Source organism: Myroides odoratimimus (assembly GCF_001485415.1).
Taxonomy (GTDB): domain Bacteria; phylum Bacteroidota; class Bacteroidia; order Flavobacteriales; family Flavobacteriaceae; genus Flavobacterium; species Flavobacterium odoratimimum.
This window is the reverse complement of sequence record NZ_BCMQ01000019.1, coordinates 1-57,671: the sequence shown is the minus strand read 5'-3', so window position 1 is coordinate 57,671 and position 57,671 is coordinate 1. Positions and strand designations below refer to the sequence as shown.

Here is a 57,671-nt window from a genome sequence, read left to right as displayed (position 1 = left end):
GATAAATATTGTTTAATCGAAATTATTTACTGAAATTATAATAATCCATGAAAGATGTTTATATAAACTAAATCTTTTTGATTTATTTTTTTGACTTAATTTTGGTCTACCGAATACTTAATTTTTTTATCATGATAAGAATAATTGCTTCTTTAAGCATAATGGCTTTCATTTTGACTGGTTGTAAAAATGAAAATAAGGATAATTCTACTATAGTAGATGTACAGAAGACATACGAATATTTTGGAGATAGTGTAGTAATGGGAGATGTTCTTTCTAAAGAAGCTATGCTCAAGAGATACCAAGAATTAAAAGAAGGAGATACTATAAAAGTACAATTTGAAACAACTATTAATGATGTATGTCAAAAGAAAGGTTGTTGGATGAATGTAGAGTTGCCAGGTGAGAAAAAAGGATTTGTTCGTTTTACAGATTACGGATTCTTTGCGCCTATGAATGCCGCTGGACATGAAGTTATAGTAGATGGTAGAGCGTTTATATCTGTAGTATCTGTAGATGAATTAAAACACTATGCTAAAGATGCAGGTAAGTCTGACGAAGAAATAGCAGCTATTACAGAACCTAAGGTTACTTACGCTTTTACAGCAGATGGTATCGCAATTAATAAAGATAAGTAATAGAAGGTGAGAAATAAATCAATATTGTGTCTTGCTCTATTAGTGTTTTCAGTTTTGTTGTCTTGTAAAAAAGAAACTAAACAAATAGAAGACAATAAAGAATCTGTGGTGAAAGATACAACTGCTTTTAAGATGTATAATATGGCTCCGATGGCATCTCTTATGGAAGAGATGTATGCTCAAGGAGCATTTTTAAAGGCAGAAATAGAGCAAGGAAAGAAAGAATTGGGAACTTTACCTGATAAACATAGAGATATTCTTACTGCTAAGATGACAGATCCTAGTGATAGAGATATGTTTTTTACTGAGCAGGCAGAGCAGTATTTAAAGCTAGAACAGATTCTCTATCAAGATAATGAAGATGATAAAGTACAACAGTTTAATGATATGATAAACTCATGTTTAACATGTCATCAAAAGAAGTGTGGTGGGCCTATTCCTAGGATTAAAAAATTATTGATACAGTGAAAAGAAAAATAGTGACAACTTCAGATGGCTCTACATCTATTGAAATTGAAGAATGGGGAGAAACATATCATTCAATTCATGGAGCTATTCAGGAGGCAAGACATGTCTATATAGAAAGAGGTTTTGATAAGATAGAGAAAACTACTGTGAAAGTATTAGAAATGGGGTTTGGTACAGGACTAAATGCTTTTTTAACACTAGTAGAGGCTAGAAGAAATGGTAAAATAGTAGAGTATCACAGTATTGAAGCTTTTCCTGTAACAGAACAAGAAAGCGTAGCATTAGATTTTAGTGCTTTATATGACAGAGATGGAGATGATATCTTGTTTAAACAGATGCATCAGTGTACTTGGGATGTATCACATGAGGTTACAGCAGAGTTTACGTTGCATAAGATCCATAGTACCTTTGAAGAAGCAGTAGTCAATCAGTCTTATTTTGATGTTATTTATTTTGATGTTTTTGGATATCAGTTTCAACCAGATTTATGGTCTGTAGAAATATTCCAGAAGGTTTATGACGCATTAGGTGATACAGGCGTTATAGCTACTTATGCATGCAGAGGACCAATTAAAAGAGCAATGAAAGCAGTTGGTTTTGTGATAGAGAAGGTACCTGGGCCTCCTGGTAAAAGGGAGATGTTAGTCGGGTATAAAGGATAATCTACTTCCATAAAATGACAAAGAAGGAAAATATACTGTCAATTAGATATTTATTTAATCATGAATAATATTAGTTATTTATTCGATTTTAGATTAACACTAATGTACTTTTTTAGGTTTTTTGTGGTTATTTTTTTGTTATTCTAGTATTAATTTTATGTAATTAAATGTCTTTTAAGGTTAAGTTTTGTGTTATGTTTTTTGTTTTAACAGAAAGTGTGTAAGTTTGTTCATAGAAAAAGAAAAAATAATAGTTATGAACAAACGTATGATGTTAGAGTACACTACCCTTGTACTTAAGAATGTCAGTTTTGATTCGGCCTTGTTTTCTAAAGAATTAGAAAAAGCAATGCATGCATTATTACCTTATGATTTAGAACAACTAATGATTTGGGTTAATGAATTTTTAAAAGAACAACCTAATCTTAGAGCTGAATTAGCTTTATTAGACAGTGAAATAATAGAAGAGCTTGCCTATGCATAGGGCAAGCTTTTTTTGTTTATACTAGAATTAAGTACGTAAAAACGACTCATTGAGTTTTAAATTTATATTTTTACCAAACTAGAAAATTATAAAGAATGAAAAAAATAGTTTTATTAGCCATAATGTCTTTAGGGGTATTAATTTCTTGTAAGGATAAAAATATAGAGCAAGGAGAAAATAGTACTGTTGAGCATAATGATGTGCCTGAAGTAACCGAAATAGATGCTTCTGAAGAGGTGAAGGTATTATATGTAGCTTCTAAGCTGGATGAGTGTGCGGGTATTGCCCCTAAAAAATGTATGATGGTCAAGGAAGAAGAGGATGCACCTTGGGAGTTAATGTATCAAGAGATAGAGGGGTTTAATTATGAAGAAGGATATGAGTATAAAATAGAAGTGAAGAGAATAGATATAGCTAATCCTCCTGCTGATGCAACATCTTTCAGATATGTTTTAGTGACTGAAATCTCAAAAGAAAAAAAAGCATAGGGATATGGAGGATATTGTGTTAATGGATGATCGCGTCATTCTTAAACCACTAGAAGCATATAATTATAATGATTTAGTAGGATTTGCAATTAAAGAGCCTGAAATATGGAAATATGCAACTGTCGGAGTTGAAGGAGCTGATGGAATGAAAAAGTATATTAGCCAAGCGATTGAAGATAGGAATAAGGGTAAAGCGTATCCTTTCATTGTTTTTGATAAAAGGACAGAAGAGTATGTTGGCTCTACACGATTTTATAATATTGATCAAAAGAACAAGACGCTATTAATAGGGTATACTTGGTATAGTAAACTTACTCAAGGAACTGGAGTAAACAAGCACTGTAAGTATATGATGTTTAAATATGCTTTTGAAGTGATGGGAATGGAAAGGGTAGAGTTTAGAGTAGACAATACGAATGAGAGAAGTAAAGTGGCTGTTCAGAGTGTAGGTTGTACGTTAGAAGGAGTATTGAGAAGTGAAATCATTATTCACAGTGGTAGACGTAGAGATACTGCTATATTTAGTATGCTTAAAGACGAATGGTTTAGTCATGCTAAAGAGGCTCTAGAAGCAAAATTATAAGAACAAAAAAGACGATTTAACCAAATCGTCTTTTTTGTTATATTTTATCAATAACCTTGCGGCGTTCTGCCCCAGTAGTTTTAAAATGAGTAGGAGTTAGACCTGTTACTTTTTTAAACTGTTTGCTTAAGTGAGCTACACTACTATAATTTAATTGATAGGTTATCTCTTTTAGGCTTAATTCGTCATATACTAACAGTTCTTTTACCTTTTCTATTTTTAATTGAATAAAGTATTGCTCTATAGTAGTAGATTCTAGTTGCGAAAATAATAGGCTTAGAGCGTGGTAATCCATTTGCATTTTATCCGCTATATAAGCAGATAGTGGTATTTGTAGATTAGCATTGTGTTTTTGTACTAATTCTATTAATACTGTTTTGACTTTGTCTACTGTTTTACTTTTTTGATTGTCTAGGAGTTCAAAACCAATCTTTTGTAATTTAACTTCAATCTCTTTTAGCTGTGAAGAGTTCAAGTCTTCTTGTATTTCTATTTCTCCTAGTTCTATTTTAGTAGGGGTGTATTTTGCTTCTGTCAGTAGATTATCTACTGCCATTTTACACCTTTCACACACCATGTTTTTTATATATAGTTTCATCTGAAATATCCTTTTAGAAACTCAAAGATACTAAATCACATTTGAACATAAATATACAGAGACAATATAGTTTGACAGTAAAAGTGTTATTTTATGCTTTTAGTATTTAGTTGATTTTATAGTAAATAATCATTGTTTTGTTATTTTTTTGATATAATTAGTATTACTCAAAGTGAGAATCAATATGTTTCTTCACACTTAGATAATTCGGTGGTATAGTAGTGTATAGCTCAGTTTTCAATAGTTGTATTTGTTACCTTTACTCATGATGATTAACTATAAGTAGCAATATGAAAATTTTTAATACAGCACAAATGCAAGCATTGGATAAAGAGACAGTATCCAATCAATATATATCTTCATTTAAGTTAATGGAGAGAGCAACAACTAAAGTCTTTGAGAAGTTGCAAACTAGATATAAATTATATCAAACATCATTTGTTATTTTTTGTGGAACGGGAAATAATGGAGGTGATGGATTAACCTTAGCTAGATTATTAAAAGAAGGAGGAGCTATGGTGAAGGTATTCTTGGTGCAAACTAAGAAATATAGTCCTGATAATGCTCAGAATCAAGATCTATTAGAGGATAGAGATATCAATGTAGAGAAGTTTAATACAAAGAGTAAATTAAAAGTAAAGAAAGATGATGTTATCGTAGATGCTTTATTTGGTATAGGATTACATAGTCCTTTAGATGAAGAGTGGCGTCCTATCTTTGATTTTTTAAATGAAACTCCATGTCTAGAGAGAGTTTCTATAGATATGCCTTCAGGATTATTAGCAGATGTGGCAACACCAAAAGAAGCTATTGTATTTAAGGCTGATGTAGTTTATACATTCCAATTACCAAAAACAGCATTACTGTTATCTGATGCTAAAGAATATGTGAAAGAACTAGAAATATTAGATATAGGACTCGATCTAGACTATATAGAGAGTACTAAGTCGGATGCTTATTTTGTAGAACAGGATAAAGTGAAAAACTTAGTGAAATCAGGAACTAAGTTTAGTAATAAGGATGACTTTGGTAGAGTAATATTAATCGGTGGGAGTAAAGGAAAAATAGGAGCTGTGACTTTAGCAAGTAAGGCTGCTATGCATACAGGAAGTGGAATCGTGACGGCCTATGTACCGAGTTGCGGATATACTATCGTACAGACAGGGATACCTGAAGTCATGTGTGATACATGTACTAGTGAAGACTATATAAAAGTATTTCCATCTGTAGAACATTATGATGCAGTAGGAGTAGGGTGTGGTATAGGATTACATAAAGATACAGCTACTGCATTAATCAGTTTTTTAAAAGAGAATAAGGATAGGAAATTAGTAATAGATGCAGATGCTCTTAATATTATTAGTGAACAGAAGTGTTTAGATAAAGTTCCAGCAGAAAGTATCTTAACCCCACACGAAAAAGAACTGAAAAGACTTATCGGTGAGTGGGATAATGACTTTGATAAGATTGATAAAGTAAAACAGTTGGCTAAAAAGCACAATGTCATCTTTGTATTAAAAGGAGCACATACGATAACAATAGCACCAGACGAAACGATCTACTTTAACTCATCAGGTAACTGGGGAATGGCTACTGCTGGAGTAGGAGATACCTTGACAGGTATGATTACCTCTTTACTTGGGCAGGGTTACACTAGTAAAGAAGCCGCTATAGTAGGAGTCTATTTACATGGATTAGCAGGTGATTTAGCTATTGAGAATATTCATCCACATAGTCTAGTTGCTTCGGATGTAAGTAACTATATTAGTGCTGCTTATAATCAAATTGCATTATAAATAGTGAATATAAAAATGTAAGGCTACCTCTAAGAAGGTAGCCTTACTTTATTTGTTTAGCTTAGAATAGATCACCGTATCTAAGAATTGACCATCAAAGAACCAGTTTTCTTTTAAATGACCTTCTTTGATAAAGCCGCATTTTTCAAGAACTTTCATAGAACCAATATTCTCTGGATCTAAGAGCGCTTCTATAGAATGTAATTTCATGGTAGAGAAGCCATAATGTACGATGGCTTGAAGAGCTTCAGTTATATAACCTTTTCCATTATACTGGGGCAAAGACATATATCCTGTTTCTGCTCTATAGTGCTCTAGTTTCATACGATAAAACCCGATGGTGCCAATCATTGTACCTTCTTCTTTTAGTGTGATTGCCCAATTAACACATTCTTTAGCTGCCATTCTTTCATCTATAGAATGGATATATTGTTTTATTTCTTCTTCTGATTGTGTAACAGGTACAGGGATATACTTCATCACTTCTGGGTCTGTACGCATGGTGTACATCGTATTTAAGTCATTTATATCTAAACGTCTAAGAATAAGTCTATCTGTTTCGAGTATAGGAAATATGGTTAAGTCTATATTTAGCATGTTTTTTGAATTGGTTTAAAAACAAATCTAAATAAAATATGGCATAGACTTGTTGTCTATGCCATATTATATCATTTTTAATAAGTAGGTTCTATTTAGTTACTTCATCTATCAAGTAGAAGATAGACTTAAAGTTTACACCTCCATATTCTGTTAGCCCTATTTCACACGTACGACTGGTAGAGAATGCATCCTTCGCATCAGTAGGTATTTGTTCTTTTAAGTGTCTATTACCATGTTTATTTAATTCAGGGAACGTAAACCCTCTATCTCCTGCAAAGCCACAACAGTTACTATCAATATAGTTTACTTTCTCAGCACACAGCTTAGTCAATTCAAGTAACTTGCCTTCTAATCCTACTTTCTTAACAGAGCATACAGGGAATACACTGATCTCTTTTCTTGGACTCTTAACAGGTAATATAGGCATTACATAATCCAACATAAATTCGATAGGATCGTGCATTTTTAGTTTACCATCTTTATGAGCATCATAGAAGGTATAAAAACAAGGACTCATGTCAAATAATACAGGGTATCTACCATCCTCAGTAGCTTTTAATAAAGCAAGTTCTAATTCTGAGGATTTAGTATGTCCTTCTTCTTTCATTCCTTTACTGCTAAATGGCATTCCGCAGCACATATTATTTACGTTTTCTGGGTATATAATGGTATATCCAGCACGTTTAAGTAGTTCTACTGTTTTAGCTGTTAAATCCATATCAGATTTAGGATAGTCATTAGATTTACCCATTGTTCTATTAATGCATGAAGGGAAGTAAACTACTTTTCTATCTTGTCCAGGATTAACGATAGGTTCTGTTATTTTATGCTTATTGCCTTTAGGCATGGCTACATTCCATTGTGGTATTTTATTACCAGACATCTTACGCATACCACTTGACACACTAGTCATAATCTTATTCCCTAAGATATTTTGGAATACCCCAACGGTGTTTAATGCCTTACGCCCCATGGCAGTAACGCGTTCCATATTTTCTACAAAATACTCAGCATTTTTTCTGTCTTTGTCCGTAATAGCGCTATGACGAATATCTTTAATGTATTTACCCGTATCTATTTTTACAGGACATGCTAAGGCACATAGTCCATCTGTAGCACATGTTTCATCAGCATAGTAATGAGCACTATTTACTAAGTTCTCTAACTCTTCTGTATCTTTCCCTATAGCTTGTAGTCTTGCTATTTCTCTACCTACCACGATACGTTGTCTTGGTGATAGTGTGAGCCCTTCTGATACACAGTGTGATTCACAGAATCCGCATTCGATACATTTATCTACTATTTCGTTAGTAGCAGGAGAAGCTTTGAAGTTCTCTAAATGAACATGAGGATTAGCATTGATAATTACACCTGGGTTCACTAAGTTATGTGGGTCAAAGATTGCTTTGACTTTTAGCATAATGTCATAAGCTTGTTTACCCCATTCTTTCTCTACGAAAGGAGCCATATTTCGCCCTGTTCCATGTTCAGCTTTTAATGAACCTTCAAATCTATCTACTACTATTTCTACCAACCCATCCATTAATCGAGCATATCTGTCTATTTCTTCTTGAGTAGAGAAATCTTGTGAGAATACTAGGTGTAAGTTTCCTTCTAAGGCATGCCCGAATAGTACTGCATCATGGTATTGTAATTCTGCAAACAAATCTTTCATGGCAATACACGCATCGGCTAATTTCTCTACAGGAAAGGCAACATCTTCAATGATACAAGTAGTCCCTGTCTTTCTCAATGCTCCTGTCGTAGGTAACAGACCATTTCTAGCCTTCCAATTGAATGCGTATTGTTGAGGTTCTGAAGTAAACTCAAAAGGTTTATAAGTAGGAGTAGAAGCAATTGCCTCTCTGATTTGTTGTTGTTTAGTTGACATTTCAGTTTCATTCTCTGCTTGTGCTTCGACAAGTAAGATACAAGCCGTTTCTGGTAATGTCTTGAAATATTCTGGGGCAAGAGCTTCATCTTCGATAGATTTAATACTATTTCTATCTAGTAACTCTACTGCCGCTACAGGGCTTTTCTTTAAAAAAGGCACTGCTTGGCAGGCTTTTTCTATCGTTTCAAAAATCATTAATGTACACGCTTTGTGTTTGTAATTAATGACTGTATTATACGTAATATCAGAGATAAAGGCTAATGTACCCTCAGACCCTATCATAATATGTTTAATGATTTCATAAGGATCGTGATAGTCTATAAACGCATTAAGGCTATATCCTGTGGTATTTTTGATTTTAAACTTGCGCTCTATTCGATCGTATAGTGTGCGATCTGTATGGATAGCATCCCTTAGACGCTCTATTTCTTTGATGATTTCAGGATGTTTCTCAGCGAATTCTTTTTTGCTTTCATCGTTTGCCGTATCTAATACGGTTCCGTCATAAAGAACAATCTTAATATCTGCAATTGTATTATAAGAGTTCTGCGAAGTACCACAGCACATTCCACTAGCATTATTAGCAGCGATACCACCTATCATTGCGGCATTGATAGAGCCAGGATCTGGACCTATCTTACGTCCATAAGGAGCCAGGATAATATTAGCTCTTCCTCCAATAATACCGGGCTGAAACTTCGCTTGAAGCCCATTGTTTAAGATTTCATATTTTTTCCATTGATGAGTAGCCACCATCAAGACAGAATCTGTTACTGCCTGTCCAGATAGACTTGTTCCTGCCGCTCGGTACGTCACCGCTACATTGTGCCTTGTAGCAGTCTGTAGGGTAGCTACAGCTTCTTGGTGATTGTGTACTTGAACAACTATTTTAGGAACTAATTTATAAAAACTAGCATCAGTACCATACGCTAATAGTTGAATCGGATTAGTGATAATCCTATCAGAATCTACGTGATTAGCTAGTTCTTCTTTGAACTTTTGGTATTGTAATGGTAACATATTTCTATCTTTTTTAATATGCTACAATTTACAAAACATATAAAAAAGATAAGAGTGGAACGCTTTGTTTATACTGGATTTAAATAAGATGCGGTAGTTGGAGGTATGGTGATGAATAATGTTTAAATTATAATGTTTCGAGATTGCTAGGGGTTTTCTTGAGGTATTCTTGCACCTTTCTTCGAGAAAAATGCCTTCTGGGCTAGGAAACTCCAAGGAATCTCCTAGAAAACCTCAAGAAAGTGCAAGGAAAATAGGGCTTGGTTGGTAGAGAAAGATTAGTAGAGATTACTTAGAAGGACTTTTTTGTAAACTGTTTTGACCTAATTGGTTAGTGTTAGAAATAACTATTGGAAGGCCATCATAAAAAACAAAAAAAGACCGCTATGAAATCCAAGGTTTAAATACTACCTTTGCACAAAATTTAGACACACAACAACACAAAGTCATTTAGTATGTATAAAAGCATTATTAAGCCTATATTTTTTAGGTTTGACCCAGAGAAAGTGCATCATTTTACCTTCGGTGCTCTTAAATTCGTGAATAGTATTCCTGGTGTATCCGCACTTATTCGCGCCAATTGTCAAGTAAATGACCCTAGATTAGAGAGAGAAGTATTTGGATTAAAGTTTAAGAATCCAGTAGGTCTTGCAGCAGGTCTGGATAAGGATGCTAAGTTATACAGAGAATTAGAAAACTTTGGTTTTGGTTTTATAGAAATCGGGACTCTTACTCCAAAAGGACAACCTGGAAATCCTAAAAAGAGATTATTCCGTCTAAAAGAAGACAATGGTCTTATCAATAGAATGGGATTTAACAATGGAGGGATAGAAGAGGCTATTGAGCGTCTAAAGAAGAATAAAGGAACGCTGATAGGAGGGAATATTGGGAAGAACAAAGTGACTCCTAATGAACAAGCAAATGAAGATTATGAAATCTGTTTTGAAGCGTTGTTTCCTTATGTAGATTATTTCGTGGTAAATGTGAGTTCACCTAATACACCTAATTTACGTGCATTACAGGATAAAGAACCACTGAAAGCGTTACTTCACGGATTACAAGTTAAAAATAATCAGAAAGAGGCTCCTAAGCCTATTTTACTGAAGATAGCACCAGATTTAACAGATGATCAGTTATTAGATATTATAGAGATCGTTACAGAAACAAAGATAGTTGGAGTGATCGCTACGAATACTACTATCGATCGCAGTAATCTGAAGTCTATTCATCAGCAGGAGACAGGGGGACTAAGTGGAAAGCCTCTGACGAAGAGAAGTACAGAGGTTATTCGATTCTTATCTGAGAAGAGTAATAAAGCATTCCCTATTATCGGTGTGGGAGGTATACATTCTGCAGAAGATGCGATAGAAAAACTAGAGGCAGGAGCGAGCTTGATTCAGCTTTATACTGGCTTTATATATGAAGGACCAGGCTTGATTAAAAAGATTAATAAAGCCATATTATCTAAATATTAGAATTAATTATGTCAACAGAAGTATTATATACTTTTTTTATAACTTGTTTTTTATTGATTATTACTCCAGGACCAGATATTCTATATGTGGTTTCGCAGAGCATTACCAGAGGGCGTAAGTATGGATATGCGGTAGTGGTAGGACAGGTAGGAGGTTTATTATTCCATTTATCATTATTTGCTTTTGGAATCTCCGCTTTAATTACGCAATCTGAATTACTGTTTAAAGGTGTTAAGTTATTCGGAGCCTTATATCTATTCTGGTTGTCTTATAAAGTATTTCAGGAAGAGAATGTAATCGTCATTGATGAATCTAGTTCAGGACAGAATGATAAGACTTTTATGGGATTTGTCAGAAAAGGATTGCTGATGAATGTATTAAATCCAAAGGTTATGATGTTCTTTTTGGCTTTATTCCCAGGGTTTATTACAGAAAGTGCAGGGAGTGTACAGAAACAAGTTTTTGTACTAGGTACCGTGTTTATTACAGAAGCAGTAGTCATTTTCTTTATCATCTGTACTATAGCAGCTAAGCTGACAGATTATATGAGAGATAATAAATATGTCAATATATTTTTAAAGTGGCTTCAAATCATCGTTTTTAGTGGATTAGCAGTTTTTCTACTAGTAAGCTAAGAAGAAAATAATAGTAAAAAAGGTTCTAAGGATAATATCTTTAGAACTTTTTTTGTTTATAGGAACTCTATGTGTCAGATAATCAATAGAATGTTGTTTGAGTATGTTAAGTAAATAAAATAAAGAAAATCACATTGTAAAATTGTGGCTTTTCATTTATATTTGAATTATATGAAACCAGCAGTAAAAATTATAGAATGTCCTCGTGATGCCATGCAAGGCATTAAGATGTTTATCCCAACAGAAAAAAAGGTACAGTATATACAGTCTCTTTTAAGAGTGGGGTTTGATACCATAGATTTTGGTAGTTTTGTTTCTCCTAAGGCTATTCCTCAGATGCAGGATACGGCTGAGTTATTAGCTCAGTTAGACTTGAGTAAGACAGAGAGCAAGCTATTAGCTATTATCGCAAACACAAGAGGTGCAGAACAAGCTGCTGAGCATAAAGAAATACAGTATTTAGGATTCCCTTTTTCTATATCTGAGAACTTCCAGATGCGTAATACACATAAGACTATTGCAGAATCTATCGTTACTTTAGATGAGATATTGAATATCGCTACTAAAGCCGATAAAGAGGTTGTGGCTTATTTATCTATGGGGTTTGGTAATCCTTATGGAGATCCGTGGGATGTAGATATCGTAGGGGATTGGACTGAAAAGCTGTCAAAGAAGGGAGTGAAGATTCTTTCATTATCGGATACGGTAGGAAGTTCTACACCAGAAGTGATAGATTATTTATTTAGCAATTTGATTCCAGCTTATCCTAATATTGAGTTTGGAGCACATCTACACACTACTCCTGATAGTTGGTTTGAGAAGATTGATGCGGCCTATAAGGCTGGATGTCTACGTTATGATGGTGCAATAAAAGGTTATGGGGGATGTCCAATGGCAAAAGATGATTTGACTGGAAATATGCCAACAGAGAAGATGTTGAGCTACTTTACAGCAAATAAGGTAGATACGAACTTGAGTGCTATGTCATTTGAAAGCTCATATAATGAAGCTTTAAAAATATTTAATTTTTACCATTAAAGTTTTTTATTACATAGAAAAATAGTAAATTTGCGTGCAATTCAACGACATTGCACATGAAAGCACACACAACTAAAATCATCGGTCAAGGACTTACTTACGATGACGTATTACTAGTTCCAAACTATTCAGAAATACTTCCAAGAGAAGTTAGTTTAAAATCAAAATTTTCTAGAAACATTACTTTGAACGTTCCTGTAGTATCTGCTGCGATGGATACTGTAACGGAAAGTGAAATGGCTATTGCTATGGCTCGTGAGGGGGGAATCGGAGTGATTCACAAGAACATGACTGCTGAAGAGCAAGCAAAAGAAGTAAGAAAGGTAAAAAGAGCTGAGTCAGGTATGATTATAGACCCAGTAACTCTTCCTCTTACAGCTACTGTAGGTGATGCGAAAAAGGCAATGGCTGAATTCGGAATCGGAGGTATTCCAATTGTTGATGACAATGGGCTTCTTAAAGGAATCATTACAAATAGAGATATGCGCTTCGAAAAACAAAACGATCGTGCTATCACAGAGGTAATGACTAAAGATAATCTAGTAACTGCTGCTGAGGGTACTACTTTAGATCAAGCAGAAGAAATTCTTCAAGAGAAAAAAATCGAAAAATTACCAGTAGTTAATGCTGATAATAAATTAGTTGGTTTAATCACTTTTAGAGATATCACTAAACTTACTTTAAAACCAAATGCTAATAAGGACAAGTTCGGTAGACTACGTGTTGCAGCTGCTTTAGGAGTAACTGCTGATGCTGTAGATAGAGCTAAATTATTAGTACAAGCTGGTGTAGATGCATTAATTATAGATACTGCTCATGGTCACTCTCAAGGAGTGGTGGGGGTATTAAAAGCGGTAAAAGCTGCTTTCCCTGAAATAGATGTAGTAGTAGGTAATATCGCTACTCCAGAAGCTGCTTTATTCTTAGTAGAGAATGGTGCTGACGCTGTTAAAGTAGGTATCGGACCTGGATCTATCTGTACTACACGTGTAGTAGCAGGGGTTGGGTTCCCACAGTTCTCAGCTATCATGGAAGTAGCAGCTGCTCTAAAAGGAACAGGTGTACCAGTGATCGGTGATGGAGGTCTTCGTTATACAGGAGATATCCCTAAAGCGTTAGGAGCAGGAGCAGATTGTGTAATGCTAGGATCAATGCTAGCAGGTACTAAGGAATCTCCAGGTGAAACTATTATCTTCGAAGGAAGAAAGTTCAAAGCTTACCGCGGAATGGGATCTGTAGCTGCTATGAAACAAGGTTCTAAAGATCGTTACTTCCAAGATGTGGAAGATGATGTGAAAAAATTGGTACCAGAAGGAATCGAAGGTAGAGTACCTTATAAAGGAGAACTTAGCGAGAGTATGTTACAGTTCATAGGAGGTCTTAGAGCAGGTATGGGATACTGTGGTGCTAAAGATATTCCTACATTACAAGAAGTGGCTAGATTTGTTCAGTTAACTGCTTCTGGTATTGGAGAGAGTCACCCTCACAATATTACGATTACTAAATCTGCACCTAACTATTCTAGATAGTGTTAGATGGTATGTTACGGATTACAAATTCGCAACAACCTTAGAGATATAATTAAAATAATAGGGCTATTTCGTACGAAATAGCCCTATTATTTTTTATAAGATAAGTGAGTAATTATGCTTTTATAGTATCTACTAAACGTCTTATTTTAATATTTAATACAACATAAGTAAGAGATACAAATGGTGAAATAATATTAAAGAATGCGTAAGGAGCATATGTCATTGTATCAATTCCTAGTACTCCTGAGTGATAAGCCCCACAAGTATTCCAAGGAATTAGTACTGATGTCACAGTCCCTGAATCTTCTAGTGTTCTACTTAAGTTCTCAGGCGCAAGTCCTTTATCCTTATAGGCTTTAGAAAACATTTTACCAGGTATTACTAATGATAAATATTGTTCAGAAGCAGTTAAGTTTACAACAACGCAACTTGCCATTGTGCTTGCGAATAATCCAAAAACTGACTTTGCTATGCTCAATAGGGTTTGTGTTATTTTCTTTAAAGCTCCAATAGCTTCCATTGCTCCACCGAAGAACATTGCACAGATAATTAACCATACTGTGTTTAGCATGCTTTTCATTCCTCCTGCTTCGAATAAGCTATTTAAACTTTCCATAGGAGATAGGATAGCAATATCTGTAGTGATGGCATTCATAATTCCTTTATAGGCTGTAACTGGTGTCAATGAAGTTCCTTCTCCTACAAAGGCTACTATATCTGGCTGAAAAAATAGAGCGAATACAGCTCCTAATAAGGTTCCTAAAAGTAAAGCAAGTATTGGTTTCATCTTTTTTAATATTGCTCCAATTACGATGACAGGAACTAAGAATAACCAAGGTGTAATGTTGAATGTTTGGTCAATTGCCTGTAATGAAGCGGACATATCTATGGTCTCAGGTACATCAAGATTAAAACTGATGATGATAAATATGATTAAGGTTAGTACATAGGTAGGGATAGTAGTGAACATCATATATCTTATATGAGTAAACAAATCTGTACCAGCCATAGCAGAGGCTAGATTAGTAGTGTCTGATAGTGGAGATAACTTATCTCCAAAGTATGCTCCTGATATTACAGCACCTCCAATAAGCGCTAGATCAATACCCATCGCATTACCTATACCTACTAGAGCAATACCTACTGTAGCAGATGTGGTCCAAGAACTACCTGTTGCCAAGGCGATAATGGAACAGATAATTACTGTCGCTGGTAAGAATATATGAGGTTCTAAAATCTGTAAACCATAGTAAATCATTGTCGGAATAATACCACTCAATAACCAAGTTCCTGATAAGGCTCCTACTAATAACAGTATATAGATAGCTCTAGTGGTCTCTCTAACGTTCTTAGTGATTTTTTTAATAATATCTTCGTAATCGACTTTATTGTATAGACCTATTCCGATTGCGATAAGCCCACCTATTAATAGAACGAATTGGTTAGAACCCGCTAAAGCAGCACTACCATAAACGAATACATTAGTACCTAATAGTGCAATAAGGACTATCATAGGGATTAGAGATTGTAATAAGGTTATTTTTTTGGATTTGACTTTAGTTTCAATATTCATGATTGTTTTATGTTGTTTGTAAAGAGCTTGAAGATACATAAAAATCAATAGAATTTAATATCTGTACAATATTATTTAGAATAAAACTACATATTGCCGTTTATTGCTAATCCTTTAAAGTACGGCTTTTGTGTGAGAAGTGTTTATAATGAATATGTTGTAATAAAAAAGCCTCATAAAATTAATTATGAGGCTTTGTCTTATAGGCTGATAATTTTATTTTATAGGCTCTTCATCTCTTGGAGGACCTATTTTTGTATAATTTATTTGAACAAGTTCTAATTGACCATTTATACTTACCCTAGTTACTAAAGAGAGCTCGTTTTGTTCTACTTTGACAATTTGTCTTTTGTCATTAACACTTTCAAAAACAATAAAATCATCAGAAACGTTACCTAACTTAACTTTAGGTTTTATTTCATTACTATAATATTGAACTAATTTGACTGATTCAAGTTGATCTGTGAAAACCTCTAGTTCTTCATTTTTATTAAATGTACCGATTTCAGTGTATTTAACTGTACTACCATCTTTTAATCTGATAGTGTTAGATTCCCATTTTCCAAAATAAGTTTTTACTGTGATTCCACTGTCATTACTACAGCTAGTGAATAGAATTGTAGTTAAAAGGAAACAACTGATAGATAATAGTTTTTTCATTAGTTTATGATGGTTTGTTATTTGTGTGGAAATATATAAAAAAAATGAATTGAATGTTGTAATAAAATATAAAGCCCCATAAAATTAATTATGAGGCTTAGTGTATTAACTAATATTAGTTTATTTATTTGAAGTGTAAGTGACAGTTACAGGTAATGTTGAACCTCTCATTGTATAGTCATAAGTAAGAGATAATTGACCTTTAACAATACCATTAATCTTACGTGGAGTATAATTCTCTTTTTCGAAAGTAATGATATTACCTTTAATTGTTCCTTTAGTAATAACAGGTTCTTTTTTGTTTTTGAAGTATTCAGTAAGAACAGCAGTATTTTCTGTTAATACTAAATTATCAGGTTGATTTACTGCATTATCACCAGGCATATCGGTATAGTTATGAATCATTTCTGTTGTTCCATAAGTATAAGACAATTCGTGAGAAATCCAAGTACCAATGTATTGAGTAGGGTTAGAATTACCATAAGTAACAGTTACAGGTAATGTTGCACCTCTCATTGTGTAATTATAGGTAAGTGATAATTGCCCATTAACAATACCATTGATTTGACGAGGAGCATATCCTTCTTTATCAAAAGTAATTATATTGTTTTTAACCGTACCTGTTGTAACTACAGGTTCAGAAACATTTTTAAAATATTCTGTAAGTGTAACTTTATTATTAATAATGACTAGTTTATCTGTTTGATATACGGCATTTTCACCAGGCATTTCAGTATAGTTATGAGTCATTTCTGTTGTCCCATAAGTATAAGATAATTTATCTGCATACCATGTTCCTTCAGCATTTATCTCAGATCTAATAGGAGCATTGTCATCGTTAGAACATGCTGTGAAAGATAGAGTAGTACTTACGAAAAGTACTAAAGCCATTAATTTTTTCATTGATATTAAGTTGTTAGTTTTTTGTTATTATTTAAAACCTTTTACGCTTTTGTCGTAGATTTTATCTTTGTCCTCTTTAGAAAGGTCTTTTCTGTATTGGAATAATGCCGCTTCCCAATCTCCATAACCTGTATTAGGTAAAACAATAAATTTCTTACCAAACTGTTCTCTATTGTTTCTTACATTCTCTATTCTCTCTTCTTGAGTCTTTTTATCCCAAAGCGTAGAGAAGTCAGATAAGTTATCTCCTAAAAGCATTACGATTTCGTGAGTTTCGCTTAGTTTTTGGCGTCTTGCCTCTTTACTAGACTCAGCAGTTCTAACGATAACGTGTGTATCATCTGCGTAAGGGTAGTTATACTTTACTAAGTTTTTCATAGTACCAGGTTTGTCATTCTGGTTTCTATTTGTGATATAGAATACTTCTACACCTTTAGACTTAGCATAGTTAAAGAATTCTAAACTTCCTAATAATGGAAGAGCTTCTCCTTTAGAAGTCCATTCTGTCCAAGTAGCTTGGTCATAAGATTTACCTTCTCTAGCCATTTGTACAGCATAAGGAGAGTTGTCTAAGAAAGTTTCGTCGATGTCAGTAACAATAGCAAGAGGCTTATTGTGTTGTTCTGTAAGAATGCGATCTAGTTGCAATGTAGCAATATTGAAAGCCTGAGCAGCTAAAGCTTGATATTCAGCAGCATTTTGTTGGAATACAGCTGAGTATAATTTCCCATTTACTTCAATGTTGTTTAAGGCGTTTTCTGAAGATGTAGTTGTTCCTTGTGGTACTGACTTACATGCAGTTAAAGCTGTAAAAGCTAAAGCTGTTATTAGAAAAGATCTTTTAAGCATGTGATTTATTATTTTCTGTTACAAGCACAAAAATACAATAATAATCTGGAAGAGAGCTACAGTTAGAGGAATACAGCTTAGTTAGCCTTCTTTAAAAATTGTTAAATAAACAGAAACGAAAAACAAAAAGGGAGTTTATGATTAAACTCCCTTGATATAGATCGTATGAATAATAATTACTTTATTTCTGCTGCTTTTTCATCAAATAATTCAGAAACAGACCAATATCTTTCTCCTGTATCATAGTTGAAGGTTAAAATAGTAGCTCCTTTTTCTATTTCTGGTAATTTTTTAGCAATAGCAGCTAAAGATGTACCTGTAGAAATACCAGCCAAAATACCTTCTTGACTAGCAATTTTATTAGTATAAGCATACGCTTCTTCTTTACCTATAGTGATAATACCATCAAAGATATCTGTATTCACTACTTTAGGTATAAATCCTGCACCAATACCTTGTAATGGGTGTGGACCTGGTTTTCCTCCACTTAAGACAGGAGAGTTTTCAGGTTCTACAGCAAACACTTTTAATTTAGGAAAAACTTTTTTTAACTCTTCTGCTACTCCAGTGATGTGTCCACCTGTTCCTACTCCAGTGATTAGATAGTCAATACCTTCAGGGAAGTCATTGATGATTTCTAGAGCAGTTGTTTTACGGTGTACTTCTGGGTTTGCTAAGTTGTTAAACTGTTGAGGTACCCATGCGTTCTCCATTTCTTCTGCTAGTTCAGTTGCTTTAGATACAGAACCAGATGTTCCTAATTCTTTTGGCGTTAGGACAAATTTAGCTCCATAAGCAGCCATAAGCTTTCTGCGTTCGATACTCATTGACTCAGGCATTACTAGGATTAATTTATAACCTTTAACAGCACAGGTCATAGCTAGACCAACTCCAGTGTTTCCTGAAGTAGGCTCTATAATAGTAGTGTCTTTATTGATTAACCCTTTTGCTTCAGCATCTTCAATCATAGCTAAGGCAATACGGTCTTTTAAACTTCCTCCTGGATTTTGTTTCTCTAGTTTAATCCAAACATTAATATCATTTGGAAATAACTTGTTTATTTTAATATGAGGGGTATTTCCTATTGCCTCAAGTACACTATTTATTTTCATGATTCTTAGATTTTTTTGATTAATTAAATTATGAAATTAATTGGTTCAGGATAATTTTCTTGATCTTTAGAATAGCTTTTACTTTTACTATACATTATAGAGTTAGGCTTTACACTTTTGGTTAACCATACATTACCACCTATTACAGTATCATGACCTATAATAGTATCACCTCCTAATATAGTTGCACCAGAATAAATAATAACATTATCTTCAATATATGGGTGTCTTCTTGTATTTGCTTTGTCCTTAGATACAGAAATAGCTCCTAAAGTAACACCTTGATATATTTTTACGTTTTGACCAATAACACAAGTTTCTCCTATCACGATACCCGTTCCATGGTCTATGCAGAAATGAGATCCAATGATAGCAGCAGGATGAATATCAATACCTGTCTTACTATGTGCATGTTCTGTCCATATTCTTGGTAATAGCACTACTTTCTGTGTGTGTAGTTGATGTGCAAAACGATAAATAGCAATCGCATAAAATCCTGGGTAAGCTATGTATACTTCTTGTAAACAAGTAGCTGCAGGGTCATTTTCTAAAATAGCTTGCGCATCTGTTTTAAGTGTAAAGAAAATATGTGGTAAAGCTTCGAAAAAGTCATTAGCTATTTTTTGAGACTTATCTACATCATTATTAATTTTAAATACAATAGAAAGTAACTCTAACTTTAGTGTAGATAAACGGATATTGATAGCTTCTTCTGATAAGTATTTTTTATCTTCTAATTGAAATAGAAAATGAAATAACGTATCAGTGAATTTTTCAATTCTTTGTTTGTCTAAGAATGATTGTGAACTTTCATTTTGTGTCAGTATCTCTCTAACGAAATCATTTTGCATGAATAAACGTAATTTGAATTAAAGTATGTATACAATAAAGGAAATACCTTTTAATATACATAACTATAGTAATATTTGATAATAAATACATTATTATGTAAATGTAAGAATTGTACAACGAAGGTTGAAGAGTGTTTAACAAAACTTTCATTTTATTTATGAAATGTATTTAAAACGGCTTATTTAGAAGACGGATAGTGGCAAAGTATCTATTTGGGATAATAGTTGTTAAAAACAAAGGATCTCTCTTTTTACTATACAATATTATTTTATCTTTGTTAGAGAATTACAAAGGCGAAGTAATTCAATCAGTTATGTGTTTTGTTTCTGAAATAGATTTTTTATTTTAATTTCTTTTGAGCTGGCTACTTAAAAAGGGATTTGGTTTTGTTGTTTTGTTGTTCTATTTCAAAATTTGTGAAACAAAAAAAAATACATACTTAAAATAAAAAGGGTTCCTTCAATAAGGAACCCTTTTTTATTCTAATAACAGTGACTTTAGGTTGATACGATATGCTTTAAGTAATTCTGCTTTAATTAGATATCCTATATATTTTTTGTTTTCTTGTACTAGTACAAATTCTAAGTTGTTAGTTTCTAAAGTCTGCATAATGATTTTAGAAGAATCGTTTTTAGATACAATTATAGGTGTTTCTATTAGGTCTTTAATAGGTGTGAATTTGGTTTGAAACTCACTGAATATAATAGGTCTTACACTATCAAGGTTAACGATACCAATGATTTTTTGTTCACTATCTAGTATAGGAATAAAGGTCTGTTTAGTATTTGCAAAAATATCTACAACAGCTGCGGTAGTGTGTTGTGGTGTTAAAGTCTTAATATCATTTTTAATATAATCACTTGCTATTATAGTTGATAATATATTAGAATCTTTATCAGAAGTGAAGACCATCCCCGTTGTAGCTATAGATTTAATATCCATAGAGTATTTTTCCATGTGCTTAGAGATTGCAAAGCTAATAGATGATACGATTAATAGAGGAACCATTAATCCATATCCTCCTGTTATTTCTGCAATTAAGAAAATACCTGTCAGAGGAGCATGAAACAATCCACTGATTACAGCTGCCATTCCTACTACTGTGAAGTTTTGAACAGGAATCTCCTTTATACCTAATAACTGTAATAGTTTGGCTAGAGTAAAACCAAGATAAGAACCTACGAATAGAGAAGGAGCGAAGTTACCTCCATTTCCTCCACTTCCCATTGTTAATCCTACAGCATAAGTTTTTACTAATGCTGCCCCTCCAACAAAGAGTAATAATACCCATTGTTTATTAGAAAAATCAGCTAACAAAGTATTATTTAGAATAGACTGTGGTGCATCACTAGTTAGTATTTTAATGCTTTCATATCCCTCACCAAAAAGTGTAGGAAAGAGAAAAATTAAGACTGCTAACATAGAAGCCCCTATTAATGCTTTCTTATAAGCACCAAACTTCATACTTGATATATAGTGTTCTGTCTTTCGGAACATTCTAGCATGATATACACAAAAGAAACCAGATAAAATACCTAGTAAAATATAGTAAGCTGTGTTACCTGTATCAAATACCAACTGATTTTTAAAAGAAAGTAAAATGTCTTCTTTGATAATTAAGTTCGTTACAATAGTACCTGTAGCAGCAGAAATCATAATAGGTATAAAAGCAGATACAGAAACATCAACTAAGATAATTTCTATAGCAAAAAGAACACCAGCTATCGGCGCATTAAAAGCAGCTGATACTCCAGCAGCTACACCACAACCTAATAATAGTATTCGATCTTTGTAATTAAGCTTATAGTTCTGAGCATAATTAGAACCAAAAGCAGCCCCTGTAATAGCAATTGGAGATTCAAGACCTAACGAACCTCCCATACCTACAGTCAAAGAACTTGTGATAATCTGTGAGTACATCTGCTTACGTGGCATAATACCAGACTTCTTAGCAACAGCAATCATGATCTGATATGTACCTTTCTCAATAGATCCATTTAGAAATTTTCTAACAACGAATACGGTAAGTAAAATACCTATAATAGGTAGAATACTGTTCATATAAGGTAGATGAGAGATGTTGTCTATATAGGTAGCAAGTTTAAATACATTGTGAGCAAAGTACTTCAAAACTGTAACAGCAATAGCAGATGATGCCCCTACTAAGACGCAAGAGAAATATAAAAACTGCCTATTGCTTAAGATAGACTTCAGGAAGAATAGTATTCCTTCAGCATACTTAAACACTTGACCAGCGTAGTACTTTATTTTCTTGGGATTTATAATTTTCATATTGCAAAAATAATGTAAAAGAAAACCCTTTTGGTAATAATTATCTAGTTTTGTTATTCGTGATAATAGAAAGATATAAGATAAGATATTATTTTAATAAGTAACGCTCTGTTTTTTTAAAATCAATTAAATGTTTTTGTAATTCTGTAAAGAAAGTAGAGAAATGCTCTTCGAATGTATCATAATGTTCTACTAGTTCTGTTGTAGCAAAAGACATCTTAGAGACTCCTTTCGTTCTACGATCCATTTGTGTCAGTATATATCTTAACCCTTCTATAGAACGATATTTTACAAGCCAATTTTCTTCAAGCATAATATGTAAGAAGTTTTGAACCTTAACAGGTAGGGCAGTAAAGTTCTCTTGTAATTCGGTATAGAAACGTTGAGCATATTCTTCTAATGGGATAGAACTGTATTGATTCCAATTTTTAGCTAGAAAGTGATCGTAGTACATATCTATTAGAACAGCGGCGTAATGGTTGTATTGGGGTACAATAAGTTTTTTACTTTTTCTCCAGATTTCATGAGCATCTGTATAAGTATCTATTTCTCGATGTAAGATTACACCTTGTTGAATTTTAGTAGGATAATTGATGTAGTCTTTTCCTCGAATACTATCCGCTACAAAGTTTCCTATTTTAAGTAAAGTGTCATCCCCAGAGAGGTATATATGGGCTAAGAAGTTCATAATCTCATTTTGACTATAAAAATACGGTATTTTACAAAATTGTTCAGGCTGTCCCACCTATAATTCTATATCTTTGTGTTAATAAAAAATATGTAATTATGACATTGATTAAATCTATATCTGGTATACGTGGTACTATAGGAGGAAAAGTAGGGGATAATCTTACTCCAATTGATGCAGTGAAATTTGCATCAGCTTATGGAACATTCCTTAAAAACAACTCAAATAAAGAAAGTTTAAAAGTAGTGATTGGTAGAGATGCTCGTATCTCAGGACCTATGATTCATAATTTGGTAGTAAATACTTTAGTTGGGTTAGGTATTCATGTAATAGACTTAGGTTTATCTACTACGCCTACTGTAGAGATAGCTGTTCCATTAGAGCAAGCAGATGGAGGTATTATCTTAACTGCTTCTCATAACCCAAAACAATGGAATGCTCTAAAATTATTGAACAGTAAAGGAGAGTTTCTAAGTGGTGCTGAAGGGCAAATCATTTTAGAAATTGCTGAGAAAGATGCATTTGATTTTGCAGATGTAGATAGTTTAGGGACTATAGAACATAAAGATAACTATATGGACATCCATATAGAGGAGATATTAAAACTAAAGTTAGTAGATGTTGAAGCTATTAAGAAACGTAAGTTTAAGGTAGTAGTAGATGCTGTTAACTCATCTGGAGGAATTATTATTCCTGCTTTATTGAGAAAATTAGGAGTAGAGGTAGTAGAGCTTTATTGTGATCCAACAGGACACTTCCCTCATAATCCAGAACCTCTAAAAGAGCACTTAGGTGATATCTGTGCCTTAGTGAAAAAAGAGAATGCAGACTTCGGTGTAGTAGTTGATCCAGATGTTGATCGTTTAGCTTTTATTTCTAATGATGGCGAAATGTTTGGAGAAGAGTACACTTTAGTAGCAGTAGCAGATTATGTATTAAGTAAAACACCTGGTAACACAGTGTCTAACTTATCATCATCACGTGCATTAAGAGATATTACTCAGAAACATGGAGGTACTTATAATGCATCAGCTGTAGGAGAAGTAAATGTAGTAGAAATGATGAAGGCTACTAATGCAATAATCGGAGGAGAAGGTAATGGAGGTATCATTTATCCAGAGACACATTATGGACGTGATTCTATCGTAGGTGTAGCTTTATTCTTAACACATTTGTCTAACTTAGATATGACTGTAGCAGAGTTAAGAGCTTCTTATCCTCAGTATTATATGAGTAAGAATAAGATAGAACTTACGCCTAAGTTAAATGTAGATATGATCTTAGAACAGATCGCTGAAAATTATAAAAATCAAGAAGTATCTACAGTTGATGGTGTGAAGATAGACTTCCCTTCGTCATGGGTACATCTAAGAAAGTCTAATACAGAGCCTATTATTCGTATATATACGGAAGCAGGAACACAAGAAGATGCAGACAGTTTAGCTTTGCGTATGATAGACGAGTTAAAAGTGATTGCTGGAATATAACTATAGAATTATAGCAAATAACAAAGGGAACCAAATCGGTTCCCTTTATTTGTATAATAAGTATTTATTGAATTCTGTATAGTAGTATACTTAGTACAGAATCACTTACCTAGCGCATGAACAAAGGTACTACACCTTTATAATAAAACTATACGGAAATCCTCATTCCGATATAAAAGATGTTTACAAATTATATTTTCTAAAGATACCTTCTTGGAAGGGAGTCCATAAGCAAGCTTTCATCTTAGCTTTTTTTAGACCAGAATTAGCCCAAGTATTGCATGTATATAAGAAGCTATACTTTCCTTCTCCTTCATAAAAAGAATCGTTTAATCCGTATGCTTTATCAGTTTTGATATTAATTATATTGTTATCTGTATCTCGTTTAAACGAAGATACGATGTAATCGATGAGTATCTGGTACTGTTGTTTGGATAATTTCACCTCTATTGTATTTTCGTCTAGTTCTATATTAGATAAGTAAGTAGAGTGTATTGCAGTAGTTCCTAACCCAAAGACAGCATTGATAGCTATACCTGGTTTTACGTTATCCCAATCCTCTACGTCTAAAAAGAATCCTTTATCTCCCCAACCTAATGCGATATAAGCGAAGTTTCTACGTTGTTCTTTTGTATGTTCGAATTTTAGCTCTTTACTCCAATCAATTAAATCTGATTTAACAGGAAACACGAAGTCTGTATGCATACCATTAGTGGTAAGGTACATGGTGAATTCTTGAGGTTCTTCTTGTATCTCATTTACTGTAATATTCGAAAGTCCTCTGGCAGCTAAAAAATAAATAATAACACATATCCCTAAAGTAGAGATTGAAATTAAGATTATCTTAATTAATAATTTGATGTATTTCATAAAAAATTAGAATACTTATAATGTACTAATGTAATAATTTACAATGATATTAGCGATGTGGACTTACTTTTATTGTAAATAAAAAATCCTTTCTAATTAGAAAGGATTTGATGATATTACTATTTGATATTAGCAGGTTTTTTGCCTTGGTGTTTCCATCGCTTATGTGTCCAGAAGTAGTATGAAGGCGCTTCTATAATTTGCTTCTCTAATTCACCTAAGAATCGATGAGTCAATTCATAATTAGGAACATCCTCTAGTGCTTCTCCTTCTTTTAATAAAGGAACAAAAGTTGTCTTATAATGCCCGCGTTTAACATATTCTACTTTAAGATACATAGGTACCATATCGAATTTCTTACACAGTGCTTCTCCTCCTGTAAATACGGGAACTTCTATCCCCATAAAGTCTTGCCAACAATTGGCTTTACTCACCATAGGAGATTGATCACTAATAAAAGCATAGACACCATGGTTTTTATTCACTTCATTTTGTCTGATTACCTTGATGGTTTCCTTCATTTCGACAAGTACGGTGTTAAAGCGAGAACGAATCTTCTTAATTAACTTATCGAAGTAAGGATTTGCAATTCTCTTATAGACAGCATAACCTTGGAATTGAATAAAGCGATCTAAGATGATGATCCACTCCCAGTTAGCATAATGTGCACAGAATAGCATGACACTCTTTCCTTGTTTCTCTACTTCTAAGACAGTATCTAAATTCGTAAAGGTAAATCTCTTTTTAAGTTCTTCTTCAGAGATAGTAAATGTTTTGATCATTTCTAAGAAGATATCACATAAATGTCTAAAGGATTCTTTCTCTACTTTTTGAACCTCCTTTTCAGAGAGGTGAGGCATAGTCATTCTAATATTCTCTCTCACTGTTTTCTTTCTGTATCCGACAACTTTATATAACAATACATAGAAGATATCCGAGATAAAGTAAAATATAGGGAAAGGCATCTTAGAGATTAGCCATATTATAGGGTAAACAATTATATATATAAGGAAATTCATTCTGTTTGATTTTGTGCAAAGATAGTTTAATACCATAATCTAACACAAATTTAATAGGCGAGTAGCGAACAATTCTTTATTTTTAACCAAATATTTTTATATGGATATATCTACGGTTACCCTAATTCTTTTGGGGTTAAATGGACTTGTTACTTACAAAGGGCTAAATGATTTTAGCTTTTTTAATAAGTATTGCTTTGATATTAATCAAATTAATAGAGGAGAGCGCTATCGTTTCATAACATCAGGTTTCTTACACGTTGACTGGATGCACTTCGCATTTAATATGTTGACCCTGTATTTTTTTGCAGATATTATTATCCATGTTTCAGGAGTATTATACTTCTTGATAGTCTATGTTGCAAGTTTATTGGTAGGAAATATATTGACCTATCAGTTTTATAAGAACCAACCTCATTACAGAGCAGTAGGGGCATCAGGAGCTATTATGGGAGTATTATATGCGTCTATTATGCTTAATCCTTCTATGAGTCTGTATATGTTCTTTATACCGATTCCTATTCCTGCTTATATATTTGCAGTAGGGTATTTACTGTACTCACTTTATGGAATGAAGAAGAATAGTGATGGTATTGGCCATACAGCACATATTGGAGGAGCATTAGCAGGTTTAATATTGATTGTATTAAAGTACCCTATCTTGATCCAAACAGAATTTAAATTAATAGCAATATTGCTAATCCCTGTACTGATTTTAGTGGGAATGTATCGAAGCAAAAGGATTCAATAGACTTTTTTTGGCAATTATTTATGAACTTGGTACTATTTACAGTATGTTTTTTAGATACATTTGTAATATAACAAAGCAAAAAGAAAGTCACAAATGAAAAAAATGTCAATTATGTTCGCGTCATTATTAATGACAACAACAGCTATCGTAGCTCAAAATAACAACGGTGTAGTTGTTCCACAGATTCAAGTAAATGGAGTAGGAAAGGTAAATGTTACACCAGATAAAGTAGTCATTAGAGTAGGAGTAGAGAATAAAGCTGATTTAGCAGCAGATGCTAAAAAAGCAAATGATAAAGCTATCGCAACGATCATTAAGTACATAAAATCAATGAAAATAGAAGATAAAGACATGCAGACAGAACGTGTGAGCCTTTATAAATCTAGAGACTATGAAGAGAAGAAAGATTATTTTACAGCATCTCAGACTTTATCTATTACATTGACAGATATCTCTAAGTATGAGAAGTTAATGGTAGGACTTACAGAGTCTGGAGTGAATAGAATCGATGGAGTAGACTTCCAGTCTTCTAAGACAGCAATGTATGAAGCAGAAGCTCGTACACTAGCAGTAAAAGAAGCAAAACAAAAAGCTACTGATTATGCAAATGCATTAGGGCAAAAAGTAGGTAAAGCTATTTTAGTATCTGATAGCAGTGCATCTACACCTATTATCGTTAGACCGATGGCAATGATGAAAGCATCAGCGGATTTCGGAGAACAAACTATCGCTTTAGGAGAATTAGAAGTAGTGTCTAATGTGTCTATTAGTTTTACGTTAGAATAGTAAGTTTTTTATTCATAATTAGAGAGGGCTGTCAGATATCTGGCAGCCCTTTTCTCTTTTCTTATTTTACGTAGTCAAACTCTAGTTCAACTTCTTGTTTTTTGGCAATCCTTTCAGCTTGTAAGGCTCTTAGTTCTACACGCTTTATTTTACCACTAATGGTCTTTGGTAGCTCTGTCACAAACTCTATTTTACGAGGCATCTTATAAGGTGCTAAATGTTCACGAGAGTATTTAAATAATTCGTTAGCTAGCTCAACAGATGCTTTAGTATGGTCATTTAAGATAATAAACGCTTTTACTTCAAACCCTTTTACAGGATGAGGACTTGCTACTACAGCAGATTCTACTACATCATGATGTTCTAATAATACACTTTCTACTTCGAATGGGCCGATGCGGTAATCAGAAGCTTTGATCACATCATCATCTCTACCGATAAACCAGATATAACCATCTTCATCTTTATATGCCTTGTCGCCTGTGTAGTATAATCCATGTTTAAATACTTCACTCTGTTTTACTTTGTCGTATAAGTATTCTTTAAATATCCCGTTTAGCTGTCCTGTACCTGTTCTTACACAGATATTCCCTTCCTCATTGATCGCTACTTCTTTTCCATCATCATCTGCAATGACAATGTCGTATAAGAAAGTAGGTTTACCCATAGAACCATATTTTAGCTTAGCATTAGGATAGTTAGCGATCATACAAGTACTTTCTGTTTGACCAAAACCATCTCTAACGACTAACCCAGTTCCTTCTTTCCATTCCTCAATGATCTCAGGGTTTAGAGGTTCACCAGCTGCTACACATTTCTTTAGGCTAAAGTTGTATTTCTTCAGATCCTCTTGTATAAAGAAACGCAGTACAGTAGGAGGAGCACATAAAGATGTCACCTCGTGTTTCTCTATCATCTCTAGTGTTTTAGCAGCATTGAAGCGTTCTTTTGTAGCAAAAGCAAATATTGTAGCGCCCACATTCCAAGGTGCGAACAGACTACTCCAAGCAAATTTAGCCCACCCAGGTTGTGAGATATTATAGTGAATATCATTGCTAGTAAGTCCTATCCAAGAGGTAGTAGTAAGGTGCCCAAGAGGTTGACTTAACTGAGTATGGCATACTATCTTAGGCATTCCAGTAGTACCAGAGGTAAAGAACATAAATAGGGTATCATCAGGTTTAGTCATTTCACCTTTTGCCTCTTTGCTCTGTTCATCTAGTACAGTCAGTGGGTACCAACCTTCTCTTTGTCCATCTACGATAATCTTTACAGGGATCACTATACCAGATTCTTTCTCTGCTTGATCTATCTTTTCTACATTGTCACTATCAGCTAGTATTACTTTAGGAGCTATCTTTTGGAATCTGTATACTAGATCTTTTACACCTAGTATACTTGCAGCAGGTGATAATCGATATCCCGCTTTTATTGTAGCTAAATGCGTTACCCAGTTAATGCGTTGTAGCATCATTTGTGTTAGAATCACATCATCTTTTTGAATCCCTTTAGAACGCAAAAAGTTAATCAATTGGTTATACCTGTCATGTAAGGTCTGAAAGGTGTAGTGATGAGTCACCTCTCCATCTGTCCATAATAGGGCAGTCTTCTCAGGTGTCTCTTTTACGTGTATATCTTCATACACTTCTTGTACCCAGTTAAAGTACTCTGGCTTTTCGATTTTTAGATCATGTAAGGCATCGTAATTCTGATCGATGAGTAATTCACCGATTTGTTTATACAAATCTTTCATTCTTTATTAAATTAGTTTTTGGTAGGGGTAATTTACAGAATTAAGATGTATATAAAAATAAAATAATCAATTATGAATAGACAAAGTGCTTGTTTTTAGTGATTTTAATTAACTAAAATGCAATAAAAAGTAGTGCAATATGATAATTGAATAATTTAAATTCGCTCAGTAGAGTTGTTTTTTAACTATTATTAATAAGAGTTGTTTATCACTTTAAAAATGATAAAAATGAATTTATACTAGTTGATTTGTATTTTAATTGAAATTAATCAACTAGGTATGTATATTTTTTGAAGTAACTCTTCGTATTCTTTTTCTACTTCACTAGACGAGGTTATTCCTCCACCACTTTTATACACCAGTTGATTAGATTGTTGTTCTATAAAGCGAATCATCACAGCACTATCAACGCTTTCACCATCATAGATACCACATACTCCAGTATAGTAATTGCGGTCGTATTGTTCTGCTTTGGCTATTATATTTACTGTACTTTCTTTAGGAGATCCAGTGATAGAGCCAGCAGGTAGTAGTTTGCTAAATATAGTTCCTATTCCATGGTGCCAATTAGGAGATAGCTCTCCTGCTATCTCAGAACTCATTTGTAAGATAGGTCCTTTAGAAGTCTCTAATCGATCTAGATATCTAAATCGGTTCACTCTTACTTTTTTAGAAACAATGTTTAAATCATTTCGGATTAAATCAACTATTGTATAATGTTCAGCTGTTTCTTTTTGATTGTTTAACAGTATCTCAGCTGCATTAGGAATATCAGCTTTTATAGTTCCTTTCATAGGATAGGAGTATATCGCATTATCCTTGATTTGAACGAATATCTCAGGTGAGAAGCACGTGAACTGATCTTTTACCAGTAGTTTATACTTAGCTTTAGCAGTGTGATACACATCTTCTAAGGTGTATTCAGATGATATAGGCGTAGCTACAGTGAGGTTAATAAGGTATGTATTCCCTAGCTGTAACTCTTGTTTGACGATATCAAACTTCTCTTGATATTGCTTAAAACTAAGGGGAGTAGCTTCTATTTTTAGATCAGAGATATGCTCTTTTGGTTGTGTATTGCTTATTCCGTTGAAGTTATATTTTATTTCTTCTTGATCAATATCTTTTAAGGGTTGGATGATACAGTCTTTTCCATCATAGCTAATGATAAAAAGGAAAGGAATTCTCTGTGATCCCAATGAGTTCATTAGAGAGATAGTTGTATCTTTGAGCACCATATTTAATCAAGTTTAAAGGTTCAAAAGTACAAAATAGTTTATGAGTGAAATCAAACAAATTGTTATAATAGATAATCATGACTCGTTTACTTATAATTTGGTTCAGCTCTTTGATGAGAATGAACATTGTAATATTACCGTGATTCCTCACGATGAGGTTGTTCTAGAATCTTTAGATAAGTTTGATATGCTTGTTTTATCTCCAGGGCCAGATGTACCTCGTAGTTACCCTATCTTGTTTCGAATATTAGATAGGTATAAAGCAGACAAACCAATCTTAGGTGTTTGTCTAGGGCATCAGACTATCGGAGAGTACTTCGGAGCTAGATTAGAGAATCTGTCTTATGTCTATCACGGACAGTCTACTACCTTACATTATAGAACAGAAGACACTTTATTTACTACTATAGATACCCCTGTTTCAGTAGGGTTATATCATTCGTGGGCTTTATCGACTAATGATTTTCCAGAAGAATTAGAGGTAGTAGCGCTTAGTGATGAAGGAGTTATCATGTCTATTCGCCATAGAACATATAATATTAAGGGAGTACAGTTTCATCCCGAATCATATATTACTTCTCATGGTAGAGAAATCATAAATAATTGGGTGTTATCCCTGTAATGGTTAAATTATTTATTGTGTTTTGCTTGTAATAGCATTTTTTTATCAATCATTATAGAGTTTGTCTATCATATTTTGCAGTATAAATAATATAAAAATTATCTATCTAGTAATAGTATAGCTATAAAAATTCTATATTAACAAAGAAAGATATAGGGAAATGTATAATTGGTATAACTACTGTTTTTTCATCATTTTAAAGCCTATTTAGGATAAAAAATATCTATCTAATTCATTAAATAAATGAGAATAGATACTCTAATTTTGCACTGTGAAAAAGAAATTATTAATTACTAAATGATTTAGAATACAATGCAAGCAGGAGTAATAAAAGATGAAAGAACACGCAAATATTTGCCATGGCTAGGAGCTCTAGCTATCTTTATGCAAGCACTAGATGCTACAATTTTAAACACAGGATTACCCTCTATCGCTAAGAGCTTAGGAGAGTCGCCCTTAGGGATGCAGAGTATCATCGTGTCCTATACATTGACAGTCGCTTTATTGATTCCGTTGAGTGGGTGGTTAGCCGACCGATTTGGTACGAAGAGAATCTTTATCCTAGCAGTGGGGCTATTTACGTTAGGTTCTGTATTCTGTTCTATGTCAGCTACCTTAGATCAGTTAGTTCTAGCACGTATATTTCAGGCTGTTGGAGGAGCGATGATGGTGCCTGTAGCCCGACTAACTCTTATCTATGCTTATCCTAAAAACCAGTTGTTAAAGGTGATTAACTTTATCACCATACCAGGATTGATAGGACCTATGCTAGGACCTGCAGTAGGAGGTTTTTTAGTAGAGAAGTTGTCTTGGCATTGGATATTCCTAATCAATGTACCAGTAGGAGTGATAGCAGTACTCTTTGCTAGAAAAATCATTCCTAATTTTACCAATACGGTAGGGCGTTTTGACCTTATGGGATGGGTGTTGTTTAGTGGAGGATTGACTACCTTAACTTTAGTAATAGAGAAATGGAATAGCCCGACAATATCATCAGTACAATTAATTACACTATTTATTGTAGCGATGCTAATGGGAGTAGCTTATGTATTCTATGCTAGAATGACAAAAGAACCTTTGATTAAATTGAGCTTATTTAAGATTACCACGCTTCGTTTAGGGTTGATTGGTAACTTAATTACACGTTTCGGAATTGGGGGAATGCCATTGATGATCCCTTTATTATTACAAGTAGGATATGGGTACTCAGCGATGTACGCAGGGATGATGATGATTCCACAAGCCTTGTCTAATTTGGTTTCTCGTAATTTCGTAGTACCTATTGTAAGACGTTTTGGATACAGAAGTACGTTGATTACGAACACAGTACTGACAGGCTTGTTAATCAGCTGTTTCTTCTTTATAACGCCTACTACGCCTTATTGGGTAATTATCTTACTGATGATCGGTAACGGTGCTTTTAACGCGATACAGTTTACCTCTATGAATACCATTTCTTTAGCCGATTTAGACCAAGATACGTCTAGTGAAGGAAACAGTCTGCTATCTGTGACACAGCAGTTAGCAGTAAGTTTAGGAATATCTTTATCAGCGATGGTGTTGATGTTGTTTCAGAACAGTCAGATTGCAGAATCAGGTGATAAGATAGGTGTGTTTAGATATACCTTCTTAGTTATGGGATTGATCACGATACTGTCTAGTTTAGTATTTACTAATCTGAGTAAAGACGCAGGATCAAGTATGTCTGGAGCGCGCTCGTATAAAAAAGAATAAAAACATTGTCTCTGTTTTTTAAAATAGTTACTTTTCTTTAAAAATAAGTAGAGATGGAGATAAGAAAGATGGAAATCAACGATGCTGATGTAGTTGCTAATCTTTTAGAACAAATGGGATATCCTAATACCTTGGGTTTTTTGCCCCATAGAATAGCAGAAATGAATAATTGTGAACGAGAGGCGCTCTTAGTAGTAGAGGACGAGGGACAAGTCATTGCCTTTATCTCAGTACACTTTATTCCTCAGATAGCTTTAGAAGGTGATTTTGCAAGGATAAGTTATTTTACTGTAGATCAGAATATCAGGAGTAAGGGTGTAGGGAGATTAGTAGAAGAACACGTAACAGCTCTAGCGAAAAGCAGAGGGTGTGATAGAATAGAACTCCACAGCCATAGTAGAAGGACAGATGCACATCGCTTCTATTTCAGACAGGGGTACGAGGATGTACCTAAGTATCTAGTCAAGTATTTAAACCCGGATTCGCATTAGTCAAATACTATAAGGTAATTCTACTTCATATCTCTTTCATTAGTTCTTAAACCATATTATAGTATGCTTTACGCATTAATTCAGAGCTATTTTGTATAATTACTTTTCGTTTAGATGTCTATCGACAACCTAGGTTAAAGTAGAACTTCAGTCTTAGAGGAATAGATCAGAAAATATATATTATGAAGCAGTAGTATACTTTGGTGTACTACTGTTTTTTTATGTGCTTTAGTTTTGTATTCTATTAAAATTGCTTCTCATTTTTTTCTTTTTGAGTAGAAAATAGCCTCTTAAAAGACCAATTATATAGTTTTTAGACTCTTTTTTTTTTCATTTTAAAGATGAAATAAAGGATATATAGCTGTTTTTATAAAAAATAAGGAGTGTTTTTTTTGATATGAAATTATGTTAACTGGTTAATAATAAGTTTGTTAATTGGTTTTATGTTCTTTTTAGCACTTATCTATAATAGCTCTCAAGCCTAGTATTTAAAGGTGTTATAAGAAGATCCTTCGACAATACATGGACAATACCTCGATAATGGTGGAGCAGAGCATGGGTTAGTCCAACAAATGTGCTTTTATACTCCACTTACTGTTCTTGTATTCCATGTTATGATTCAATCTAAATTAGATAGGAATAGAAGCTCCATTGATACACTTACATTATCCTATTCTGATTTAAACACACTTCTAATGACAGCTTTTAAAAGAAAGAGAAAAATAGAAGTGTAAAATTGAGGATTCTGCAATCGCTCTTTTTAGGGTTTGATAGGTAGAAAAAGTAATCTTCGGGAGAGGAATTACTTCTTTTTAGACTAAATTCTTAATATGAACCATTAATAGGAAAATACAGTTTAGTGTATAAAAGAAGAAGAAATGAGGCTTATTTAGGTTTATTACAACTTTTATAGAAAGTTATTTAGTCAGTTTAAGCAACTTTTTAGAATATATGTAATATGTACTTAAATGTAGTAAATAAGAGGGTTTCATGGTTTTATCTGTTTATAAATTATGAATAATATAATAGATTTCTTTTTTAGGGATCTGAAATGAATATAATGATTTTTACTACTATTTAGTTGTGTTTATTTGAAAGAATACATAAAGAGTATGATGTATTATTATTTGTAGTGCTAATTAAATTTGTTAAAAAGAGCATTGTGGTATGGAATTTGTTTTTTTGTTAAAAGAGCAGCGTATTCTTTAGAAGTATTAGTACTATTTATAATGATTATATACTTTATTATAACTAATTATTTTTTTAAGGAACGTTATTTATGTTAAAAATATTTGATAATTTTAAATACAAGTTCACATTGATTGTAATATTATATTGATGTACGTTAATGTGTATAGGTAGTGAGTAAAACCAAATGAGGGCTGATATATGTCATCTTTGAAATAACACTAAAATTATACTTTTAACATATAAATAAAGAAAACGATTAGAGTCTATTTGAAATTAGAATATAAAATTGTTTATAGGATGTTTTTGAGTGTATCAAGACATTTTACTCTTGTAGAATGTATGTATCTAAAAGAAGTAAAAACGAAAAAATACTCCATAATAAATAGAAGTAAAATATAGTACTGATTTTCTAAATAGGCTTTTAGTAACAATAATAAGGATTCATTAATTATTAAAAACAAAGTACAAAGATGAACACACTCTCACGCAAGATTGTAATGGCCGCGACAGGATTATTTCTTTGCTTTTTCCTATTAATTCACTTTTTAGGAAATACACAGTTATTTTTAGAGCCAGAACACGCAAGACTTAGCTTTAATGCGTACTCGCATTTTCTAACCGGAAATCCATTGGTAAAAATGGTTTCTTATGTTTTATATGCTTCTATTATAGGACATGCCATCTATGCTTTAATTATTACTTCTAAGAACAAGGCTTCTGGAGGTACTTATAAAAAAGATAATAGAGGTAGAGCTAGTAAATGGTACAGCAGAAATATGGGAGTATTAGGGACAATAGTTTTAATCTTTATTGTTCTGCATTTTCAAAACTTTTGGTATGTGTATAAGTTTGGAGAAATAGGCATCGATGCTAATGGAAACAAAGATTTATACGCAGTAGTAGTTACAGCATTCCAAGAGCTGTGGTTAGTAGTGGTATATGTTATCGCGATGGTAGCATTGTGTTATCACTTGATCCACGGAATTACGAGTGGAGTAAGAACGTTAGGTTTATTTCACCCAAAGTTTGTACGTTGGGTTAATATCTTCGGAGTTGCTTATTCAGTAATTATTTGTGTAGGATTTGCTGCAATGCCAATTTTTATTTACATCACTAATCTTAAAAACTAGCTATGAAATTAGATGCAAAAATACCTCAGGGGCCATTAGAAGAAAAATGGTTTAACTATAAAAAAACTGCTCGTTTGGTAAACCCTGCGAATAGAAAAAAACTTGATGTAATCGTTATCGGAACAGGATTAGCAGGAAGTTCATTAGCCGCTTCTCTAGGAGAGATGGGATATAATGTAAAAGCTTTTTGTTTTCAAGATACACCTCGTCGTGCGCACTCTGTAGCTGCACAAGGTGGGGTGAACGCTGCAAAAAATTATAAAAACGACGGTGACAGTGTGTACCGTATGTTCGTAGATACATTAAAAGGAGGAGACTTTAGAGCGAGAGAAGCGAACGTATATCGTCTAGCAGAATGTTCTCTTAACTTGATCGACCAAGCGGTAGCTCAGGGGGTTCCTTTCGGTAGAGAATACGGAGGATACTTAAACAATAGATCATTCGGAGGAGTACAGGTAAGTAGAACCTTCTACGCAAGAGGTCAAACGGGACAACAGTTATTATTAGGTACTTACCAAGCGTTAATGCGTCAAGTGGATAAGAAAACAGTACAACTATACTCTTCTCATGAGATGCTAGATATCGTGGTGATCGATGGTAAAGCAAGAGGTGTAGTAGTGCGTAACTTAGAGACTGGTGAGATAGAGAAACACTCAGCACATGCTGTAGTATTAGCAACAGGAGGTTTCGGTAAGATTTATTACCTATCTACTTTAGCGATGGGATGTAATGGATCTGCTATCTGGAGAGCACATAAAAAAGGAGCGTATTTCGCTTCTCCTAGCTGGACTCAGATTCACCCAACTTCATTGCCTCAGTCTGGAGATTACCAATCTAAACTAACATTAATGTCAGAATCACTGCGTAATGATGGACGTATATGGGTACCTAAGAAAGCAGATGATACAAGAGAGGCAAATGATATCCCAGAGGATGAAAGAGATTACTACTTAGAGCGTCGTTATCCTGCATTCGGTAACTTAGCACCTCGTGACATCTCATCTCGTGCAGCTAAGGAGCGTATCGATGCTGGACATGGTGTAGGACCATTAAAGAATGCGGTATACTTAGATTTCTCTAAAGCAATCAAAGAACAAGGACAACCAAAAATCGCTGAGAAGTACGGAAACTTATTCCGTATGTATGAGAAGATCACGGGTATCAATGCGTATAAAGAACCAATGAAGATATCTCCTGCTGCTCACTTCTCTATGGGAGGACTATGGGTAGATTATGAGTTAATGACTACTATTCCTGGATTATTTGCATTAGGAGAAGCGAACTTCGCGGATCACGGAGCGAATAGATTAGGAGCGAACTCATTGCTTCAGGCTTCTGTAGATGGATACTTTATCGCACCTTATACGATCGCAAACTATCTAGCAGATCAGATTAGAGTAGGTAAGATCTCTACAGATCATCCAGAGTTCGACAAAGTGGTGACTGAGAATAAAGAAAAAATAGACCAATTATTAAATATAAAAGGGGATAAGTCAGTGGACTACTACCACAAAAAATTAGGTAAGTTATTATATGATTATTGTGGTCTAGCTAGAACAGCTGAAGGGTTAACTTATGCAATCGAAGAGATTAAAAAGTTAAGAGATGAATTTTATAAAAACGTTCATGTTCCAGGAGAGAATGATACCATGAATGCTGAATTAGAAAAAGCAGGACGTGTAGCAGATTATCTAGAGATCGGTGTGTTAATGTGTTATGATGCATTGACTAGAAACGAGTCTTGTGGAGCACACTTTAGAGAAGAGTACCAGACAGAGGAAGGGGAAGCTGAGCGTAATGACGCTGAGTTCCAATACATCTCTGCATGGGAGTGGCCAGGGTCATTAGATAAAGAGCCTATCTTGAATAAAGAGGAGTTAAAATTCGAATTCGTACAACCAACTATCCGTAGTTATAAATAATTAAAAAAGTCTATGAAACTGCATTTAAAAATTTGGAGACAAAAAAATCGTAAAACACAAGGAAAACTTGTTGATTATACGTTAGAAAATGTAAATCCGCATATGTCTTTCTTGGAGATGTTGGATACATTAAACGAACAATTAATTGTAAATAAAGAAGAACCAGTAGAGTTCGACCACGACTGTAGAGAAGGTATCTGTGGACAATGTGGTGTAGTAATCAATGGAAACCCTCATGGACCATTAGAGAATACAACGACGTGCCAGTTACACATGCGTGAGTTCAGAGATGGTGAGACGGTATTAATAGAACCTTTTAGAGCAAAGGGATTCCCAGTGAAGAAGGACCTAAAAGTGGACAGAAGTGCTTTTGACCGTATTATCTCTGCTGGAGGATATGTATCTGTAAATACAGGACAGGCTCCGGAGGCTAATACAATCCCTGTGTCACATGAGACAGCAGAATCAGCTTTTGACTCTGCGGCGTGTATCGGATGTGGAGCATGTGTGGCTACTTGTAAGAATGGTAGTGCTGCCCTATTCACATCAGCTAAGATTACTCAATTAGCCCTGTTACCTCAATCTCAAGAGGAGCGTAAAGAAAGAGCGTTGAGAATGATCTCGCAGATGGATGCAGAAGATTTCGGGCACTGTTCTAATACAGAAGCGTGTGAAGTAGAATGCCCACAAGGTATTTCTGTACTTAACATTGCACGTATGAACTACGAGTACAATCGTGCTAGCTTTTTAAAGTTTAAGAAATAACAAATAAAAAATAAGCCTATGAGCACTCTCACACTCTATAATAGCTTAAAATTTAAAATAATAGTAGGAGCAGGATTATGCTGCTCCGCTATTTCATTCGCACAAGAAGTCAAGACAGATACAATCAAAGTCTTCGAAGATAAGGTTATTATCAATCCTGAACCGCAGAAATATCCTAAGTTTAAAGTAGGAGGAGTATTCCAGACTAGATACTTAGATAACTTTAAAAAAGGTGTGGATATAGATGGACTACATCACTCAGAAACACCAGAAAAGACAAGTTATGCTAACAATTCTTTTGATATCAAGAGAATGCGTGTTTCTATGAATGCGAAGATTACTGAAAACTTAGAAGTAACAGCTCTTGTTAATTTTGCGGACTTTAAGAATAAAGATGTAAGTACACGAGTTTTAGAAAATGCGTATGCTAAGTATACGGTTAACCGTTACTTTCAGATTACAGTAGGACAGTTTAGACCTCTATTCGGATTAGAAGAGACGTATGCGGTAGATATTGTGAAGTCAATAGATTACTCTAACTCTTACTATCTATTCGGTAACAATGGGTGGATGAGCTTCCAGGTAGGTGCTGCTATTACAGGTAGTGTAGACTTGGGTAAAGTGCCAATGAGTTACGGGTTCTCTGTGACCAATGGTAATGGAAAGAATAAGACGGATAGTGATGATGGTAAGCATTACTCAAGTAGACTTTTATTTAACCTGAATAAGAAGCATGATTTTAATGTAGGTATTAGTGGAGGTATAGGTGAGGTGCAAAAAGAAAATGTATATGCAGTAGGAGTAGAGGCAGCAGCTAAGTTTCCTATTGGAGATCGTTGGTGTTTTGATTTTCAAACAGAGGCTAAGCAAGGGACTAATCACGATGCGTTCTTTAAGCTGGCAGCTGATAAGCGCTTAGGTAAGTTAGATGATTATGTGATGAAGAGTTTCTATGTGCTACCTAATATTCGATATGAAGTAGGTAAAAAGCACTTCCAGGCTATCGAGTTCGCATGTCGATATGAGTATCTAGATGCGGAGTCACAGTTAAACTCTAATGCACGTCAGACATTGACACCTATGTTTAGTTTAGAGTTCCTTAAAAATTATGGAGCAAGAATCCAACTGGGGATGCAAATAGACAACTTTAAAGAAAATATAAAAGATTCGAAAACTTATAATTCTAATCTAGCATTTATCCAATTGCAATGTAGATTCTAATTGTACCACAAAGACGTATAAGTGATGAAAGAAGTAAATCTTAAGAATCTTGCGATTACAGCTGTGATCGGGATTGCACTATGGTTTTGCCCAATTCCAGAAGGAGTAACTCCAGATGCCTGGCATTTATTTGCCATATTCGTAAGTACCATTTTAGGTATTATCCTAAAAGCCGCACCGATGGGAACAATGTGTATGTTAGCAGTAGGTCTAACAGCATTCTTTCAATTGTTAGCACCTGGAGATCCAGGTAAGTCAATAGCACTGAGTTTAAGTGGTTTTGGAGATAAAGTAATTTGGTTAATCGGTATCTCTTTCTTTATTGCAAGAGGTTTTATCAAAACAGGATTAGGAAATAGAATAGCGTTTTTATTTATTCGCGCCTTTGGAAAAAGTACATTGGGGTTAGCGTATGGATTAGGATTAGCAGACTTAGTATTAGCACCTGCTATTCCTAGTAATACTGCTCGTGGAGGAGGAATCATCTACCCTATTATGAAGTCTATGGCTATGAACTTCGGTTCTGATGCGACTAAACCAGAAACACATAAGAAGTTAGGTTCTTTCTTGACACTGAACTGTTATTATATGAACTTGATCGCGTCATCTATGTTCTTAACAGGTACAGCGAGTAACCCGATGTGTCAGAAGTTCGCTGCTGATATGGGAATTAATATTTCATGGATGTCATGGGCGGCTGCAGGTTTTGTACCTGGGTTAGTTGCTTTTATTTTGACTCCGATAGTATTATATAAAATCTTCCCACCAGAACTTAAGAAAACAGGCGATGCACCTAAGGTGGCTGCTGAAAAATTAAGAGAAATGGGGAAGCTATCTATATCAGAGATCTTGATGTTAATGACTTTCGTTATTCTGTTAGCACTTTGGATTACTGGAGATTTATTTAGTATCGATGCGACTACTACTGCGTTTATTGGTTTAGCAATCTTACTGTTGACATCTGTGTTGACATGGGATGATGTAAAGGCAGAAAAAGGAGCTTGGGATACTATTGTATGGTTCGCGGTATTAGTGATGATGGCGAGTTCATTGAATAAATTAGGTTTCATCGGATGGTTCAGTGATTTAGTAAAAGGTAAAATGGGTGATATGGATTGGCATTATGCTTTCCCTATTATTGTGATTGTTTACTTCTTTAGTCACTACATCTTCGCGAGTGCGACTGCTCATGTAGCTGCTATGTATGCTGCTTTATTAGGAGTAGGAGTCTCGTTAGGAGTTCCACCTGTATTATTAGCGATGATGTTAGGTTTCATGGGATCTATCTACGGGACATTAACACATTATGGACATGGTCCTGCACCAGTATTCTTCGGAAGTGGGTATGTAGAGCTAAAGTCGTGGTGGACTTATGGTCTAATCATCGGAGTTATGCTACTCGCTATTTATTTAGTGGTAGGTACGAGTTGGATGAGTTTAATAGGAGCTTTTTAATAAGTAGTTTATAATTTGATTTAGTAGGGCTAAGTATTCTTTTATATCTTTCGGGAATAAAAGAATGCTTAGCCCTTTTTTGATAATACGAAGGTAATCTAGGGATAAATAAGAAAACGATGAGAAAAGCAGAAGTAGTAGTAGTTTGGTTTAGACGTGATTTAAGATTAGAAGACAATGTCGCCTTTTATCATGCAGCAGAGAGTGGATACCCTATTCTACCTCTATTTATCTTTGATAAAGATATTTTAGAGCAGTTTAGCAATGTAGAGGATAGGCGTGTGCAGTATATTCACGAGCAGGTCGGGAAGATAAATGACGAGCTGAAGAAGTATAATTCAAGCGTTCAATGTTATCACAGTACAGTATCTGAGGCATTCGAACAATTAGCAGATAACTATTTAATAAAGGCTGTTTATAGCAATGAAGATTATGAGCCTCAGGCTATTCAAAGAGATCAAGAGGTAGCTTCTTTTCTTCAACAAAAGAATATCCTTTTTTATCAATATAAAGATCACGTTATTTTTAGAGGAGGTGAAATCTTAAAACAAGATGGCACAGCGTATCAAGTATATACTCCTTATGCTAAAAAATGGAGATCATTATTGACAGAAAATCATTTGTTTGATTATACCGTAGCCTTAGAAAAGGTATTGTTTCATCGTTTTCAAAGTGATATTCTATCTTTAGAACAGCTAGGGTATCGTCCTTCTGAAAACAGGAAGATAACCAATGAAGTAGATCTAGCTATCGTCTCGAGGTATGATCAGTATAGAGACTATCCAAGTATAAAAGGGACTAGTCTATTGGGTACAGCATTGCGCTTCGGTACAGTATCTATTAGGAAATGTGTACGTATTGCTTTAAAAGAAAACGATGTATGGCTATCAGAGTTGATTTGGAGAGAGTTCTTTAGTCAGATCATGTATTTATACCCTGCAGTAGAAAAGCATTGTTTTAAGTCTAAATATGAGGGTATAAAATATCGCAATAATGAGGCAGACTTCTTGGCATGGTGTGAAGGTAATACGGGATATCCGTTAGTAGATGCTGGAATGAGAGAGTTAAATGCTACAGGGTTTATGCATAATAGAGTGCGTATGGTAGTTGCTAGCTTTTTAGTAAAACATTTATTGATCGACTGGCGTTGGGGAGAGGCATATTTCGCTCAACAGTTACTAGATTACGACTTAGCTTCTAATAATGGGAATTGGCAATGGGTAGCTGGCTGTGGCTGTGATGCGGCACCCTACTTTAGAATATTTAACCCTACAGAGCAAGCAAAAAAGTTCGATAAAGACGGAAGCTATATGGATAAATGGGTTCCTGAGTGGCGAGAACTCTATTATAGACAACCAATAGTTGAACATAAGTTTGCTAGAGAAAGAGCTTTAGAAGTGTTTAAGGAAGGATTGCAAGAGTATTAATTTATTTTAGTAGTATTGTGTAAAATATTAATAAAAAGGTTGGTGATATAGGTGAGATAGCGTAATTTTTCATACATTTAACTTTTCTTAGAATCAAGAAGTGTAATGTTTAAAAAATACATTTTATATTGCTTATTAATCCCCTTTTTTCTTAGTTGTACTAAAAGTAAGGAGAGGCAAGTAGGTGTACAAAAACAGACACAAGGACTAGATTTAATAGATAAAAAAGAGGTTGTTTGTTCTGTTAATTATGTGGAAACCAGTCGCTTGGCTAAACGTTTACTTTTATTAGGTAACGCGTATTATTATAAGCAAAATGCTTTAGCGAATAAAGAAGATGTTTATAATGAAAAAAATAAGTTAACCTATGAGTATCTTAATGCATTAAAGAATAAGGATAGTGCATCACTAGCGAGTGCCTATTTTGATTTAGGCGAGCATTATCAATATACTGCTATTTCAGATAGTAGTTATTATTATTACAATAAATCAGCTCAATATTATAAGGGGATAAAGAATATTGAAGATCTTCAAAAAACGTATTTGTATTTCAGTATATTGCTAGCTAGCAGAGGTGTGTTTTTAGAAGCTCATATACAACTGTTACAAGCTATATCATTAAATGGGTATAATGTATCAAAGCATACTCTGTATAGTCAAGCATTTGTACTAGCCGTGATAGAGTTGGGTTTAGATAAAAATGATGAGGCTATCACTATGCTAAAAAAAGCTGAAGCATATTTAGACTCAGAAGAACTTAAAAACTTCTATTTAAGGGAACAGATATTGATGAATAAGATTTCTATTAAAAATAATTTGTCTCGAGCCTATATAGAGAAAGGCGAATACAATGATGCAGAAGAAGCGATTCAAGAAGCTTTTAGGTATTTAGAACAATTGGAGAATAAGGATAAAGAATCTTTTTATTCTATGCTCCTGCATACGAATGCATCACTTCAATTAAAGTATAAAAACTATGATACTGTAATAAGTTATATAGTTGAAGCTATGGATCATAGTCTAACTATAGGTAACTATCATGCTTATAATCTGAATAAAATACTATATGCTGAATATCAATTAGAAAGAGGGGAGTTTGTAAATGGGATTAAATTATTAGAAGAGGTATTCTCTTCTGCTGCTCAATATGATGATCTAAGAATACAGAAAAAGGCAATCGAATTACTTATGATGTATGATAAGATTGACTCTAAATCTAACTTTTATCATTATAAGCAGATTAACGAATTGATAAATAAGGATATCAATGCTGTAAGAAGTAAGTTCGCTAGACTAAAATATGAATCAGATTCGCTTATTCGATCTAATCAGATTTTAAAAGATCAGAATAATCTCATTACTTATGCGAGTATAGCACTTATTTTTAGTTTTATTGGAATACTATGTGTTATTTTCTATAGAAATAAGGCAAGGGAAATAGCTCTGGTGCAAATGTACCAAAAGGATACAGAAAAGTATTATGATTCTATTATCCATATTCAGAATAGTATAACAAGAGCGCAAGAACTCGAACGTAAGAAGTTTGCAAAAGAATTACACGACGGAGTATTGAACAAGCTATTTGTTACTCGGTTTTCTCTTTTACAATTAGAAAATGATAACCTTGAGTTAGTTAAAGAATCTTTAGTCAAAGAAGTACAAGAAGTAGAGTTATTTATTAGAAATAGTTCTCATGCGCTATACAATGAAGAGAAGTTCTTAGTTAGTAATTTTGGACAGCTTTTAGAGGAGTTAGTTTATTTGCAAAATAGAAATGTCAGTACAGTTTTTAGTATTGAAATTGACTCTAGAATAGAACTAGAGAGACTAAGTCATAAGATAAAAGTGAATATCTATAGAGTTCTTCAAGAAGCATTTCAAAATGTACAGAAGTATGCTGAAGCGAAAGAATGTAAATTAGTAATAGAATATCTATCAGACCAATATTTCCGTATGGAAGTTATAGATAATGGTAAAGGATTTAGCTTTAAATCTGTTAAGCGTGGATTAGGAATTAAAAATATGGAAGAACGACTTCGAGGGTTGAATTCAAAACTTATTGTAAAGAGTAAAAGAGGAATAGGTACTTCTATTTCTTTTTCTATTCAAAATAGCTAGATCTACAGTTTATATATCATCCAGATATTAGGCTCTGTATAATATCCTTTGTTAAGCTCAACGTTTACTCTAAGCGTAGTTAATCCCATAGGTAAAATGTATTCTTCAGAAGACTGAAAAGTATACCCAGTCCATTTTTCCCATTGAAGAATAGTACCTTCGACGTAGAATGAGGTAGTGCAGACACCTTGAATAATAGCTCCATTGATTACGTGTTTTCTAATTTCAATATCGTATGGTAATCCCCAATTATTAATCCATTGAGAATAATTCATTATATCTTGTAAGGGATAATGTTGTTTCATCTTAGGTCTTATGGGACAGATAATGTTTTGATATTCTTCTTGAGTAGCATAAAGCTTTAGGTTGTTTATTACATATTGGTGTACTTCATTTTCAGAATAAGACTTATTCGTAAAAATAGATAAGCAACACAGAGTATTTGGTTTTAGGATACGTTCATGGTCGGCAAATGATTTCTCTAATGCCCATCTCCACCCTCCATCTGAGAGTTTAGCGAACTCTGTTTTAGTTAAATGTAAAGGCACACAATGTATAGTTGCAACAAGGTTATTATTCTCTAGTACTATAAATTGCTGACTAGAAAATACTTTAAAAATAGAATTCCAATATTTTACTTTGCCACTGTCTGCCTGTAAGTATTGTGGTAAGTTACTTAGTTCTTTAATTTTTTGTACTAAGTTATCTTTCTGAACTGAATTTAATTGATCAAAACATATAAAGCTAAATTCTGCTGTATTCATTGTGTGTTGAAAATTACCATTTGCTAAGAGTTAGAAAGATACTGCATTTACAGAGATAAATATATTTTAATTGAAATTATTATTAACTATTTTATAATCAGAGAATAAAGTTAATAAGCTAAAAAAAACGTATTTTTAGATATAGAAATGGCTTAAAATTTGAGTGCACTAAATAATTATAGGTATTGAAAAGAGTTATGTGTTTTTTAATAGTGATAGATTTTATCAATACATGTATTGATTCAAAGTATGCTAAAATCTAGTTATCAGTGGATTATAGCTGTAAGTTTGTAAAAGAAAAAGAGAGATAAACGACAAAAATAATAATTATGAAAGAACAGAAATTGACAACAGCTTCAGGTAGACCTTATGTAGATCATGAGGATTCATTAACAGCAGGTGCTAGAGGTCCTGTATTACTAGAAGATTATATTTTACATGAGAAGTTAGCTCACTTTAATAGAGAGCGTATTCCAGAGCGTATTGTACATGCAAAAGGTTCAGGAGCTTATGGAACATTTACAGTAACAAATGATATCACGAAATATACTAAAGCTAAATTATTTAGTGAAGTAGGAAAACAAACAGACGTTTTTGTTAGATTCTCTACTGTAGGGGGAGAGAAAGGGTCTGCTGATTCAGAGCGTGATCCACGTGGTTTTGCAGTGAAGTTCTATACAGAAGATGGTAACTGGGATTTAGTAGGTAATAATACACCAGTATTCTTTATTAAAGATGCTAAGAAATTCCCTGACTTTATCCATACTCAAAAAAGACACCCAGGTACTAACCTAAAATCACCTACTATGGTATGGGATTTCTGGTCATTAAACCCTGAGAGTTTACACCAAGTATTGATCTTGATGTCTGATAGAGGTACTCCATTTGGATTTAGACATATGAATGGATATGGTAGCCATACCTTCTCTATGATTAATAGCGAGAATGAAAGAGTATTCGTGAAGTTCCACTTTAAAACAGCTCAAGGAATTAAAAACCTTACAGGGCCAGAAGCAGACCAAATGAGAGCGACTGATATGGACTATGCACAACGAGATCTATATGAAAATATCTCTAATGGTAATTTCCCTAAATGGAATCTAAAAATTCAAGTGATGACTGAACAACAAGCCAAAGAAGCAGTTGTTAATCCATTTGATGTAACAAAAGTATGGCCACATGGTGATTATCCACTAATCGATGTAGGGGTACTTGAATTAAACAGAATGCCTAAAAACTACTTCCAAGATGTAGAGCAAGCAGCTTTTGCGCCAACACATATTGTAGATGGTATTGGATTCTCTCCAGATAAGATGTTACAAGGTCGTATTTTATCTTATCCAGATGCACAACGTTATAGATTGGGTACTAACTATGAGCAAATCCCAGTGAACCGTTGTCCATTTATGACTAATAACTATCAGAGAGATGGCTATATGAGAGTAGATGGTAATGGTGATGACGCACCTAACTACTTCCCAAATAGCTTTGATAATATTACAGTAGATCAAAGTTATAAAGAACCAGCTCAAGAGTTGCATAGTGTTGTGGCTGATAGATATGATAGAAATGGAGAAGGAGAGAATGACCACTTCAGTCAACCAGGAAAACTATACGAGATTATGACTGCTGAAGAGAAAACAAATACTGTAGCTAATATCGTTGCGGCAATGAGTGGTGTAGAAGGGCCTAAGCGTGATGAGATTATCGGAAGACAGCTGTGCCACTGGTTTAGAGCTAATGTTGAACTAGGTACTAGAGTTGCACAAGGACTTAACTTCGACATCAGTAAATACATGAATTCATAATAGTTATCTATATATTTTTAAAGGATCCCATTTTGCTTCTTGCATTTGGGATCTTTTTTTTCATAACTATGTCAGAAGTTGTATTCTAGATTATTATACTTATTTTTGTTAGTAACAGTAATATCAATATTTATGCGCTACTATACTTTATTCAAGATAATATTTATATCAACTTTTTTTGTAGGATGTTCGTATCAAGCTTATCAACCTATTTCTTTTTCTGATTTAGATAAAAATGATAATGTAACAGAAAGCAAAAAAGGGTATATGGTGCAATTGACTCCTGATGAAAAACTTGTCTTAGATCAAAGTACGCATGTAGAGACAGAGGTAGGTCAATATTTTGTAAAAACTAATGAAAGACAAGTATTTCCCGTTATTTCTAATCATGATACTGTGTATCGATCAAATAGGCATATTGAGTTTAAGAAGGTTCACAACTTTCGTGATATGGGAGGGATTAGAAATAAAGACGGAAAACAGGTCATATGGGGGCATTTCTTTAGAAGTGGCCACCTCTCTAAGCTAAAGGAGAAAGAATATGCTAAACTTGAAAATCTAAATGTCAAAACAGTTATAGACTTGCGTACGGATAAAGAAGTGACGAAGAAACCTGATAGAGTACCAGAAGGTGTAGTATATAAGAATGTGCAAGTGTATGACGATTCTGAGGATATGTTCTCTAAGACTAAAAAGGATGTGCTTAAAGGAAAAGTGACTCCTGTACAATCTGATAGTCTAGTGATGGAGTTTTATAAACTGTATATGACAGAGAACCCACAGTTAGTTAGAGAGATAATGGATGATGTTTTTGAATCAAAAGAAGCAGTGTTGTTCCATTGTTCTGCAGGTAAAGATAGAACAGGTATGATAGGAGCTATGATACTTAGTATCTTAGAGGTAGATAGAGAGACTATCATTTCTGAATATATGTTATCTAATAATTATAGAGTAAGTGAAGTAGAGGGAAGAATGAAGCTTGCTAAAGTAGGCAAAGTGATCTTTCCGAAGATTAACTATCAGGTTATAGAGAACTTTTCGTGGATTAAGCCTATTTATATTCAAGCAATGTTTGAAGGAATAGAGAAGGAGTACGGTTCTGTTGATAATTATATTGAGCAAGGACTCAAAATAAGTAAAGAGAAACGAGCTGAATATATTCAGAAATTTACGTACTAGTTATTTTGTGTTCACTTTCAATTGTTTTAATTTAGAGAAATTAAAAGGAGAATTATGTATAGAATAGTATTTACTATGGTAGCCTTTCTTAGTGTAACAATTATGTGTGCACAGAAGCAATCTTTTAGTCAGAAGATAGGTCAATTAATGGAGTTAGTTACAGAGGAGAATGTAGATAATAATCAAGTAAGAGAAATATTAAAGACCTTAGCTATTGCCCCTAAAGAGATGAAAGAAGGAGCTATGGATTACAGTATATATGATAATTTTGAAGGAGATACTTTGTATTATATCCCGTATAAAACTGCAGAAGAATCTCGTTTTTCTGTTGAGAAACTAAAACAGGGAGAGAAGTTGTTCTATACGCTACAGTTTTTAATGCAAAGCACATATACCAAAGATGCCAAAGGCAAAGTAGAATTTGCAGACCCTACATATCTATATAATACAACGATAGAAGAATTAGAACCTTACTGTACTACACCTATGAAGTATAAGAATGGTAGAGGTAACAGTCCTGATTCTCCCTTGCTTAGCTGTGTTTATACTAACCCAAAGAGTAAGAGAAAACTAATGTATTGGGTAGTTTGTGAGAATAAAATAGGAGACACAAAGGGAAATACAGTAAAAGAAATAAAGATTCAGAGTCAAGAACTTTGGAGGTAAACTATAAATACAAATTAGAAATATGTTATTGTCTAATGTAAGTCGAGGTGATGCTTTAATAGTCGCAATTAAGCTATTGATAATATCTTCAGTAGCTAGTTTGAACTGTTTGTTAATCCAGCACAATATATATACTAAAGCGAATCTAGGTGTGCAATATGTAAATAAAGATTTAGTAAGGTTCGAGACTATAAACTTCATTGTGACAGTATTAAATATTGTAGCTGCCGCTTTTTTCTTTATAGTATTTATCGTATGGTTTTATAGAGCCTATGTGAATATGCAGTCTTTAGATACTCGATTAAATGATTCTAAGTATTGGATAATATTCGGATGGTTTTTACCTGTCTTTAATTTAGTGATGCCTTATCGATTATTGAATAAGATGACGATCAGTGCAGTCTTTTATATACATAAAAATACTAGTACAAGACTAAAGAAGTTTAGATCTTATTGGATTTTATTGCTTTGGGTTAGTTTCTTATTGATCTATTTGTTGCGTATCTATCAGTATAGTATCGCTACTAGAGTAGATGTTATGTATATTATCGAGCTAGGGGTGATTATTAATGCCTTATCATTACTTACTTTGTTTGTATTCGCTTCATATTTTAGTTTTTATAGAAAGATGGAAGCCCTAATCTATAAGTTAGAGCATGAAAACAAAGAGGAGAATGCAAACTGTATTGAACTAGTAAGAGAATAAAATACAACCCTTAAACTGTTTTTATGTCAGGGAAACAAGTTTTTTTACAGTTTATTCAGAATATCAGTACACCTTATCTACATGAAGGCTTTGTAGCTACTCAGAAAGGTCTGATATTAAAACAACGAATAGAATCATCAGATTTTGAGTTAGTATTGAAGTTTCATGCTATTCAGAGCGAAGTGAAAACTAGTGTACAGTTATCATGCTTTGTCATGGTGTTGTCAGAACAGTTAAAAACATGGAGGTTGCAGAAGTACAGAAGTAAGGATTTAGCAGTAGATACTGTTTTTATCGCTAATCTTAATGATGTTATTCCTGTTCTCCCGAAGAAATTTAGTTGGGAAATTAACTCCAAGAACCTTGATGAGCAAACAGCTGTTTTCAGTGAGCTTCTTTCTACTTATGTGAATCCGATATTTGAGCAGTTTAGAAATAGAGAGGCACTGATAGCTTATACTATTGAACAAGGATGGAGATTTAATATAAATATGTCTCCTAAACAGTTTGTATATCCATTAGATTTTATGACATGTTTTGCTTCTTATGAAGAGAATTGTTTAGGCTTTAATAACTTTATAAAGCAAGAAGGTCTAGTAGGTCAAGCTAAACGTATTTATAAAGAAATGAGCTCATCTAAGTATAAAGGATATATTAGAAGTGATGCTATAGAGGACAAATTATTCCAGCTAGCTTATCTGCATAAAATACCGATTTGGTGATATATGACAATATAAAAAAAGAGAGGGAAGTATACGTTATGATACTTCCCTCTCTTGTTTATGTTTGAAGGTATAAATTAATTTGTACCTACTCTTTTATAGGTAAACTCTTGATTTTTTTTTTCTAAAACAAGGATATTCTCACTACTTGCTTTGATTGTAAAATGTAAGGTATCTCTATTAGATAACACTAGAAGTTCGTGATTCTGTATCCACCAATTCTCATATTCACTAGTCATCATATTTACTGATGTAGCGTCTCCATTCTCTTTTAAAGAAAAACTCTTAGGCTTATTCTCATTAAAGGGAGTGAATTCTGTCCAATCACCAATCACATGTATGCTTAATGACTTTTCATGTTCTGACATTTCAGGAAGTTTAAAGCTCTCTTCCTTTTTACAGCTATAAAAGGCTACTCCACATAATATTATAAAAATACTAGTCTTAAATGTTTTCATATTAATTGTTAAAATTAGGAAATACTAAACAAATATAATGATAAAAATTAAATATGGGTATTTAAAATAATGTGAATTGGTTTCTATTTAGAAGGTTTTAGCGCATGTATAGTACGATAAAGAATATCTAGGTTAACTTCCATTTCATCTTTTGTTAAATGACCAAATCCTAATCTCATTCCTGTTAATTTTCTGTCTTGATAGAGTAGGGTTTTAGGTAGATATAAGTTATTTTTAGCACATTGTTTATGTAGTTGCATCAGGTTAATAGGAATGTTCCATTCTGTCCAAATAGCTAATCCACCAGCAGGTACTGTAAAATGAATATCATTATTAAAGAACTGTTGTAATAATTCAGCGAAAGAGTCCCGTCTTTCTTTGTATATTTTAGAAGCTTTTTTTAGATATCTAAAGATTTCGCCTTCTTCTATTAATTCATTTAGTACCTGTTCCATGATAATGTCTCCTCTAGGATCTAGTAATCTCAGGTATTTCTGCATTTCTATTAATACACTTTCTGGTGCTACAATAAACCCATGCTCAAAAGTTGGCGCTAATGATTTGCCAAATGATCCTATATATACTACCATACCATCTGAGTCTACACTTGCTAGTGGTAATACAGGGCTTTTGTCATAATGGAAGTCATAATCATAATCATCCTCTAGAATAATAAAACCATACTTACGTGCTAAGTTGAGAAGTTTTACTCTGCGCTGTGCACTTAGTGTTACAGTAGTAGGGTAGTGATGATGAGGTGTTAAATACAGCATACGAATAGTATGAGATTTACACAGTTCTTCTATAGCTTGTACATCTATACCATGCTCATCTACAGGTACTGTTAGTACATGAGCTCCAGTTTCTTGAAATGTCATATTACTAGAGTAGTAGCTCAGCTTAGCTACGATCACTTTATCACCAGGAGATAGTAGTACTCTACAAGCGATGTAGATACTCATTTCGGTATTACGTGTGATCAGTATATTATTCTTACTGATATGTAGTCCTCTAGATAGGTTTAGATAATTCGCCATATTACTTTTGAATGGGTAGTTATCCTCACTTTTTATATTGTATAGTTTTTTTCGATTGCTTTTTCTTTTGAGGTTAGCACTATAGAAAGAAGATAGTTGACTCAGTTGGCTTATTCTTGTATCTGTCGTACCATCATTAAACATATAGTCACAATGATTTGTCTCATAAGGAGAATCTAGCACATTATTGACTTGAAAGGAATATCCTGGTTTACTTGGATATTGTTGAATATTCTGATAATCTATATCAGTACTTGTTTTAGGGCGAATAGACTTTTTGCTCAATACAAAACACCCTTTATTAGGGATCATTTCTATCCATCCTTGTGTTGCTATTTCTTCAAATGCCGCGATTACTGTATTTCTATTTACCGAAAGCAATGTTGCGATTGTTCTAGTGCCAGGTAGTTTAGTCCCTTCAGGGATAAAGTTGCGTTGTATAGCATTGCTAAACTGATTAGCGATTTGCATATATACTGCAGTAGTAGAGTTTCTATCTATTTTTATAAAACTCTGATAAGGGATTTTAACCGGACTAGCCATGATTAGAAATATTAAGTATTATCTATTCCAGCAATATACAGTTTTTAGCATATAGATATACTTTTTTATGCTCAATATTTTTGTGAATATTGGCTTTTAGTTTTTGTGTCCTATCGTATATTTATATAATTTAGGGCTTTATTTTATAGCTATGAATGTATCGATCCTTCAAATGGTTAGTGTAGTTAGTTATTCTAACGCATACTTAAATGATCATTTACCAGAGATTTCTAATCAAGGAGAGAAGATCTCTATGTATTGTAATAAAGTGTTATTTCATATTCCTGTAGTAGGAGATAAGAGTCAATATACAACTCAAGCGCCTATAGACTGGTTTATTTCTTTAAAATTCAGAGGAGTAAAGCAAGTAAAGTTATTCTATCAATCTTTTGCAAAACCGAATACACCAGAGTATATGACAGCAGGATTTGTAGGAGGTGGGGGAGTATGGATGGTAGAGACTGTGTTAGAAGATCGATCAGAGTTTTGGTATAGCAAGTGGGAGGTCAATGAGGATAAACGTCAGTTAGGTGCAGATAGAATATGGGATGTAACCTATAGACTTGCTCCTATTGACGAATTGCCTAGCACTAAGTATGAGATAAAAGAACAGAGCTTAGCCCTTATGTCAGTATTAGAAGAGCTAGTAGCTTTTTGTAAGGTAGAAGAACTTTCTAATTGGGAAGCGATATTCACAGGAGCTAAGAGTGTATTAGAGAATAAGAAGCCGTCTACAACTACCTATCTAAAAGATATGATCGTAGAAGGGGGATACACAGAAGAGGCTTTAGCCTTAATGGAAGCTACTGATAGAGCCTATGTATTCGGGGGGATGGGCTCGTGGAATGATGTAGGACAGCTCAGTAATGATAATCAAGAGAAGAGGTATAAGGAACTGTCAGCAGAACTATATGCTGTCTTAAACCGAAGTATTCTAGCATTTGCTAATTCTTGTTTATAGGTCAAGAATAATTACACTTAGTAGATAAGTTTCTATATTAAAAATAAATGAGAATTTTATTTTCATTTGATAAAAAATAATAAAATTATATTCTCCACCTTTGCACGCTTAAATTTTTAGAACAAATGAACTGGATAATTTTAATTATTGGTGGATTATTTGAAGTAGGTTTTACTTTTTGCTTAGGTAAAGCTAAGGAGGCTACAGGAACAGAAGCAGTAGGATGGTATGCCGCTTTTTTGATAGCCTTAGTTTGTAGTATGGCAGCCCTTGTAAAGGCAACTCAATCCTTACCACTAGGAACAGCTTATGCAGTATGGACTGGTATAGGTGCTGTAGGAACAGTATTAGTAGGAATATTTGTGTTTAAAGATCCTGCTACTTTTTGGAGGATGTTTTTTATCGCTACTTTGATAGGGTCTATTATTGGGCTTAAAGTAGTAGCTGCATCATAAGTAGTAATAAAGAGTGTTTTTTAGAATCTATTATAGATAAATTAAAAAAGGGACTATCAAGCGATAGTCCCTTTTTCATTGATAAAAAGTAGTTGATTGTGTTGTTAATAGTAGTAATTATAGATTAAGACCTTCTAACCTTTGATTGTCTTACCCTAAAAGTAATAAAGCTTTTTAGAATACAAAACAGGAGTGTTTGTTAAGCTTCATTATAAAATGATATTGTTTGATATGTGATATGTTTTGTTGATAATAAAGCTTTTTTTATCGTTTTTATATTGCTGTAAAAAGTGTTTCTTTGTTTTTTATTTTTGAGCAATGAATATGCAGGAGCAGTATTTTGATGTCTTTATAGCACATTTAAGACAAACTATTACACTGGATGAACACACTGTACATAAAGTATTAGACAGCGTAGAAATAGTGAAATTAAAAAGGAAAGAGTTTCTTCTCACTCCAGGGCAACCTTCTAAGTCTATGCGCTTTATTGTAGAAGGGAGCGCTAGATGTTATTATCTAGATGAGAATAGTCAAGAGCATACCCTACAGATTGGTATTGAGAATTGGTGGATAAATGATTTGTATAGTTTTTTGACACAGAAAGATTCTCAGATGTATATTCAAGCTATCGAACCTGCTGTAATTTTGCAAATTAGTCAATCTAATCTAGAGCAACTCTATCAAGAAGTTCCGGAGATATCTACATTTTTTAGAATTAAGATTCAGAGTGCTTATGTAGCACTACAGGAGCGTATGTTAGAGAATCTCAGTACAGAGGTGTACTCTCGTTATCAGAAGTTTATAAAGGAGTACAGAGATATAGAGCAACGTGTACCTCAGTATATCATAGCCTCTTATCTAGGTGTGACTCCTGAGTTTCTAAGCTATTTAAAGAAAAAGAACTTATAATAAATAAGTTTTTTTACCTAATAAGTTTTTCTTAAGTTATCTTAAGAAGCACGTTCTCTCGAGCTAATACATTTGTCTTATACAAATAAGAATAGAAGACAAATGAGATTAGCTTTTTTTTATGTAGTAATTTTAATGGTTTTTGGGCAAGGTGTTTTCGCTCAGAAATTTTCATATAATCCAGAAGGAATGGTAGGTCACCGTTCTTACTTTTACACCCATACATTTAATTATCAGATTAGCGATAAGGTCAAACTTCAGAACCTTATTCTATTCGATACAGAATATGATAATGATAAGCACAATATTCTATTTATGCGTAATACGCTAGCTTATCAATTTTCAAAACACTTTACTTTAAACACCTCTATAGGAATTAAGAATCCAGGCAAGTTTGCCAGTATGTTGCTTCAATATCAGGTATCAGGTAAGGAGGTATTGTTCTCTTATGCTGTAGGGACAACATACCAAGCAGGTTTTACACTAGAACAATCATTATTATTTGAATATACCCCTCAGCTGACAGATAAAGTGAAAGGATTATTCAGAGTATCTGCAGTCGGTAATGTGAACGCAGAAGAATATACCAGAGGATTCCAACATATCAGATTAGGGGTGAAGTATGAGGAATATAGCTTCGGTGTAGCAGTCAACTTAGAACAGTTTAATAATTCATGGAAACACCTAGAAAACGTTGGTGTTTTTGCAAAAATAAATCTTTAAAATACAATAGAAATGAACAAGAATCAAGACATCGGTTTATTAATTACGCGTATTAGTATTGGCTTTCCAATGTTGTTATACGGAATAGGAAAATTATTTAATGGTATTTCGTTTATCCAAAGTGTGTTAATGGATAAAGGGCTTCCTGCCTTTTTCGGATACGGAGTCTATGTAGGAGAAGTGATAGCACCTCTTCTGATCTTAATAGGATATAGAACACGATTAGCCAGTTTAGTATTTGTAATTAATTGTATTACGGCTATGTTATTAGTACAGAGCTCAGATATCTTTAGCTTAAATGATAATGGTGGATGGAAGGTAGAGTTATTAGGTATCTATGCCTTAGTTGCTGTTGGGTTATTCTTTACAGGAGGAGGTAAGTTAGCCTTGTCATCTGAGCATAAATGGGATTAAATAGAAGAGGTAGAGTAGGTATCAATTTTATTCTAAAAAGAACATTATCATTATAGAGGTAATAAAATACTCTAGAATACTATCTGTGATAAAAATAGCATTACCCCTTGTCAATACTCAAGTTTAGTGAACTAATTGATGAGGTATAGTGTAGAATTATCAATAGCGTCCTAAATAAATTTAAGGCATAAAATATCCTCCCATTTTAGTAGGTTATAGATGATATTTCGATAAAATTTAAAACAGAACCCCCTGTATCAATTTTGGAGGGGGTTTTTCTACCTCATTTATCGGATTATCTAACCATTTTTGCAGTTCAATTTTAACAAAAAGGTTTAGACGTATAAAAGCGACTAAATTAGATAAATGCCAACCAAATTGAGACTGAGCACGTAGAGCTTTCAGTATTAAAATAGTGATAAGTGCAGTCCAAATTTGTATCATTACAGCATTTTCTGAAGTTCCTATAAAAGACTTAATGTGTAGAAGTTGTTTAAGGTCTCTAAAGAATATTTCCACCATCCATCTACTTTTATAAAGCTCACTAATTGTATTAGCAGTCCAAGTAAATTGATTTGTGATAAGCTCTATAACTTGCTCATTTTCTTGATCCCATACCGCTACTCGTCTTAGTTTATTAGGATATAGTTGTTTTGAGTTACTATTAGTTAAAGTAATTATCTCATCTTTTAAAATATTTTGATGTCTATTCTCAGGTAGTTCCAACTCTTTAATTGTTTCAAATTTTAAGTTGTCTTTATGTCTAATGACAAAGAATACTTGTTTGCTGTCCCAAACGTTTAAAAGGCTAAAATCATTATAAAAACGATCGGCAACTATAACACTACCTTTAAGTAAAGGAATATCATAAGCTCCTTTATTATCAGCTGTTTTACCATTAGTAATATTGATATAAGCTGGTAGATTTCCATCAAAATCAAGTAATGTGTGCATTTTAACTGCTCCTTTATTGGTTTTGTATTTAGCCCAATCAAAGATGCTCAAGCATAGTGATATTGTGGTGGAGTCCAATAGTAAGATTTTTGACTTGATTCTAAACTTCACTTGTTTAAATTTGGGGTGCTGTCCTAAACTTTGAAGTAAAACAAAATAATACTCTTTAAAAAGTTTATGAGTTCTGTTTATGTTCTGATAACTTACTGAGGATTTAGATGGTGCTCTATCTATACCAAGGTGATTTAGGTTGCCTGTGGCTGAACGAAGTCCATTACTAATATCACGAACAGATTTGCTACGGGCAAAATGACAAAATAACATAGAGACAAGGTGACTCCAACTATTAAATCCTTTGTTGTGTTTGTCTGTCTGTTTTTCTTTTACGATTTTTTTGAATTTTGAACGATCAAGTTTTGCTATTATTTGTGAAAACAGTGTTATATTTACCATCGAGAGAGTCTTTTTTAGGTGTGCAACTCAAAGATAATTTGAGATCCGAAATTAACTCTCTTTTTTTGTGCCTTTTTTTAAATGTTTAGGACGCTATTG

The 57,671-nt window shown here is 33.6% G+C and carries 53 protein-coding genes; 34 read left to right on the top strand and 19 right to left on the bottom strand.

Features of this window, described 5'->3' with window-relative positions; translation table 11 throughout:
- Nucleotides 1-161: 161 nt before the first annotated feature.
- The 6 genes from MODO_RS14375 to MODO_RS14350 all read left to right on the top strand — a co-directional run bounded on the left by MODO_RS14375 (nucleotide 162) and on the right by MODO_RS14350 (nucleotide 3,323).
- A complete protein-coding gene (locus MODO_RS14375) occupies nucleotides 162-638 on the top strand; it encodes a DUF4920 domain-containing protein (protein WP_006258482.1) in 477 nt (158 codons plus the stop codon).
- A 6-nt stretch (nucleotides 639-644) separates the two neighbouring features.
- Nucleotides 645-1,106 (top strand): hypothetical protein, encoded by a 462-nt coding sequence (locus tag MODO_RS14370; RefSeq protein ID WP_230486169.1) that lies wholly within the window; start codon nucleotides 645-647, stop codon nucleotides 1,104-1,106.
- Nucleotides 1,103-1,768, top strand: a complete 666-nt coding sequence (mnmC2, locus tag MODO_RS14365; protein ID WP_006258479.1) for a tRNA (5-methylaminomethyl-2-thiouridine)(34)-methyltransferase MnmC2 — start codon at nucleotides 1,103-1,105, stop codon at nucleotides 1,766-1,768. The genes MODO_RS14370 and mnmC2 overlap by 4 nt, the downstream gene beginning before the upstream one ends.
- A 256-nt stretch (nucleotides 1,769-2,024) precedes the next feature.
- Nucleotides 2,025-2,252: a hypothetical protein gene (locus MODO_RS14360; RefSeq protein WP_006258477.1), complete on the top strand. Its 228-nt coding sequence runs from the start codon at nucleotides 2,025-2,027 to the stop codon at nucleotides 2,250-2,252.
- A gap of 95 nt (nucleotides 2,253-2,347) precedes the next feature.
- Entirely contained in the window at nucleotides 2,348-2,740 is a 393-nt protein-coding gene (locus tag MODO_RS14355) for a DUF4377 domain-containing protein (protein ID WP_006258475.1), read from the top strand.
- A 4-nt stretch (nucleotides 2,741-2,744) separates the two neighbouring features.
- Entirely contained in the window at nucleotides 2,745-3,323 is a 579-nt protein-coding gene (locus tag MODO_RS14350) for a GNAT family N-acetyltransferase (RefSeq protein ID WP_006258474.1), read from the top strand.
- A 37-nt stretch (nucleotides 3,324-3,360) separates the two neighbouring features.
- Here MODO_RS14350 and MODO_RS14345 read toward each other — a convergent pair whose 3' ends face one another.
- Nucleotides 3,361-3,921 (bottom strand): helix-turn-helix domain-containing protein, encoded by a 561-nt coding sequence (locus MODO_RS14345; RefSeq protein WP_006258473.1) that lies wholly within the window; start codon nucleotides 3,919-3,921, stop codon nucleotides 3,361-3,363.
- Between the two features lie 290 nt (nucleotides 3,922-4,211).
- Here MODO_RS14345 and MODO_RS14340 point away from each other — a divergent pair, with 290 nt between their 5' ends.
- Nucleotides 4,212-5,717, top strand: a complete 1,506-nt coding sequence (locus MODO_RS14340) for a bifunctional ADP-dependent NAD(P)H-hydrate dehydratase/NAD(P)H-hydrate epimerase (protein WP_039330218.1) — start codon at nucleotides 4,212-4,214, stop codon at nucleotides 5,715-5,717.
- 48 nt (nucleotides 5,718-5,765) lie between these two features.
- Here the strand turns inward: MODO_RS14340 and MODO_RS14335 are convergent, their stop codons facing one another.
- Together MODO_RS14335 and MODO_RS14330 are read right to left on the bottom strand one after the other, a co-directional pair.
- The gene (locus MODO_RS14335) at nucleotides 5,766-6,314 is read right to left on the bottom strand and encodes a GNAT family N-acetyltransferase (RefSeq protein ID WP_006258471.1); all 549 of its coding nucleotides are present in this window, start codon (nucleotides 6,312-6,314) and stop codon (nucleotides 5,766-5,768) included.
- 91 nt (nucleotides 6,315-6,405) lie between these two features.
- Entirely contained in the window at nucleotides 6,406-9,231 is a 2,826-nt protein-coding gene (locus MODO_RS14330; protein WP_059051236.1) for an FAD-binding and (Fe-S)-binding domain-containing protein, read from the bottom strand.
- Between the two features lie 455 nt (nucleotides 9,232-9,686).
- On the opposite strand from MODO_RS14330, the gene MODO_RS14325 reads away from it, so the two are divergent.
- The 4 genes from MODO_RS14325 to guaB all read left to right on the top strand — a co-directional run bounded on the left by MODO_RS14325 (nucleotide 9,687) and on the right by guaB (nucleotide 13,908).
- Nucleotides 9,687-10,706 (top strand): quinone-dependent dihydroorotate dehydrogenase, encoded by a 1,020-nt coding sequence (locus MODO_RS14325; RefSeq protein WP_058699707.1) that lies wholly within the window; start codon nucleotides 9,687-9,689, stop codon nucleotides 10,704-10,706.
- An 8-nt stretch (nucleotides 10,707-10,714) separates the two neighbouring features.
- Complete coding sequence (locus tag MODO_RS14320; RefSeq protein WP_039330214.1) at nucleotides 10,715-11,341, top strand: LysE family translocator; 627 nt, start codon at nucleotides 10,715-10,717, stop codon at nucleotides 11,339-11,341.
- 171 nt (nucleotides 11,342-11,512) lie between these two features.
- Nucleotides 11,513-12,379, top strand: coding sequence for a hydroxymethylglutaryl-CoA lyase (locus MODO_RS14315; RefSeq protein ID WP_059051233.1), 867 nt, complete (start codon nucleotides 11,513-11,515; stop codon nucleotides 12,377-12,379).
- Between the two features lie 56 nt (nucleotides 12,380-12,435).
- The gene (guaB, locus tag MODO_RS14310) at nucleotides 12,436-13,908 is read left to right on the top strand and encodes an IMP dehydrogenase (protein WP_058699709.1); all 1,473 of its coding nucleotides are present in this window, start codon (nucleotides 12,436-12,438) and stop codon (nucleotides 13,906-13,908) included.
- Between the two features lie 115 nt (nucleotides 13,909-14,023).
- On the opposite strand, the gene nhaC is transcribed toward guaB, so the two are convergent.
- The 8 genes from nhaC to MODO_RS14270 all read right to left on the bottom strand — a co-directional run bounded on the left by nhaC (nucleotide 14,024) and on the right by MODO_RS14270 (nucleotide 22,840).
- Nucleotides 14,024-15,523, bottom strand: coding sequence for a Na+/H+ antiporter NhaC (nhaC, locus tag MODO_RS14305; protein ID WP_006261702.1), 1,500 nt, complete (start codon nucleotides 15,521-15,523; stop codon nucleotides 14,024-14,026).
- Between the two features lie 177 nt (nucleotides 15,524-15,700).
- Nucleotides 15,701-16,144: a hypothetical protein gene (locus tag MODO_RS14300; RefSeq protein WP_006258464.1), complete on the bottom strand. Its 444-nt coding sequence runs from the start codon at nucleotides 16,142-16,144 to the stop codon at nucleotides 15,701-15,703.
- 120 nt (nucleotides 16,145-16,264) lie between these two features.
- Nucleotides 16,265-17,047: a hypothetical protein gene (locus tag MODO_RS14295; RefSeq protein ID WP_006261701.1), complete on the bottom strand. Its 783-nt coding sequence runs from the start codon at nucleotides 17,045-17,047 to the stop codon at nucleotides 16,265-16,267.
- Between the two features lie 27 nt (nucleotides 17,048-17,074).
- A complete protein-coding gene (locus MODO_RS14290) occupies nucleotides 17,075-17,896 on the bottom strand; it encodes a 5'-nucleotidase, lipoprotein e(P4) family (RefSeq protein ID WP_006261700.1) in 822 nt (273 codons plus the stop codon).
- Nucleotides 17,897-18,072: 176 nt separating this feature from the next.
- A complete protein-coding gene (cysK, locus tag MODO_RS14285; protein WP_006258461.1) occupies nucleotides 18,073-19,008 on the bottom strand; it encodes a cysteine synthase A in 936 nt (311 codons plus the stop codon).
- 23 nt (nucleotides 19,009-19,031) lie between these two features.
- Nucleotides 19,032-19,859: a serine O-acetyltransferase gene (locus tag MODO_RS14280; protein WP_006258460.1), complete on the bottom strand. Its 828-nt coding sequence runs from the start codon at nucleotides 19,857-19,859 to the stop codon at nucleotides 19,032-19,034.
- Nucleotides 19,860-20,337: 478 nt separating this feature from the next.
- Entirely contained in the window at nucleotides 20,338-22,152 is a 1,815-nt protein-coding gene (locus MODO_RS14275) for a chloride channel protein (protein WP_006258459.1), read from the bottom strand.
- 88 nt (nucleotides 22,153-22,240) lie between these two features.
- Entirely contained in the window at nucleotides 22,241-22,840 is a 600-nt protein-coding gene (locus tag MODO_RS14270) for an acyl carrier protein phosphodiesterase (protein WP_006258458.1), read from the bottom strand.
- Nucleotides 22,841-22,938: 98 nt separating this feature from the next.
- On the opposite strand from MODO_RS14270, the gene glmM reads away from it, so the two are divergent.
- Nucleotides 22,939-24,327: a phosphoglucosamine mutase gene (gene glmM, locus MODO_RS14265; RefSeq protein ID WP_006258457.1), complete on the top strand. Its 1,389-nt coding sequence runs from the start codon at nucleotides 22,939-22,941 to the stop codon at nucleotides 24,325-24,327.
- Between the two features lie 183 nt (nucleotides 24,328-24,510).
- Here the strand turns inward: glmM and MODO_RS14260 are convergent, their stop codons facing one another.
- Both MODO_RS14260 and MODO_RS14255 read right to left on the bottom strand, forming a co-directional pair.
- A complete protein-coding gene (locus MODO_RS14260; RefSeq protein WP_059051231.1) occupies nucleotides 24,511-25,197 on the bottom strand; it encodes a TIGR02117 family protein in 687 nt (228 codons plus the stop codon).
- A gap of 119 nt (nucleotides 25,198-25,316) precedes the next feature.
- Complete coding sequence (locus tag MODO_RS14255; RefSeq protein ID WP_006258455.1) at nucleotides 25,317-26,216, bottom strand: lysophospholipid acyltransferase family protein; 900 nt, start codon at nucleotides 26,214-26,216, stop codon at nucleotides 25,317-25,319.
- 100 nt (nucleotides 26,217-26,316) lie between these two features.
- On the opposite strand from MODO_RS14255, the gene MODO_RS14250 reads away from it, so the two are divergent.
- Nucleotides 26,317-26,967, top strand: coding sequence for a rhomboid family intramembrane serine protease (locus tag MODO_RS14250; protein WP_006258454.1), 651 nt, complete (start codon nucleotides 26,317-26,319; stop codon nucleotides 26,965-26,967).
- Nucleotides 26,968-27,060: 93 nt separating this feature from the next.
- Nucleotides 27,061-27,753 (top strand): SIMPL domain-containing protein, encoded by a 693-nt coding sequence (locus MODO_RS14245; RefSeq protein WP_016648996.1) that lies wholly within the window; start codon nucleotides 27,061-27,063, stop codon nucleotides 27,751-27,753.
- 61 nt (nucleotides 27,754-27,814) lie between these two features.
- Here the strand turns inward: MODO_RS14245 and MODO_RS14240 are convergent, their stop codons facing one another.
- Complete coding sequence (locus MODO_RS14240) at nucleotides 27,815-29,506, bottom strand: acetate--CoA ligase (protein ID WP_058699713.1); 1,692 nt, start codon at nucleotides 29,504-29,506, stop codon at nucleotides 27,815-27,817.
- A gap of 269 nt (nucleotides 29,507-29,775) precedes the next feature.
- Nucleotides 29,776-30,744: an aminodeoxychorismate synthase component I gene (locus MODO_RS14235; protein ID WP_059051229.1), complete on the bottom strand. Its 969-nt coding sequence runs from the start codon at nucleotides 30,742-30,744 to the stop codon at nucleotides 29,776-29,778.
- 40 nt (nucleotides 30,745-30,784) lie between these two features.
- Between MODO_RS14235 and MODO_RS14230 the strand changes: the two genes are divergently transcribed.
- The 10 genes from MODO_RS14230 to MODO_RS14185 all read left to right on the top strand — a co-directional run bounded on the left by MODO_RS14230 (nucleotide 30,785) and on the right by MODO_RS14185 (nucleotide 44,820).
- Nucleotides 30,785-31,366 (top strand): anthranilate synthase component II, encoded by a 582-nt coding sequence (locus tag MODO_RS14230; protein ID WP_006261693.1) that lies wholly within the window; start codon nucleotides 30,785-30,787, stop codon nucleotides 31,364-31,366.
- Between the two features lie 312 nt (nucleotides 31,367-31,678).
- Complete coding sequence (mdtD, locus tag MODO_RS14225; protein WP_059051227.1) at nucleotides 31,679-33,100, top strand: multidrug transporter subunit MdtD; 1,422 nt, start codon at nucleotides 31,679-31,681, stop codon at nucleotides 33,098-33,100.
- A 53-nt stretch (nucleotides 33,101-33,153) separates the two neighbouring features.
- Nucleotides 33,154-33,591, top strand: coding sequence for a GNAT family N-acetyltransferase (locus MODO_RS14220; RefSeq protein ID WP_006258448.1), 438 nt, complete (start codon nucleotides 33,154-33,156; stop codon nucleotides 33,589-33,591).
- A 1,661-nt stretch (nucleotides 33,592-35,252) separates the two neighbouring features.
- Complete coding sequence (locus MODO_RS14215) at nucleotides 35,253-35,912, top strand: succinate dehydrogenase cytochrome b subunit (protein WP_006258447.1); 660 nt, start codon at nucleotides 35,253-35,255, stop codon at nucleotides 35,910-35,912.
- A gap of 2 nt (nucleotides 35,913-35,914) precedes the next feature.
- Nucleotides 35,915-37,834 (top strand): fumarate reductase/succinate dehydrogenase flavoprotein subunit, encoded by a 1,920-nt coding sequence (locus MODO_RS14210; RefSeq protein ID WP_006258446.1) that lies wholly within the window; start codon nucleotides 35,915-35,917, stop codon nucleotides 37,832-37,834.
- A gap of 12 nt (nucleotides 37,835-37,846) precedes the next feature.
- Complete coding sequence (locus MODO_RS14205; RefSeq protein WP_006258445.1) at nucleotides 37,847-38,599, top strand: succinate dehydrogenase/fumarate reductase iron-sulfur subunit; 753 nt, start codon at nucleotides 37,847-37,849, stop codon at nucleotides 38,597-38,599.
- A gap of 18 nt (nucleotides 38,600-38,617) precedes the next feature.
- Nucleotides 38,618-39,820 carry a porin gene (locus tag MODO_RS14200; RefSeq protein WP_006258444.1) on the top strand — a complete coding sequence of 401 codons (1,203 nt, stop codon included), beginning with the start codon at nucleotides 38,618-38,620 and terminating at the stop codon, nucleotides 39,818-39,820.
- Between the two features lie 24 nt (nucleotides 39,821-39,844).
- On the top strand, nucleotides 39,845-41,275 hold the full coding sequence (locus MODO_RS14195) for an anion permease (protein ID WP_006258443.1): 1,431 nt from the start codon (nucleotides 39,845-39,847) through the stop codon (nucleotides 41,273-41,275).
- Nucleotides 41,276-41,394: 119 nt separating this feature from the next.
- Nucleotides 41,395-42,702: a cryptochrome/photolyase family protein gene (locus tag MODO_RS14190; RefSeq protein WP_006258442.1), complete on the top strand. Its 1,308-nt coding sequence runs from the start codon at nucleotides 41,395-41,397 to the stop codon at nucleotides 42,700-42,702.
- A 252-nt stretch (nucleotides 42,703-42,954) separates the two neighbouring features.
- Complete coding sequence (locus tag MODO_RS14185) at nucleotides 42,955-44,820, top strand: sensor histidine kinase (RefSeq protein ID WP_230486168.1); 1,866 nt, start codon at nucleotides 42,955-42,957, stop codon at nucleotides 44,818-44,820.
- A 2-nt stretch (nucleotides 44,821-44,822) separates the two neighbouring features.
- Here the strand turns inward: MODO_RS14185 and MODO_RS14180 are convergent, their stop codons facing one another.
- The gene (locus MODO_RS14180) at nucleotides 44,823-45,584 is read right to left on the bottom strand and encodes a hypothetical protein (protein ID WP_006258440.1); all 762 of its coding nucleotides are present in this window, start codon (nucleotides 45,582-45,584) and stop codon (nucleotides 44,823-44,825) included.
- Nucleotides 45,585-45,913: 329 nt separating this feature from the next.
- On the opposite strand from MODO_RS14180, the gene MODO_RS14175 reads away from it, so the two are divergent.
- The 5 genes from MODO_RS14175 to MODO_RS14155 all read left to right on the top strand — a co-directional run bounded on the left by MODO_RS14175 (nucleotide 45,914) and on the right by MODO_RS14155 (nucleotide 50,665).
- On the top strand, nucleotides 45,914-47,392 hold the full coding sequence (locus MODO_RS14175; RefSeq protein WP_006258439.1) for a catalase: 1,479 nt from the start codon (nucleotides 45,914-45,916) through the stop codon (nucleotides 47,390-47,392).
- A gap of 132 nt (nucleotides 47,393-47,524) precedes the next feature.
- Nucleotides 47,525-48,571, top strand: a complete 1,047-nt coding sequence (locus tag MODO_RS14170; RefSeq protein ID WP_006258438.1) for a tyrosine-protein phosphatase — start codon at nucleotides 47,525-47,527, stop codon at nucleotides 48,569-48,571.
- Nucleotides 48,572-48,625: 54 nt separating this feature from the next.
- Nucleotides 48,626-49,237, top strand: a complete 612-nt coding sequence (locus MODO_RS14165) for a hypothetical protein (RefSeq protein ID WP_006258437.1) — start codon at nucleotides 48,626-48,628, stop codon at nucleotides 49,235-49,237.
- A gap of 22 nt (nucleotides 49,238-49,259) precedes the next feature.
- On the top strand, nucleotides 49,260-49,943 hold the full coding sequence (locus tag MODO_RS14160; RefSeq protein ID WP_006258436.1) for a DUF4328 domain-containing protein: 684 nt from the start codon (nucleotides 49,260-49,262) through the stop codon (nucleotides 49,941-49,943).
- Nucleotides 49,944-49,966: 23 nt separating this feature from the next.
- Entirely contained in the window at nucleotides 49,967-50,665 is a 699-nt protein-coding gene (locus MODO_RS14155) for a hypothetical protein (protein ID WP_006258435.1), read from the top strand.
- A gap of 77 nt (nucleotides 50,666-50,742) precedes the next feature.
- Here MODO_RS14155 and MODO_RS14150 read toward each other — a convergent pair whose 3' ends face one another.
- A complete protein-coding gene (locus MODO_RS14150) occupies nucleotides 50,743-51,123 on the bottom strand; it encodes a lipocalin family protein (RefSeq protein WP_006258434.1) in 381 nt (126 codons plus the stop codon).
- A gap of 83 nt (nucleotides 51,124-51,206) precedes the next feature.
- Complete coding sequence (locus MODO_RS14145) at nucleotides 51,207-52,703, bottom strand: aminotransferase-like domain-containing protein (protein ID WP_006258433.1); 1,497 nt, start codon at nucleotides 52,701-52,703, stop codon at nucleotides 51,207-51,209.
- 151 nt (nucleotides 52,704-52,854) lie between these two features.
- On the opposite strand from MODO_RS14145, the gene MODO_RS14140 reads away from it, so the two are divergent.
- The 5 genes from MODO_RS14140 (at nucleotide 52,855) to MODO_RS14120 (ending at nucleotide 56,165) form a co-directional block, all read left to right on the top strand.
- Nucleotides 52,855-53,664: a hypothetical protein gene (locus tag MODO_RS14140; RefSeq protein WP_006258432.1), complete on the top strand. Its 810-nt coding sequence runs from the start codon at nucleotides 52,855-52,857 to the stop codon at nucleotides 53,662-53,664.
- A 125-nt stretch (nucleotides 53,665-53,789) separates the two neighbouring features.
- Nucleotides 53,790-54,119 carry a DMT family transporter gene (locus MODO_RS14135; RefSeq protein WP_006258431.1) on the top strand — a complete coding sequence of 110 codons (330 nt, stop codon included), beginning with the start codon at nucleotides 53,790-53,792 and terminating at the stop codon, nucleotides 54,117-54,119.
- A 318-nt stretch (nucleotides 54,120-54,437) separates the two neighbouring features.
- Nucleotides 54,438-55,028, top strand: coding sequence for a Crp/Fnr family transcriptional regulator (locus MODO_RS14130; protein ID WP_006258430.1), 591 nt, complete (start codon nucleotides 54,438-54,440; stop codon nucleotides 55,026-55,028).
- 102 nt (nucleotides 55,029-55,130) lie between these two features.
- Entirely contained in the window at nucleotides 55,131-55,751 is a 621-nt protein-coding gene (locus tag MODO_RS14125) for a hypothetical protein (protein ID WP_006258429.1), read from the top strand.
- Between the two features lie 12 nt (nucleotides 55,752-55,763).
- Entirely contained in the window at nucleotides 55,764-56,165 is a 402-nt protein-coding gene (locus tag MODO_RS14120) for a DoxX family protein (RefSeq protein ID WP_006258428.1), read from the top strand.
- Between the two features lie 237 nt (nucleotides 56,166-56,402).
- On the opposite strand, the gene MODO_RS14115 is transcribed toward MODO_RS14120, so the two are convergent.
- On the bottom strand, nucleotides 56,403-57,572 hold the full coding sequence (locus tag MODO_RS14115; RefSeq protein ID WP_006258819.1) for an IS4 family transposase: 1,170 nt from the start codon (nucleotides 57,570-57,572) through the stop codon (nucleotides 56,403-56,405).
- Nucleotides 57,573-57,671 lie beyond the last annotated feature (99 nt).

Excerpts from the sequence above, each read along its gene's own strand:
- MODO_RS14375 (WP_006258482.1), top strand. The coding sequence starts at position 162 with ATGGCTTTCATTTTGACTGGTTGTAAAAATGAAAATAAGGATAATTCT.
- MODO_RS14360 (WP_006258477.1), top strand. The coding sequence starts at position 2,025 with ATGAACAAACGTATGATGTTAGAGTACACTACCCTTGTACTTAAGAAT.
- MODO_RS14355 (WP_006258475.1), top strand. The coding sequence starts at position 2,348 with ATGAAAAAAATAGTTTTATTAGCCATAATGTCTTTAGGGGTATTAATT.
- MODO_RS14350 (WP_006258474.1), top strand. The coding sequence starts at position 2,745 with ATGGAGGATATTGTGTTAATGGATGATCGCGTCATTCTTAAACCACTA.
- MODO_RS14345 (WP_006258473.1), bottom strand. The coding sequence starts at position 3,921 with ATGAAACTATATATAAAAAACATGGTGTGTGAAAGGTGTAAAATGGCA.
- MODO_RS14340 (WP_039330218.1), top strand. The coding sequence starts at position 4,212 with ATGAAAATTTTTAATACAGCACAAATGCAAGCATTGGATAAAGAGACA.
- MODO_RS14335 (WP_006258471.1), bottom strand. The coding sequence starts at position 6,314 with ATGCTAAATATAGACTTAACCATATTTCCTATACTCGAAACAGATAGA.
- MODO_RS14330 (WP_059051236.1), bottom strand. The coding sequence starts at position 9,231 with ATGTTACCATTACAATACCAAAAGTTCAAAGAAGAACTAGCTAATCAC.
- MODO_RS14325 (WP_058699707.1), top strand. The coding sequence starts at position 9,687 with ATGTATAAAAGCATTATTAAGCCTATATTTTTTAGGTTTGACCCAGAG.
- MODO_RS14320 (WP_039330214.1), top strand. The coding sequence starts at position 10,715 with ATGTCAACAGAAGTATTATATACTTTTTTTATAACTTGTTTTTTATTG.
- MODO_RS14315 (WP_059051233.1), top strand. The coding sequence starts at position 11,513 with ATGAAACCAGCAGTAAAAATTATAGAATGTCCTCGTGATGCCATGCAA.
- guaB (WP_058699709.1), top strand. The coding sequence starts at position 12,436 with ATGAAAGCACACACAACTAAAATCATCGGTCAAGGACTTACTTACGAT.
- nhaC (WP_006261702.1), bottom strand. The coding sequence starts at position 15,523 with ATGTATCTTCAAGCTCTTTACAAACAACATAAAACAATCATGAATATT.
- MODO_RS14300 (WP_006258464.1), bottom strand. The coding sequence starts at position 16,144 with ATGAAAAAACTATTATCTATCAGTTGTTTCCTTTTAACTACAATTCTA.
- MODO_RS14295 (WP_006261701.1), bottom strand. The coding sequence starts at position 17,047 with ATGAAAAAATTAATGGCTTTAGTACTTTTCGTAAGTACTACTCTATCT.
- MODO_RS14290 (WP_006261700.1), bottom strand. The coding sequence starts at position 17,896 with ATGCTTAAAAGATCTTTTCTAATAACAGCTTTAGCTTTTACAGCTTTA.
- cysK (WP_006258461.1), bottom strand. The coding sequence starts at position 19,008 with ATGAAAATAAATAGTGTACTTGAGGCAATAGGAAATACCCCTCATATT.
- MODO_RS14280 (WP_006258460.1), bottom strand. The coding sequence starts at position 19,859 with ATGCAAAATGATTTCGTTAGAGAGATACTGACACAAAATGAAAGTTCA.
- MODO_RS14275 (WP_006258459.1), bottom strand. The coding sequence starts at position 22,152 with ATGAAAATTATAAATCCCAAGAAAATAAAGTACTACGCTGGTCAAGTG.
- MODO_RS14270 (WP_006258458.1), bottom strand. The coding sequence starts at position 22,840 with ATGAACTTCTTAGCCCATATATACCTCTCTGGGGATGACACTTTACTT.
- glmM (WP_006258457.1), top strand. The coding sequence starts at position 22,939 with ATGACATTGATTAAATCTATATCTGGTATACGTGGTACTATAGGAGGA.
- MODO_RS14260 (WP_059051231.1), bottom strand. The coding sequence starts at position 25,197 with ATGAAATACATCAAATTATTAATTAAGATAATCTTAATTTCAATCTCT.
- MODO_RS14255 (WP_006258455.1), bottom strand. The coding sequence starts at position 26,216 with ATGAATTTCCTTATATATATAATTGTTTACCCTATAATATGGCTAATC.
- MODO_RS14250 (WP_006258454.1), top strand. The coding sequence starts at position 26,317 with ATGGATATATCTACGGTTACCCTAATTCTTTTGGGGTTAAATGGACTT.
- MODO_RS14245 (WP_016648996.1), top strand. The coding sequence starts at position 27,061 with ATGAAAAAAATGTCAATTATGTTCGCGTCATTATTAATGACAACAACA.
- MODO_RS14240 (WP_058699713.1), bottom strand. The coding sequence starts at position 29,506 with ATGAAAGATTTGTATAAACAAATCGGTGAATTACTCATCGATCAGAAT.
- MODO_RS14235 (WP_059051229.1), bottom strand. The coding sequence starts at position 30,744 with ATGGTGCTCAAAGATACAACTATCTCTCTAATGAACTCATTGGGATCA.
- MODO_RS14230 (WP_006261693.1), top strand. The coding sequence starts at position 30,785 with ATGAGTGAAATCAAACAAATTGTTATAATAGATAATCATGACTCGTTT.
- mdtD (WP_059051227.1), top strand. The coding sequence starts at position 31,679 with ATGCAAGCAGGAGTAATAAAAGATGAAAGAACACGCAAATATTTGCCA.
- MODO_RS14220 (WP_006258448.1), top strand. The coding sequence starts at position 33,154 with ATGGAGATAAGAAAGATGGAAATCAACGATGCTGATGTAGTTGCTAAT.
- MODO_RS14215 (WP_006258447.1), top strand. The coding sequence starts at position 35,253 with ATGAACACACTCTCACGCAAGATTGTAATGGCCGCGACAGGATTATTT.
- MODO_RS14210 (WP_006258446.1), top strand. The coding sequence starts at position 35,915 with ATGAAATTAGATGCAAAAATACCTCAGGGGCCATTAGAAGAAAAATGG.
- MODO_RS14205 (WP_006258445.1), top strand. The coding sequence starts at position 37,847 with ATGAAACTGCATTTAAAAATTTGGAGACAAAAAAATCGTAAAACACAA.
- MODO_RS14200 (WP_006258444.1), top strand. The coding sequence starts at position 38,618 with ATGAGCACTCTCACACTCTATAATAGCTTAAAATTTAAAATAATAGTA.
- MODO_RS14195 (WP_006258443.1), top strand. The coding sequence starts at position 39,845 with ATGAAAGAAGTAAATCTTAAGAATCTTGCGATTACAGCTGTGATCGGG.
- MODO_RS14190 (WP_006258442.1), top strand. The coding sequence starts at position 41,395 with ATGAGAAAAGCAGAAGTAGTAGTAGTTTGGTTTAGACGTGATTTAAGA.
- MODO_RS14180 (WP_006258440.1), bottom strand. The coding sequence starts at position 45,584 with ATGAATACAGCAGAATTTAGCTTTATATGTTTTGATCAATTAAATTCA.
- MODO_RS14175 (WP_006258439.1), top strand. The coding sequence starts at position 45,914 with ATGAAAGAACAGAAATTGACAACAGCTTCAGGTAGACCTTATGTAGAT.
- MODO_RS14170 (WP_006258438.1), top strand. The coding sequence starts at position 47,525 with ATGCGCTACTATACTTTATTCAAGATAATATTTATATCAACTTTTTTT.
- MODO_RS14165 (WP_006258437.1), top strand. The coding sequence starts at position 48,626 with ATGTATAGAATAGTATTTACTATGGTAGCCTTTCTTAGTGTAACAATT.
- MODO_RS14160 (WP_006258436.1), top strand. The coding sequence starts at position 49,260 with ATGTTATTGTCTAATGTAAGTCGAGGTGATGCTTTAATAGTCGCAATT.
- MODO_RS14155 (WP_006258435.1), top strand. The coding sequence starts at position 49,967 with ATGTCAGGGAAACAAGTTTTTTTACAGTTTATTCAGAATATCAGTACA.
- MODO_RS14150 (WP_006258434.1), bottom strand. The coding sequence starts at position 51,123 with ATGAAAACATTTAAGACTAGTATTTTTATAATATTATGTGGAGTAGCC.
- MODO_RS14145 (WP_006258433.1), bottom strand. The coding sequence starts at position 52,703 with ATGGCTAGTCCGGTTAAAATCCCTTATCAGAGTTTTATAAAAATAGAT.
- MODO_RS14140 (WP_006258432.1), top strand. The coding sequence starts at position 52,855 with ATGAATGTATCGATCCTTCAAATGGTTAGTGTAGTTAGTTATTCTAAC.
- MODO_RS14135 (WP_006258431.1), top strand. The coding sequence starts at position 53,790 with ATGAACTGGATAATTTTAATTATTGGTGGATTATTTGAAGTAGGTTTT.
- MODO_RS14130 (WP_006258430.1), top strand. The coding sequence starts at position 54,438 with ATGAATATGCAGGAGCAGTATTTTGATGTCTTTATAGCACATTTAAGA.
- MODO_RS14125 (WP_006258429.1), top strand. The coding sequence starts at position 55,131 with ATGAGATTAGCTTTTTTTTATGTAGTAATTTTAATGGTTTTTGGGCAA.
- MODO_RS14120 (WP_006258428.1), top strand. The coding sequence starts at position 55,764 with ATGAACAAGAATCAAGACATCGGTTTATTAATTACGCGTATTAGTATT.
- MODO_RS14115 (WP_006258819.1), bottom strand. The coding sequence starts at position 57,572 with ATGGTAAATATAACACTGTTTTCACAAATAATAGCAAAACTTGATCGT.